This window comes from Sphingomonas sp. PvP056 (genome assembly GCF_040549155.1).
Taxonomy (GTDB): Bacteria; Pseudomonadota; Alphaproteobacteria; order Sphingomonadales; family Sphingomonadaceae; genus Sphingomonas.
This window is the reverse complement of record NZ_JBEPST010000007.1, coordinates 57,672-115,342: the sequence shown is the minus strand read 5'-3', so window position 1 is coordinate 115,342 and position 57,671 is coordinate 57,672. Positions and strand designations below refer to the sequence as shown.

The 57,671-nt window shown below is 62.3% G+C and carries 46 protein-coding genes (2 of these 46 cut by a window edge); 20 read left to right on the top strand and 26 right to left on the bottom strand.

Features of this window, described 5'->3' with window-relative positions:
* Positions 1-1,342 carry the 5' portion of a TonB-dependent receptor gene (locus ABIC17_RS16270; protein WP_354283551.1) on the bottom strand. It extends 1,601 nt beyond the left edge of the window, so 1,342 of the gene's 2,943 nt are visible here — the first part of the coding sequence; it begins with the start codon at positions 1,340-1,342; its stop codon lies off the left edge, out of view.
* Positions 1,343-1,565: 223 nt separating this feature from the next.
* Here ABIC17_RS16270 and ABIC17_RS16265 point away from each other — a divergent pair, with 223 nt between their 5' ends.
* The 3 genes from ABIC17_RS16265 to ABIC17_RS16255 are packed head-to-tail and all read left to right on the top strand — an operon-like array spanning position 1,566 to position 9,497.
* A complete protein-coding gene (locus ABIC17_RS16265; protein ID WP_354283549.1) occupies positions 1,566-5,018 on the top strand; it encodes a glycosyl hydrolase 2 galactose-binding domain-containing protein in 3,453 nt (1,150 codons plus the stop codon).
* Positions 5,015-5,995 (top strand): ROK family protein, encoded by a 981-nt coding sequence (locus ABIC17_RS16260; RefSeq protein WP_354283547.1) that lies wholly within the window; start codon positions 5,015-5,017, stop codon positions 5,993-5,995. Before ABIC17_RS16265 ends, ABIC17_RS16260 begins: the two co-directional genes overlap by 4 nt.
* Positions 5,996-6,020: 25 nt before the next feature.
* Positions 6,021-9,497: a glycosyl hydrolase 2 galactose-binding domain-containing protein gene (locus ABIC17_RS16255; RefSeq protein WP_354283545.1), complete on the top strand. Its 3,477-nt coding sequence runs from the start codon at positions 6,021-6,023 to the stop codon at positions 9,495-9,497.
* Positions 9,498-9,559: 62 nt separating this feature from the next.
* Here the strand turns inward: ABIC17_RS16255 and ABIC17_RS16250 are convergent, their stop codons facing one another.
* From ABIC17_RS16250 to ABIC17_RS16220, 7 genes are all read right to left on the bottom strand, one after another.
* Complete coding sequence (locus ABIC17_RS16250; protein ID WP_354283543.1) at positions 9,560-9,955, bottom strand: ACT domain-containing protein; 396 nt, start codon at positions 9,953-9,955, stop codon at positions 9,560-9,562.
* An 84-nt stretch (positions 9,956-10,039) separates the two neighbouring features.
* Positions 10,040-10,723 carry a DJ-1/PfpI family protein gene (locus tag ABIC17_RS16245; RefSeq protein ID WP_354283541.1) on the bottom strand — a complete coding sequence of 228 codons (684 nt, stop codon included), beginning with the start codon at positions 10,721-10,723 and terminating at the stop codon, positions 10,040-10,042.
* 64 nt (positions 10,724-10,787) lie between these two features.
* Positions 10,788-11,087 (bottom strand): hypothetical protein, encoded by a 300-nt coding sequence (locus tag ABIC17_RS16240; protein ID WP_354283539.1) that lies wholly within the window; start codon positions 11,085-11,087, stop codon positions 10,788-10,790.
* 46 nt (positions 11,088-11,133) lie between these two features.
* Positions 11,134-11,793 (bottom strand): SCO family protein, encoded by a 660-nt coding sequence (locus ABIC17_RS16235; RefSeq protein ID WP_354283538.1) that lies wholly within the window; start codon positions 11,791-11,793, stop codon positions 11,134-11,136.
* Positions 11,790-12,275 (bottom strand): copper chaperone PCu(A)C, encoded by a 486-nt coding sequence (locus ABIC17_RS16230; RefSeq protein ID WP_354283536.1) that lies wholly within the window; start codon positions 12,273-12,275, stop codon positions 11,790-11,792. The genes ABIC17_RS16235 and ABIC17_RS16230 overlap by 4 nt, the downstream gene beginning before the upstream one ends.
* 85 nt (positions 12,276-12,360) lie before the next feature.
* On the bottom strand, positions 12,361-13,092 hold the full coding sequence (locus ABIC17_RS16225) for a DJ-1/PfpI family protein (RefSeq protein WP_354283535.1): 732 nt from the start codon (positions 13,090-13,092) through the stop codon (positions 12,361-12,363).
* Between the two features lie 289 nt (positions 13,093-13,381).
* Positions 13,382-14,113, bottom strand: coding sequence for an SDR family oxidoreductase (locus ABIC17_RS16220; protein ID WP_354283533.1), 732 nt, complete (start codon positions 14,111-14,113; stop codon positions 13,382-13,384).
* A gap of 71 nt (positions 14,114-14,184) precedes the next feature.
* Between ABIC17_RS16220 and ABIC17_RS16215 the strand changes: the two genes are divergently transcribed.
* Positions 14,185-14,829 (top strand): TetR/AcrR family transcriptional regulator, encoded by a 645-nt coding sequence (locus ABIC17_RS16215; protein WP_354283531.1) that lies wholly within the window; start codon positions 14,185-14,187, stop codon positions 14,827-14,829.
* Positions 14,830-14,864: 35 nt separating this feature from the next.
* Here ABIC17_RS16215 and ABIC17_RS16210 read toward each other — a convergent pair whose 3' ends face one another.
* The gene (locus ABIC17_RS16210; protein WP_354283529.1) at positions 14,865-15,839 is read right to left on the bottom strand and encodes a GlxA family transcriptional regulator; all 975 of its coding nucleotides are present in this window, start codon (positions 15,837-15,839) and stop codon (positions 14,865-14,867) included.
* 122 nt (positions 15,840-15,961) lie between these two features.
* On the opposite strand from ABIC17_RS16210, the gene ABIC17_RS16205 reads away from it, so the two are divergent.
* A complete protein-coding gene (locus ABIC17_RS16205) occupies positions 15,962-16,303 on the top strand; it encodes a DUF3817 domain-containing protein (protein WP_354283527.1) in 342 nt (113 codons plus the stop codon).
* Positions 16,303-16,707 (top strand): CopD family protein, encoded by a 405-nt coding sequence (locus ABIC17_RS16200; protein ID WP_354283525.1) that lies wholly within the window; start codon positions 16,303-16,305, stop codon positions 16,705-16,707. The genes ABIC17_RS16205 and ABIC17_RS16200 overlap by 1 nt, the downstream gene beginning before the upstream one ends.
* Positions 16,708-17,034: 327 nt before the next feature.
* Here the strand turns inward: ABIC17_RS16200 and ABIC17_RS16195 are convergent, their stop codons facing one another.
* Together ABIC17_RS16195 and ABIC17_RS16190 are read right to left on the bottom strand one after the other, a co-directional pair.
* Positions 17,035-17,442, bottom strand: a complete 408-nt coding sequence (locus ABIC17_RS16195; RefSeq protein WP_354283523.1) for an acyl-CoA thioesterase — start codon at positions 17,440-17,442, stop codon at positions 17,035-17,037.
* Positions 17,443-18,016: 574 nt separating this feature from the next.
* On the bottom strand, positions 18,017-19,297 hold the full coding sequence (locus ABIC17_RS16190) for a sensor histidine kinase (RefSeq protein WP_354283521.1): 1,281 nt from the start codon (positions 19,295-19,297) through the stop codon (positions 18,017-18,019).
* Between the two features lie 122 nt (positions 19,298-19,419).
* Here ABIC17_RS16190 and ABIC17_RS16185 point away from each other — a divergent pair, with 122 nt between their 5' ends.
* The 4 genes from ABIC17_RS16185 (at position 19,420) to ABIC17_RS16170 (ending at position 26,560) form a co-directional block, all read left to right on the top strand.
* Positions 19,420-19,809, top strand: coding sequence for a response regulator (locus tag ABIC17_RS16185; RefSeq protein ID WP_354283520.1), 390 nt, complete (start codon positions 19,420-19,422; stop codon positions 19,807-19,809).
* A gap of 420 nt (positions 19,810-20,229) precedes the next feature.
* Positions 20,230-22,740 carry an ABC-three component system protein gene (locus tag ABIC17_RS16180; protein ID WP_354283518.1) on the top strand — a complete coding sequence of 837 codons (2,511 nt, stop codon included), beginning with the start codon at positions 20,230-20,232 and terminating at the stop codon, positions 22,738-22,740.
* The gene (locus tag ABIC17_RS16175; RefSeq protein WP_354283516.1) at positions 22,737-23,432 is read left to right on the top strand and encodes an ABC-three component system middle component 1; all 696 of its coding nucleotides are present in this window, start codon (positions 22,737-22,739) and stop codon (positions 23,430-23,432) included. Before ABIC17_RS16180 ends, ABIC17_RS16175 begins: the two co-directional genes overlap by 4 nt.
* Positions 23,429-26,560 (top strand): AAA family ATPase, encoded by a 3,132-nt coding sequence (locus ABIC17_RS16170; protein ID WP_354283514.1) that lies wholly within the window; start codon positions 23,429-23,431, stop codon positions 26,558-26,560. The genes ABIC17_RS16175 and ABIC17_RS16170 overlap by 4 nt, the downstream gene beginning before the upstream one ends.
* Before the next feature lie 406 nt (positions 26,561-26,966).
* Here the strand turns inward: ABIC17_RS16170 and ABIC17_RS16165 are convergent, their stop codons facing one another.
* From ABIC17_RS16165 to ABIC17_RS16155, 3 genes are all read right to left on the bottom strand, one after another.
* Positions 26,967-28,175, bottom strand: a complete 1,209-nt coding sequence (locus ABIC17_RS16165) for a hypothetical protein (protein WP_354283512.1) — start codon at positions 28,173-28,175, stop codon at positions 26,967-26,969.
* Positions 28,176-28,228: 53 nt separating this feature from the next.
* Positions 28,229-29,467, bottom strand: a complete 1,239-nt coding sequence (locus tag ABIC17_RS16160) for an LOG family protein (RefSeq protein WP_354283510.1) — start codon at positions 29,465-29,467, stop codon at positions 28,229-28,231.
* Between the two features lie 540 nt (positions 29,468-30,007).
* Complete coding sequence (locus tag ABIC17_RS16155) at positions 30,008-30,481, bottom strand: Rrf2 family transcriptional regulator (protein ID WP_354283508.1); 474 nt, start codon at positions 30,479-30,481, stop codon at positions 30,008-30,010.
* A 109-nt stretch (positions 30,482-30,590) separates the two neighbouring features.
* Between ABIC17_RS16155 and ABIC17_RS16150 the strand changes: the two genes are divergently transcribed.
* The 4 genes from ABIC17_RS16150 to ABIC17_RS16135 all read left to right on the top strand — a co-directional run bounded on the left by ABIC17_RS16150 (position 30,591) and on the right by ABIC17_RS16135 (position 36,191).
* Entirely contained in the window at positions 30,591-31,496 is a 906-nt protein-coding gene (locus ABIC17_RS16150; protein ID WP_354283506.1) for an NAD(P)/FAD-dependent oxidoreductase, read from the top strand.
* 255 nt (positions 31,497-31,751) lie between these two features.
* Positions 31,752-33,425: an AAA family ATPase gene (locus ABIC17_RS16145; protein ID WP_354283504.1), complete on the top strand. Its 1,674-nt coding sequence runs from the start codon at positions 31,752-31,754 to the stop codon at positions 33,423-33,425.
* A gap of 2 nt (positions 33,426-33,427) precedes the next feature.
* Positions 33,428-34,240 (top strand): hypothetical protein, encoded by an 813-nt coding sequence (locus tag ABIC17_RS16140; RefSeq protein ID WP_354283503.1) that lies wholly within the window; start codon positions 33,428-33,430, stop codon positions 34,238-34,240.
* Positions 34,241-34,787: 547 nt separating this feature from the next.
* Positions 34,788-36,191: an AlbA family DNA-binding domain-containing protein gene (locus ABIC17_RS16135; protein WP_354283501.1), complete on the top strand. Its 1,404-nt coding sequence runs from the start codon at positions 34,788-34,790 to the stop codon at positions 36,189-36,191.
* 99 nt (positions 36,192-36,290) lie between these two features.
* Here ABIC17_RS16135 and ABIC17_RS16130 read toward each other — a convergent pair whose 3' ends face one another.
* From ABIC17_RS16130 to ABIC17_RS16090, 9 genes are all read right to left on the bottom strand, one after another.
* Positions 36,291-37,211, bottom strand: coding sequence for a serine/threonine-protein kinase (locus ABIC17_RS16130; RefSeq protein WP_354283500.1), 921 nt, complete (start codon positions 37,209-37,211; stop codon positions 36,291-36,293).
* Positions 37,212-37,223: 12 nt separating this feature from the next.
* Positions 37,224-37,793, bottom strand: a complete 570-nt coding sequence (locus ABIC17_RS16125; protein WP_354283499.1) for a protein kinase domain-containing protein — start codon at positions 37,791-37,793, stop codon at positions 37,224-37,226.
* 233 nt (positions 37,794-38,026) lie between these two features.
* Positions 38,027-42,556 carry a hypothetical protein gene (locus ABIC17_RS16120; protein ID WP_354283497.1) on the bottom strand — a complete coding sequence of 1,510 codons (4,530 nt, stop codon included), beginning with the start codon at positions 42,554-42,556 and terminating at the stop codon, positions 38,027-38,029.
* Positions 42,557-43,065: 509 nt separating this feature from the next.
* Positions 43,066-45,552: a S8 family peptidase gene (locus ABIC17_RS16115; RefSeq protein ID WP_354283495.1), complete on the bottom strand. Its 2,487-nt coding sequence runs from the start codon at positions 45,550-45,552 to the stop codon at positions 43,066-43,068.
* Between the two features lie 2 nt (positions 45,553-45,554).
* A complete protein-coding gene (locus ABIC17_RS16110; protein ID WP_354283493.1) occupies positions 45,555-46,535 on the bottom strand; it encodes an AAA family ATPase in 981 nt (326 codons plus the stop codon).
* Between the two features lie 737 nt (positions 46,536-47,272).
* A complete protein-coding gene (locus ABIC17_RS16105) occupies positions 47,273-49,906 on the bottom strand; it encodes an AAA family ATPase (RefSeq protein ID WP_354283491.1) in 2,634 nt (877 codons plus the stop codon).
* The gene (locus ABIC17_RS16100) at positions 49,903-51,018 is read right to left on the bottom strand and encodes a metallophosphoesterase family protein (protein WP_354283489.1); all 1,116 of its coding nucleotides are present in this window, start codon (positions 51,016-51,018) and stop codon (positions 49,903-49,905) included. The genes ABIC17_RS16105 and ABIC17_RS16100 overlap by 4 nt, the downstream gene beginning before the upstream one ends.
* Before the next feature lie 121 nt (positions 51,019-51,139).
* On the bottom strand, positions 51,140-51,526 hold the full coding sequence (locus tag ABIC17_RS16095; RefSeq protein WP_354283487.1) for a type II toxin-antitoxin system VapC family toxin: 387 nt from the start codon (positions 51,524-51,526) through the stop codon (positions 51,140-51,142).
* Positions 51,523-51,768, bottom strand: a complete 246-nt coding sequence (locus ABIC17_RS16090; RefSeq protein WP_354283485.1) for an AbrB/MazE/SpoVT family DNA-binding domain-containing protein — start codon at positions 51,766-51,768, stop codon at positions 51,523-51,525. Before ABIC17_RS16090 ends, ABIC17_RS16095 begins: the two co-directional genes overlap by 4 nt.
* 406 nt (positions 51,769-52,174) lie before the next feature.
* Here ABIC17_RS16090 and ABIC17_RS16085 point away from each other — a divergent pair, with 406 nt between their 5' ends.
* The 6 genes from ABIC17_RS16085 to ABIC17_RS16060 all read left to right on the top strand — a co-directional run bounded on the left by ABIC17_RS16085 (position 52,175) and on the right by ABIC17_RS16060 (position 56,389).
* Entirely contained in the window at positions 52,175-52,696 is a 522-nt protein-coding gene (locus ABIC17_RS16085) for a recombinase family protein (RefSeq protein ID WP_354283483.1), read from the top strand.
* Between the two features lie 111 nt (positions 52,697-52,807).
* Entirely contained in the window at positions 52,808-53,284 is a 477-nt protein-coding gene (locus ABIC17_RS16080) for a cysteine hydrolase family protein (protein WP_354283481.1), read from the top strand.
* Between the two features lie 305 nt (positions 53,285-53,589).
* The gene (locus ABIC17_RS16075) at positions 53,590-54,216 is read left to right on the top strand and encodes a chromosome partitioning protein ParA (protein ID WP_354283479.1); all 627 of its coding nucleotides are present in this window, start codon (positions 53,590-53,592) and stop codon (positions 54,214-54,216) included.
* A gap of 467 nt (positions 54,217-54,683) precedes the next feature.
* Positions 54,684-55,343, top strand: a complete 660-nt coding sequence (locus ABIC17_RS16070) for an AAA family ATPase (RefSeq protein WP_354283477.1) — start codon at positions 54,684-54,686, stop codon at positions 55,341-55,343.
* Positions 55,344-55,357: 14 nt separating this feature from the next.
* Positions 55,358-55,684 (top strand): hypothetical protein, encoded by a 327-nt coding sequence (locus ABIC17_RS16065; RefSeq protein ID WP_354283475.1) that lies wholly within the window; start codon positions 55,358-55,360, stop codon positions 55,682-55,684.
* Between the two features lie 123 nt (positions 55,685-55,807).
* Positions 55,808-56,389: a hypothetical protein gene (locus ABIC17_RS16060; protein WP_354283473.1), complete on the top strand. Its 582-nt coding sequence runs from the start codon at positions 55,808-55,810 to the stop codon at positions 56,387-56,389.
* A gap of 105 nt (positions 56,390-56,494) precedes the next feature.
* Here the strand turns inward: ABIC17_RS16060 and ABIC17_RS16055 are convergent, their stop codons facing one another.
* The 3 genes from ABIC17_RS16055 to ABIC17_RS16045 form a co-directional block, all read right to left on the bottom strand.
* Complete coding sequence (locus ABIC17_RS16055; protein WP_354283471.1) at positions 56,495-56,746, bottom strand: hypothetical protein; 252 nt, start codon at positions 56,744-56,746, stop codon at positions 56,495-56,497.
* A gap of 620 nt (positions 56,747-57,366) precedes the next feature.
* On the bottom strand, positions 57,367-57,669 hold the full coding sequence (locus ABIC17_RS16050) for a hypothetical protein (protein ID WP_354283470.1): 303 nt from the start codon (positions 57,667-57,669) through the stop codon (positions 57,367-57,369).
* Positions 57,666-57,671: the 3' portion of a DUF2726 domain-containing protein gene (locus ABIC17_RS16045; RefSeq protein WP_354283856.1), read on the bottom strand. It continues 498 nt past the right edge of the window; 6 of the gene's 504 nt are visible here — the last part of the coding sequence; its start codon lies beyond the right edge, outside the window; its stop codon occupies positions 57,666-57,668. Before ABIC17_RS16045 ends, ABIC17_RS16050 begins: the two co-directional genes overlap by 4 nt.

Below are 57,671 nucleotides of genomic sequence, written 5' to 3'. Positions count from 1 at the left end.
TGCCTGGATTGAAGTAAACGCAATTAACTGGCGCCGCCGCAGCGCAATTGCTGGGCGCGCCTGTCGGCGTTAGAACGCCACGAGTGCCCCAAGCATCGACATCAGATTCGTCGTAATTCGAGCGTGAGTCCCCGTGCACGTACCGCACGGTCGCGCTGAACGGTCCGTCGTTCTTAAACCGGGCTTCCAAGTTCGTGTTGATCGACCGCGAGCGACTGTATTGATTGAGCGTGTGCATCTGGAACCGAGTGAGGTTCATGTCTGCGACCTCAACCACACCGTTAGAGTCGATCTGCGAGGTTGGCAGATAGCTATCGTTCGAGAAGTTGCCATGAAGCACGGCACTGTTGCCCGAGTTACGGTTGCGCAGTCGGGTGTAGGCCACGTCGCCGACGAGCTGAAGAGAGTCGGTAACGTCGTACTGTACCGAGGCGTTTCCGCCGATGCGCTCACGCTGCGTCACGCTGTTGTCGAATTCAAGCGCGACCGGATTGTAGAAATAGTCGCCGTCACCGAGCTTGGTGCTGTTCGTGATGTCACCATCCCGACGTACGTCGAAACCGGCTTGTACATCGGTAGTCTTGAGAATGCCGTTAGTGACCCGGGGATTCTTGTTCGACAAGATCTCGTGATCATACGAACCGGCGACGAGAATGCCGAAGCGATCACCGTGATAGGCGACCAGCGCCGAGCCGTTCTGGCTCCAGTCCTCGGTCATGCTGCCATACGTATCCTGCACCGACGCGGTCGCCGTAATCCCCTTATGCAGGTCGAACGGGCGGCGCGTCTTCAACGCGACGATGCCAGAGTTGCCACCGGTAAGGTCGGCAGCAGTTGGAGACTTCACCACATCGACGCCAGCAAAGAGGGTCGACGGGATGTCGGTTAAATTCGGCTGAGCGCCGGTGATGTTCGAGGCGCCGAGAAACTGCTCACCATTCAGAGTGGTCAGAACGTTTGCGAGGCCACGGATGTTGACTGAGGCCCCCTGCCCCGCAGAGCGAGTGATCTGCACGCCTGTTACACGCTGCAGGGAGTCTGCGATCGTGACGTCGGGAAGCTTGCCGATGTCCTCTGCCGCGATCGAATCGACAATCTGCGAGGACTCGCGCTTGACGTTGATGGCCTTCTGCTGAGCGCCACGGACACCGGTCACGACGATGTCTTCGCTAGTGGATGCGCCGTCCTGAACCGGAGGCGTTCCAGCGTCGGCTGCGGCCGCGGCAGGGCCGTCAGAGGTAGTCTGCTGTGCGGTTGCGGATTGTGAACCAAGTAGCGCGATGACCGAGCTCGCAGTGAACAGAACCGATCGGAGCGTTGTACGTTTATGCATTGCCTTCATCCCCTCATCCTGACCGGGAGGGAACTCGAACCTGCACAGCGCTCTCGCGCAGTGCCATGTTTCCTCCCCCACTCGGCTCTTTCCAAGCCCTCTTGGTCTTGCCTGAAAAGCAGCTTTCAAACGCTTTTGCAATAGTTATTCAATTTGATTGAATAAATCATGACGGCTGCTATTCCGGTCATCGACGATCGATCATGGCTGCCCCGGAACGAGGAGGCGGCAAATGGTTCTGACGCCCGAGGGAGGAAGCATGAAGTATTTGGCGGTAGCGCTTGCGGCAACTGCGCTGAGCGGATGGCAGGTGTCGGCTCAGCAGCCATCGGCGGCACTCGGCGGTCCGATCAATATCGATATCGCGCGCGGCGGCGACAGCGTCACGTTTCCGATGACGTCCCCGGACGCGACCGCTCGGGCCGGGGACTTCACGCTCAGCGGCTGGGTCTGGCCCAAGGACGCCTCGGCAGGCGACGCGCCGCTGGTGGCAGTAGCCGATCAGGGGACGGTGCGGTTCGCCTTGAACCTAGTGAAGGGACGTCCGACCGTCATAGCGGGCGCGACGAGGATCGCCGCCGGCGCGACGATGCCGGTCGGGCGCTGGACCCATTTCGCAGTAAGGAACGATGGCGATGGCATGGTCCTCTACGTCAACGGCAGGAGCGCGGGGCGGACGCGTCGCCTCGACGGATTGGCCGCAGGCGGCGCGATAACCGTCGCGCCGCGCCGGTCCGGCGATCAGGCGTTCGCAGGCCGCATGGCGGATCTTCGACTGGACCGGTCCGCAGTCCCCGTGGCGTCGATCGCGGCTGAGGCCGGTCGGGTTCCCGATGCGGATCTCGTCGGCTTCACGACGAACAGTCCGGCTTGGCCCATGCAGAAGAAGCAGCAGATCGGTCAGGAGATGCCGCAGTCCGCCGACACGCTGCCGAAGTCGGGTGCACCTTTCTCGGCTCCGATCGCGAAGCCGATACCGGATCTGCCGGTTCTGGCGAACAGCTCGGACGGCCGCTGGACGGTGAACGGTTGGCGGCTCGTAGCCGCTCCGGACGTCCGCGACCCGGGGGCGGTCTTGTCGCGAGCTGGATACGACGTCAGCGGCTGGCGCGTCGCCACGGTCCCGGGGACCGTCCTAACGACCCTGGTTGATCGCGGCGTCTATCCGGATCCCGCCTACGGTCTCAACAACATGGCCATTCCGGAGAAGCTCAGCCGTCAGGCCTACTGGTATCGCACGCAGTTCCGCGTGCCGGCGGGAGAGACCGCAACGAACACGTTCCTCACGTTCAAGGGGATCAACTACGCGGCGGAGATCTGGGTCAACGGACGGCTGGTCGGCGACGTGAAGGGTGCGTTCGTCCGCGGCCGGTTCGACATATCGAAGGTGGCCCCGGCCGGCACCGTCGCCGCGGTGGCCGTGAAGATTCTCCCCCCGCCCCACCCCGGCATCGCCCAGGAGGAGTCCCTTAAGGCCGGCGCCGGCGAGAACGGCGGCATGCTCGTCCTCGACGGTCCAACCTTCGTCGCAGCCGAGGGCTGGGACTGGATTCCCTCGATCCGGGATCGGAACATGGGGATATGGCAGCCCGTGCTGATCGAACAGGTCAGCGCGGCGAGGATCGGCGACCCGCAGATCGTCACGACGCTTCCGAAACCCGACAACAGCGTCGCTAACGTCGAGATCCGCGTGCCGGTCGAGAACATCACTGATCAGCCCGTCGAAACCGTCGTGCGCGCCAGCTTTGACGACGTCGCCGTCAGCCGATCCGTCCGACTCGCTCCGCGGCAGAGCACGGTCGTCTCGTTCATGCCCGCGGAGTTCCCGCAGCTCGCCGTCCGGAACCCGAAGCTCTGGTGGCCCAACGGCTACGGCAAGCCCAACCTTCACGACCTTCGCGTCGAGACATCGATCGCGGGAAGACGGTCGGACGAGCAAACGACGCGCTTCGGCATTCGACAGGTCACCTACGACATGTCGCTGATGGACGACGCCGGGGAGCTGCGTCGGGTCGGCATCGACCTCTCCCGAGCCAGATCGCTCGGTCAGCACGTCGTCGATGGGACCCACGAGGGGATCCGTAAGGTGAAGGGCGGCTGGGCCGCGTCCTTGGCGCCGGGTGCGATCACGTCGCCCGCCGTCACGCGGATCGACGGCGAGGAGGAGCTGGCGCCTCATCTCGTCATCCGCGTGAACGGCGTCCGCATCGCCGCTCGGGGCGGGAACATCGGCATGGATGACTTCATGAAGCGCATCGAGCGCGATCGGCTGGAGCCGTTCTTCCGGCTTCATCGCGACGGCAACATGAACATCATCCGCAACTGGGTCGGCCAGAACACCGAGGACGTCTTCTTCGATCTCGCGGACGAGTATGGGCTGATGGTCCTGAACGACTTCTGGGAGTCGACGCAGGACTACAACCAGCAGGTCGACGACGTGCCGCTGTTCATGGACAACGCGCAGGACGTCGTCGCTAGGTATCGGAACCATCCGTCCATCGTGGCGTGGATCGGCCGGAACGAAGGCGTTCCGCAGCCGTCGCTCAACGTCGCCCTGCAGTCGCTGATCGAGAAGGAGGACGGCACGCGCCTCTACATGGGCTCGTCCAACAACGTGAACCTCGCCGGCAGCGGACCCTACGACTGGCGCGAACCCGAGACCTACTTCACCGAACACGCGAAGGGCTTCGCGGTCGAGCTCGGCACGCCTTCTTTCCCGACACTCGAAAGCTGGAAGCGCGCGATCCCGAAGGAGGACCTCTGGCCGATCAGCGACGCGTGGGCCTACCACGACTGGCACCAGGACCGGGGTGGATCGGTCAAGACCTACATGGATGCGATGCGCGTCCGCTTCGGCGAACCGACGAGCCTCGAGGACTTCAGCGGCAAAGCGCAGCTTCTGCAGTACGACTCCTACCGTGCGATCTTCGAAGGATTCAATGCGGGGCTCTGGAAGACCAACAGTGCACGCATGCTGTGGATGACGCAGCCGGCCTGGCCTTCTAGCGCATGGAACATCTTCAGTTCGGACTACGACACGCAGGCCTCATACTACGCGGTCCAGAAGGCTTCCGAGCCGGTCCACGTGCAGATGAACTTGCCGGATCACAAAGTCGTGGTGGTCAACAACACGCGCGCGCCGCTGGGCGGACTGAAGGTTCGCGTGCGAATGACCGATCTCGAGGGCCGGACCGTCTTGGATCGCTCGGTTCGGCTTGATGCGGCGCGAGAAGGCGTCTCGGAGGCCATGACGATTGCGCCGGAGACGCTGAAGGCCAATCCCGTGACGCTGGTGAGCTTAGAAGCGACGGATGCGCAGGGCGTGAGCCTGTCCCGAAACTTCTACTGGGAGGGCCGTCAGCCGTCGGATCTCCAGAGCATGACGCGGATGCCGAAGGTCGGCCTCGCCGCGTCCGCGAGCGCGAAGGTCAATGGGAGCGAGACGGCGGCCACGATCACGCTTCGCAATGCCACCCAGACGCCGATCATCGAAGCGAAGGCCACCCTCTTCGACGCGGCCGGCAAGCAGGTCCTGCCAGCATACTTTACCGACAACTACGTCTCCCTCCTGCCGGGTGAGGAACGGGTTATCAACGTGAGATATCCGACGAACCGCGAGGCCGGTCTGGTCAGCGTCCGTCTGAGCGGATGGAACGTGGCGCCCTCGAGCGTGGCGGTGCGATGATGGAGACCTATGCCCAAGCGCTTCGACCGGGAGCAACTGAAGAGGCGGACGGCAAGGGCTGCATCGTCGGAATCGAACTTGGTGGCACAAAGATCATCTGCACGCTGGCTCGAAGCCATGACGACATCTTGGAGACCAGACGGCTCCCGACGCGCGATCCCGCCTCGACGCTCGCCAGCATCGAGGACGCGATCGATGGCTGGATGCGGACGCATGACGTCCAGGCGCTCGGCATAGGCAGCTTCGGGCCGATCGAGCTGAACCGGGCATCCGCCGACTTCGGCCACATCGGAAAGACGACCAAACCCGGATGGCACGGCGCCGACGTCGTCCAACGGCTGATGCGACGCTACGACGTTCCGACCATCGCCGACACAGACGTGAACGCGGCCGCGCTCGCCGAAGGTCGATGGGGGGCCGCCCAGGGGCTTTCGAGCTGGACCTACGTCACCGTCGGAACGGGCGTCGGCGCCGGCATCGTCGTCGGCGGGCGGACGGTTCAAGGGCTCGGCCATCCCGAGGCCGGACACATGCTCGTCAGGCGCGAGCCCGGCGACGACTGGGAGGGCGCATGTCCGTTTCACGGAGACTGCGTCGAGGGTCTGGTCTCGGGCCCGGCGATCGAGAGGCGCACCGGCATGTCGGGCGACGCCATCGCGGACGACCACCCGGTCTGGGGAGTGGTCGCAGACGCGTTGGCGACGATGATGCACAACATGCTCTTGACGGTGGTGCCCGAGCGCATCCTCCTGGGGGGCGGCGTTCCATCCAGGCGTCCGTTCCTCATCCCGATGATCCGCAGCCGGCTGGAGCCGCGGATGGGCGGCTACGCTGGCGCCGACGAGATCGCGGCACAGCTCGAAACGCTGCTCGTAGCCCCGGGTCTAGGGGACGCGGCCGGTCCGCTCGGCTCGCTAGCGCTGGCCTTGGACGCCCTGGAGACGTCGGTCGATCGAAACTCCGCCACTTACGTCTGATCGTCCAGGGTCGGTAGGAACCGACGTGGACAGCCTTGAGATCGAAAGGAATGCGATGATTTTCCACCAACGGCGCCTTCGGATCGCCTTGCTATGCGGCATCGCCGTCCTGGGGCTCGGCGCTTCGCCAGGCAGCGCTCAGGACCCGTCCGAGGTCGTTGATCGCGGAGAGTCGGCCGCCACGGGGCCGCACAGCGCCACCATCCTCGCCGACGGGATCGGCCTCGAGCGGGAGCTTCCCGCGAACGCCCGCGGGCTCGAGGCAGGCGCCCCATGGACTATGTCGACCTGGATCAGGCCGAGCGTGAAGCGGGCCGGACGCAGCGTCGTCGTGCAGGTGGGACGCGGGGACGCGGTCCGGGCCATTGTCATGGACGACGGCAATCTCGCCTTCTGGAACGGAAGAGGCGAACCGGCGCGGACGACGGCTGCGATGCCGGTGGACCGATGGACATTCGTCACGGCGTCGAGTGACGGTCGATCGGTCCGACTGTTCGCCGACGGCGTGATGGTGGGGACGTCGTCGGCGAGTCCGTCGCCGATCGCACCCGTGCTGGCCCTGGCCCCGGCCGCTGGCAAAGGTTCTCCGAACAACGCTCAGCACTTCGGCGGCGACGTCTTCGAACTCCGGCTGCAGGCGAAGGATGCGTCGCCGTCCAAGTCGCCGACGCGGCCGCCGGAGGTCATGCTCGCCCAGCTCGTCAAGCCCGGCGTGGGCTGGGAGTGGCAGGAGAAGCAGTGGCGGGGGTATTTCCAGCCGCAGGACTACTGGACCCTGCCGAAAAGCGCGACGCCTCCCACCAAGCCCGTCGCCCGACCGCTCGGCGCGCGGCCGTCCATGACGCGGCTCGCAGAAAACCGGTGGCAGATCGGCGATTGGGACCTGGCGTTCGCGGAAGGCGTCTCGGCGACCGGCGCGCAGCTGTCCGCCACGGGCTTCCCGCATGAGAAGTGGTTCAAGGCGACGGTCCCCGGCACCGTCCTCACCACGCTGGTCGATCGGGGCGTGTATCCCGACCCCGCCTACGGCCTGAACAACATGGCCATACCGGAAAGCCTGGCTCGTCAGGACTATTGGTATCGCACCGAGTTCGACATGCCGTCGGAGGCCGGAGGAAAGCGGTTCTTGGTTTTCAAGGGCATAAACTACGCAGCGGAGATCTGGGTCAACGGCACCCGCGTCGGCGACGTCCGTGGCGCGTTCGTCCGAGGGCAGTTCGACGTCTCGCCGCTGCTGCGCGCGGGTCGAAACGCGGTCGCCGTGAAGATCGTTCGACCGCCGCATCCGGGCATCCCGCACGAGGAATCCATCGCGGCGGGGCCGGGCATGAACGGCGGGAACCTGACCATCGATGGTCCTACCTTCGTCGCGGCAGAAGGATGGGACTGGATCCCTGGCGTTCGCGATCGCAACATGGGGATCTGGCAGCCCGTCGAACTGCAGACAAGCGAGGCGCTTCGCATCGGGGACACCCAGGTCGTTACCGATCTCCCGCTGCCCCGGACCGACAGCGCGGCGGTCACGGTGCGTGTGCCCGTGACGAACCTCGATGCGGCACCCGTCGCGTCCCGGGTCACCGCGAGCTTCGACGGCGTCGCCGTGTCCAAGGACGTGGTGCTGGCACCGGGAAGCACGACCGTCGAGTTCGCGCCCGCGGACTTCCCGCCGCTGAACGTGCGTAATCCCCGCCTGTGGTGGCCGAATGGATACGGACCGCAAAACCTCTACACGCTGAAGGTCTCGGCGTCGCAGGCCGGTCGTCCTTCCGACAGCAGGACGCTGCGGTTCGGAATACGCGAGCTCAGCTACGGGCTGTCGCTCTTCGACCGGGCGGGATCCCTCCGCCGCGTCTCCGTCTCCCCGACGGACTCCAAGGAGCGGCTGGTAGATCCGCGGCACGAGGCCATCAAGCAGACGCCGGAGGGTTGGGTGGAATCGCTCACCCCCGCAGGCGAGATTTCGCCGGCGGTGCGGCCACTTGAGAAGACGATGGCGCTGCCGCACCTGACCGTGTTCGTGAACGGTGTGAAGATCGCCGCGCGCGGCGGGAACTGGGGCATGGATGACTTCATGAAGCGCGTGCCACGCGAACGCATGGAGCCGTTCTTCAAGCTGCACAAATATGCCAACGTCAACATCATCCGGAACTGGGTCGGTCAGAATACCGAAGACGTGTTCTATGACCTCGCGGACGAATACGGCATGCTGATCACGAACGATTTCTTCATGTCGACGCAGAATTTTCAGGTTGAGCCCGAGGATCCGCAGCTCTTCCTGGCGAATGCTCGCGACGTTATCAGCCGCTATCGCAACCACCCGTCAGTGCTTTTGTGGTTCGGGCGCAATGAAGGCGTCCCGCCGCCCCTGATGAACGAGGGGATGGATTCTCTTGTCCATCAACTGGATGGTACCCGGCTCTACATGCCAAGTTCGAACGTCGTAGGCGTGCAGGGGTCCGGTCCATACAACTATCGCCCTCCCGTCGGCTACTTTACGAACCTGGCGTCGGGTTTCTCAGTCGAGACTGGCAGCCCGTCGCTTAACACCTTGGAAGCGTTGAAAGCGATGATGCCAAAGTCGGAACTCTGGCCAATTAGCGACACCCTTGCGTATCACGACTGGCACTTCGGCGGGAACGGCGACGTCAAGACGTTCATGGACACGATGGACGTGCAGCTGGGCAAGGCCACGAGCCTCGAGGACTTCGAACGCAAGGCCCAGCTCATGAATGTCGCTGACTACAAGGCCATCTTTGAAGGCATGTCGGCCCATCTTTGGACCAAAAACAGTGGGCGCATGCTGTGGATGACCCATCCAGCATGGCCGTCTAACCATTGGCAGATCTACAGCTACGACTACGACACACCTGGAGCCTATTTTGGAACGAAATCGGCACTGGAGCCGATGCACGCCCAGATGAACCTGCCCGACTATTCGCTGGCGGTGGTCAACACGACGCTGCAACCCCGATCCCGCCTTAGACTGACGACCAAGGTGGTCTCGGGCGACGGCAGGGTCCTCCTTTCGGACGAACGGATCGTGGACGCCCCCGCCAACACGACCACCACGCTCCCCGCCCTGAGGCTTCAGCCCGTCCTGGATCGCGAAAGACTGGTTTTCGTGTCCATGACCCTTGTCGATGATGCGGGGAAGGAGTTGAGCCGGAACTTCTACTGGCAGGGCGCCGACGACACGGCATATCGCAAGCTGAACGACCTGGTGCCGCAGAAGATCGACGTGAAGGCCGCGGTCGGTGCGAAGTCCTCGATAGGCGTCACGGTGACGAACCGCAGCGACCAGCCGGTTCTGGGCATCAAGATGACGGTGCTGGACGCGCGGGGCGAGCGCGTGCTGCCGGCGTATTACGGCGACAACTATCTCAACTTGCTCCCCGGCGAGACGCGCACGGTCGACATCCAGTGTGGCGACGCGCCGAACAAGGCGTCCGCCGTGTCCATCCGGGGATGGAACGTGGTCGGTGCCGTCGTCAGGCTGCGTTGATGCTGTTCAGTCCCCGCTCCCTTGCATGCGCGCCAACGATGCCGCCGCGGGGACAGACGCCATCAAGTTACGAATTGGTGACCGTTGGCGACCAGCAGTTCGACCGCCTTGCGACGATCCCCTTCCGCTATCAGCAAATGTTCTCCATCGAAGGTGCATAGGACGAAAACGCCTATCCCGTTCGAAGACAACGGCGCGATGAGTGCCAGGACGACGCCCGCCGCCTGAAACGCGAACGGGCCAACGGTTCGTAGGCAGACCCACTCGCGTTCAGCTTCGACTTCGTCGGGAACCACGTCGGCAGAGCATACGATCGTCAACTCGTCATCGGCGCGCACGATCGCATAGAACCCCTGCCCCGACGCCCAATCGGGAATGGTGCTGTCAGCCGCCAAGCGGGCAACCGCATATCGTCCGGGAACGAACCGAAGCTTCAACGACAAAAACGCTTCGCGCATAGGAACCGCCGATCGTGCCAATGATTGCCTTGCAATCCAGCATCGTTGAGCGACTTGGGTCAAGCCGCTTAGCTCACTTGATGTTCAGCCTCCGAACCGACCTTCCAACGCGGCCAGGGACGCTTCGGCAACTGGCGCCAGCACCTGGAAGGCAGCTTCTACGGCCTTTTCGCCGGCTCGGTCAGGATCGCCGGCGTCGAACGGGGGAGCGGGATCGTATTCCATGAGGAGCTGCGTGGTCTTCGCGACATGATCTCCGAAGATCGTGTTCAGGAGAACCAGACCGAAATCGATGCCCGCCGTCACTCCCCCGCCCGTGATGCGGTTCCGGTCGATGACGACGCGTTCCGCAATCGGCTCGGCACCGAAGAGCGGTAGCATCTGATGCCCCGCCCAGTGGGTGGTCGCACGGTAGCCCTTGAGCAGTCCTGCGGCGCCGAGGATCATGGAACCGGTGCAAACCGCCGTGACCCACTTCGCACGTGCGCCATGATGCCTGAGGAAAACGAGTGTCTCTTCATCTTTAAAGACGTCGATCTGACCTGGGCCGCCAGGGACGAAGATGATGTCGAACGACTCCGGCGCTTGGTCGAACGACATGGTTGCTTCGACGTTTATCCCAATATCGGACTCGACCAGCCCTTTCGTCTTCCAGACGAGATGCGTCTGCATGGGGCCATGAAGGACGGTAAGCGGACCGACCAGATCAAGAAGGGTGAAGCCCGGGAACGCCAGCATCCCGACCTTTAAAGGCGATTTGCCCGTCATCTCTGGAGTCATGGCCAGAAGAGGCCAGCGGCTCGTTCTCACGTTCTCCACGTTGCAGTCCCTCTTATATCAGCCGGAAGCCGTCGATGCTGGTACTTGGAAGAATGCCAGGCTTGGCCTTGCCCGACAGAGCGTCGCCTTCACGTACCAAGTCGAACTTAACCGTCAGCCTCATGGGTCTGGTGATCTGCTGGGACCATCGGATGGTATCCCCGTCGACAACCGGATCGATGAACGGAACGGTCTCGCTGCCTTGCGTAGCCGTGCCGGAAAGTTGTCCGTCGCGATCGATTATCTCAAGCGTGACTTCCTGCTTCCCCATCGGTGTGGGGATGACGATCTGCCACCGGCCGTTAAAACTCATGGGTTGCCTCGGTCCTGTCTGATCATGTTTGAAGGTGGGCCCTCGACTAGGTGGCCGACCGCTCGATCGCGGTGCGGGGATCGGGTTTGCGGCTCTTGGGCGGCCTACCGGCGATGAGGTCCCGGAGCAGCGGCATCACATGGTCATCGGGTTCATTGTATCCGATGGGACCGACGTACCGACCTTGACCGTTCATCATGTAGACCATCGTCGAATGGTCCATCACGTAATCGCCGTTCGCTAACGGAACGCGCTTATAGTAGACGTTATAGTTTTTAGTGATCTCGGCTATCTGGGCCTTTGTCCCGGACAAGCCTCGGATCCTCGAATCGAACGACGTCAGATATGTCTTCAACTGCTTCGGCGTATCCCTTTCCGGATCAACCGTAACGTAGAAGATGTTTATCTTGTCGCCGTCCGGTCCAAGCTCCTTGAGCCATCTGGTCATATGGGAAAGCGTCGTCGGGCAAACCTCGGGGCAGAACGTGAAACCAAAGAACACGAGGCTGGGCTTGCCGAGCAACTGCTTCTCGGTGACCCTGACGCCATTCTGGTCGACGAGCGTGAAGGAACCGCCCAACTTCGTCTTCGCGGGAGTTGCTGCAGCTCGTGGAGCGGCGGTCTGTTTCTGGCCCCTGTCGTCGCATGCGGCGAGTGAAAGCGCGGCCGCCCCCAGCAACATAGCGGCTGCGAACGGTCCGGTCACTTGAAGTCCCCATCGTCGTAACCTGATGAGCCGTCCTTCACGTCGAACAGAACACGGACCTCGCCCGCACGCTGGAAGCGAAGGGTGACGGGGATGGTCTGGCCTGCAGCAAGAGCCTTCTTCGGGCCGATTAGCATTACATGGTAGCCGCCCGGTCCGAGCCGAACGGTCTTACCCGGCGCGATCGGGATACCATCTGAAAGGGGGCGCATGCGCATGATGCCGCCTGCGAACGACATCTCATGCACTTCGACCCTCGCGACGGAAGGCGAAATGCCGCCAATGAGGCGATCTGGCGTGCCCCCGGTGTTCGTGATGGTCACGTAGCCGATGCCGGCGGCCGCCCCTCGCGGGATCGGCCTGGACCAGGCTCCCGTAAGGCGAAGCGCGCCATGGCGCGTATCGCGACTAAGAACCGGGGCCGCCAGAAGCCCGATGCTGAGGCCGATGATCGAAATATGACGAAGTGTAGTTTGATGCACAAAAGGTTCTCCAGGACCTGCGGATACGCAGACTGCCAGCGGGGGCGGCGGCCGATAGCGCCGACATGCAGTGTTCCGATGCTAGCTAGGCCTGGGCTGTCCTGCCGGACGCGTCGAGAACCGCACGGCGCCTCTTGGCGCTGACGACGGCCGCCGGAGTCGCAGAGCCCATCACGCCCCCGTCGCCCGAAATCATCTCTATGATCTCCTTTCGGGCTACTCGAGGATGGCCAGAATCGAAGGGAGGTTTCGGATCGTACTCGAGCGCCAACTGGACGAACTCGGCCACGTTCCGACCTCTGAGCTCGGCGAGGAGCGTCAGTCCGAAGTCGATGCCCGCGGTGACGCCGCCACCGGTGACACGATTACGGTCGATGCACACCCTTTCGTGGCTCGCCTCGATGCCCAACGCCTCGAGCGGCTCGTAGAACGCCCAGTGACAGGCGGCCCTATAACCATCCAGCAAGCCGGCGGCCGCCAGTACGACCGATCCCGTACATACCGAAGTGACGTAACCGGAAGACCTCCCGGCGCGATCGAGAAAAGACAAGGCATCCAAGTCGTCAATCAGATCGATCGTGCCGGCCCCACCTGGTACAAAGATGATATCCAACGCCGAGGGAGCGTTGTCGAACGTGACCGTCGGGTTCAACGGCACCCCCGAGTCGCTGACCACCGGTTGCAGATTCTTCCAAATGAAGTGGATCCGACTGTGGAAGGCCAGTACGTTTACCGGGCCGGCAACGTCGAGCAGCGTGAAGCCGGGATACAGAAGTACCCCGACCTCGAGAGGCTTCTGCTTTTCCATACCGTCCATGATCCAAATACCCACTATGCTGCTAATACAATAAAACTCTGTCCGGTGGCCTAGCGATCGTCGGCCACTCCCGTGAGTGGCAGTAACGACAACGAGCGATTGATTGCTGCCACGGCTCATCCGGCCGTCCCAAGCGGAGGCAAGCTGTCAAAGATCGGATCGAAAAGTGGCGACCGGACGATCGTCGGGAAAGCCACGCCGCATATCTCGGCTTCAATTCCGCAGTGACGCGGGGGTATCCCAGAGCTGCCGTTCGCAACCCGACGACCGTCGTCCGCGCGACGGTCTCCTACCAGGGCGTCTCGCCACTCGCTTCCACGAACCGCCCCGAAACCGCATCGTCTCCCAGGAGCGCGTAGCGTACGGGAAGTCGCGCGCCCTCCTCCGGCGTCATGAAGCCGTTATGTCCCGTTAGGTCCGTCTTCACGTAGCCGGGGCTTACCGAGTTGATGACGTGCGGCGTATCGCGCAGTTCCTGGGCCAACTGCACAGTGAGCATATTCAACGCCGCCTTCGACGCGTTGTAACCGAGCAGGCGCGCCGAGTAGTAGGGCGAGGTCGGGTCGCCGTTCACTGCCAGCGATCCCAGTGAGCTCGACAGGTTCACGATGCGAGCCGCCACGGATCGGAGCAGGAGCGGCAACATTGCCTGCGTCACCGCCAGTGTCCCGACGAAGTTGGTTTCCATGATCCGCCGTGCGGCGTCGGGAGCCGCCGTCGTCGGCGGACCGTCCTCCGCGTCCACGATGCCGGCATTGTTGACCAGGATGTCGAGACGACCATGTTCGGCGCGGATTTTGTCGGCAGCTGCGGTGATGGTGGCGACGTCGTTCAGGTCAAGGGCGAGCGATTGGACATGCAGGCCAGCAGATGCCAGCTTGCCGACGGCAGCGGCGGTGCGCCCCTCGTCCCGGCCCCCGATGACTACCGACGCTCCGGCCTCGGCGAGTTGACGGGCGATCTCGAAGCCGATGCCCTTGTTGCTGCCGGTTACGAGCGCAATTCGATTGCCTTCAGACATTCTCTTGATCCTGGCGGTTAGTTTCGGGAACGCCTAAGATATGAATGATCGTTCGGTTTTGGGATTCGCTTATGGCTTCGGCGCGACCGGCTCACCTCAATGCGCGGAAAACGCCGCGTCAGGCCCGTGCCGCCGTGACGCTGGACGCCATGTTCGAGGCGACCATTCAGGTTTTGGTGAGCGATGGACCGCATCGCCTGACAACGACCCGCGTCGCGAAGCGCGCCGGCGTGTCGATAGGGACCATGTACCAGTATTTCCCTCACAAGCAGGCGCTGTTCTATGCGCTGAACGAGCGCTACCTGGACGAACTCGTTCAGAAGATCGATGCAGCGTGCCAGTCCGAGCACGGCGCTACGCTGGCTCGCATGATTGAGGCGCTGGTGACCACCTATTGGGCCGCGAAGACGCGCCGGCCCGAAGTCACCCGCGCCCTGTACAGATCCGTCGTGGAACTCGACAACGAAGCGTTGATCGCGGACTTCGCTGCCCGCGTCGACAAGACCACCGTAGCGATGCTGGCGAGCGCGTCCGATGCGTCCTTCGACGACCTGCCGACGATCAATCTGACGCTACTGGCCACAATCTTCGGAACGGTCCGCAACGTCTTCGAACGCGATCTACCGGAGCGGACTCAACGTGACGTCGAACGGCAGCTGATCGCGATGTGTAACGCCTATCTCGAAGCCGTGCGGTCGAAGCCGGAACCGCTATGATGCCAACGGCACCGACCGCGCCCGCTCCGCGGATCTCAGCACGGGCCCGCCACGTCGGCGAAGCGTTGCCGATAGGTCATCGGATTGACCCCTACGATTCGTTTGAAGCGTGCCCGGAACGTCACTGGAGCCTCGAAGCCCACGATGGAGGCGATGCGTTCGATCGACGCATCGCTCGTCTCGAGTAGCTCCTGGGCACGTCGGACACGGGCCGAAAGCAGCCAGTTCATCGGCGTAGCGCCGGTCTGCTCGCGAAAACGTCGGGCGAACGTACGTGGGCTGAGGCTGGCACGCGATGCGAGGCCATCGACGTCGACAGGCTCGCCGAGGTTGGCCACCATCCACTCTAGAAGGGGAGCGAGGCTGGTAGCCGATTGGACGGACACGGGCCGAATGAACTGCGCCTGTCCCCCGTCGCGGTGAAGCGGCGCGACGGCGAGCCGCGCCGCATCGGCCGCCACTTGCTGTCCGAAATCGCGTCCCACCAGGTGCAGGCACATATCGAGTCCAGCGGAAGCACCGGCCGAGGTGATCACGCGTCCCTCGTCCACGAACAGCACGTTGGGCTCGACGGCGATCTCGGGAAAGCGGTTCGCCAGATCAGTGGCAGCACGCCAATGCGTGGTCGCGCGCTTGCCGTCGAGAAGCCCGGTGGCGGCGAGGACGAAGGCTCCGGTGCATATAGATGCAACGCGGGCGCCGCCTTCCCAAGCGGAACGGATGGCATCTATGATCGTCTTGGAGACCGGGCGGTCCGGGTCCACGACGCCGGCGACGATCACTGTGTCAGCCCCGATCAGACCGTCGATGCCATGCGGGGCGTTGAGGACGAACGATCCCGCATCGATCGCAGTCGTCTCTCCGCATACGCGCACCCGGTAGGGCGAACTGCCGTCCGCGAGCCTGACGTGCGTGAACGCCTCGCATGCGATGCCCAGGTCGTACGGAAGCACGCCGTTCAGGGCGAGTATCGCGATTTCGTGCATGGCATTCTCCAGCGACGTCGCCACTAACTCTTTATGGCAGTATCCAACCGGTCATTGGCAAATCAGCCACTCACAGTCAAACCGGCAGAGCGGGTAGACGGTAGCGGTCAGGAACCACCTGACGATGATATCGCGAGTTGGCATAGATGATCGTCGCGCACACCGAACACCGATCGAACGTCGGCAAACTACGGCTTGCATCCCAGATAGAGGCGAGCACGCTCATCACCCTTCTGCTGGTCGCGGTACCTGCCAAACATTTTTTCGGTCTTCCGATCGCGACGCGGATCATGGGACCCGTTCATGGCGCAGCGTTCGTCGCCTACATCTGGTGCGTCATCGCGATGGTGAGCGGTGACGGGAACTGGACGCGTAGGGATGCGGCCCGCCTGATCGTCACCGCCTTCATCCCGTTCGGAGGCTTCGCGAACTCAGGCTACCTGCGCCGCAAGGAAGCCTCATTTGCCTTCGATCCGGAGCGACGCTGATGGACTACCTGTGGTTGAAGGCTGCCCATGTCGCCGCTGTACTGACGTTCACGAGCGGCCTCCTCGTCCAGGCCTTCGGCGTGGCGGTGGCGGCCCGTGGTGGAACGGAAGCGCTAGACCTGATATCGCGGTGGGATCGGCGCGTCACGGCACCGGCCATGGTGACAGCGTGGCTGACCGGCGCCGTAGTGGCCTCGCAAGGCGCATGGTTCTCCTTCCACTGGCTGTGGGTAAAGCTTGGCATAGCCGTCTTCCTGAGTGGCCTTCATGGAATGCAATCGGGTCGGCTGCGGCGGCTGCGTTGGGGCGACCGATCGAATGAAACTAGCCCGTTCCTCATTCCAGCGCTCATCGCCTTTTCTGTCACGGCGATCGCAATTCTAGCCGTCGCGAAACCCAGGTAGGAGATGCCGGGAGAAGTAGTCCTCCAATTGATCGACCATCGTATGGAGCTGCATTGTGCAGGGATCCAACCGGATACAGAGGGCACTCTCTTCGATCCCTCCGGCCATCTTCCGGGAGTACGACGGTCAGCCATCGACCCAGTGTTCGTGCGCACCCTGCGGCTGCACCGTCGGTAGGGTAATTCGCGCGTCTGAGACATCTATCCAGGTGGTTCGGTTGCGTGCCGATCCCGCAGCATCCGGCTGGCCGACGGCAATTCGAAGATCGTTGCCCGCGTCCGCGGTGGAACCACACCGGGAGCCGCGGACTGGGTGATCCTTATAGATTCACAGGAAGGGTGCCGCGACCTCGTCCGGAACGCGGGAGAGGCGACCGGCTGCGCGATCGATCATCGCCAACGTGGTCCTTGCTTCCACCTTCACACGTCCATCTCCGCCGGTGAACCGGACCAGACGGTCGAACCGCGCACCTCGCGGGCGATCGCCGACCCACGTCTCAGCGATGACGTTCTCGCCAAGCGCGACATTCCCTCGATAGTCGATCTCGTGACGCGTCACGACCCACGCATAGGAGAAACTTCGTCCATCATAGCTCATCGTCGAGGCATTGGGCTGCTCGTCGCAGGCAAGTCCGGCCGCCCCATAATCACCTGCCTTGAGTGTTATCGTCGCCGCATTTGCGGAGGCAGCAAGCATCAGGATTAGAGCCATGGCTGCGGAGGCGGGCATTCGCATCGGTCACTCTCCTTATGGCCGCATGATCGAGGCCAATACACGCGGCGCTCGACCGCACGATGATAAGCCGTCGCCATCGCTAGGCGAATGACAAACGTATCATGCAGCGGGTGCAGCGGTGTTTCTCGTTGGAGACGTCTCCCTGGGCGGAAGCGCCCAGCCCCGCCGTGACGACCCACTTTCGGCCATTCAGACGGCTTTGCCCCTGTCCTAACTTCTGCCACTCATTCATCTTAGCGGCCGACGCACTCGGTAAGCCAGATTGCCGCGGAGGCGCTCAGATCGGAGTAGATAGGTGGATGTTAAATTCTCAGCGCGCTAGGCTGAAAAGTGTGACAGAGAGCTAGTGAGCGAATGCAACATTCGCCACCCTCGCCGATCGGCCAAACGAGGTTGGGCGTGATTTCTCAGCTATGTTCGTCCGGCTCTACAACGTAGAGGCGCACTTTGCAGCTTGAAGCAACCGCCCCGCAGGCCTGCTTGATGAAATGCCGAAGGCCAGTCGTCCCGCTCGCGCGGCAGTCATAACGCTTGCTGTAACTGTTGAGCCTTGGCACCAGTCAACCGGCGGCTTCTATACGGTTGGGAAATTGACTCGGAACAGGCTGGTACAATCGTCGCGATCGAGCCTGATCGTGCCGCCGAGTTGCTTCGCCAGTGACCGGAGCAGGCTTAGCCCCGCGCCGCGTTGAGCCTTCTCGAAGGTCGCCGCCGAGATGCCCACGCCGTCGTCCGTCACGGTTAGCTCACCATACCCATCGGCGTTGGTGAAGCCCAACTTGACGCTTCCTTCCCTGCCGTCGGGAAAGGCGTGCTTGAGCGCATTTGACACAAGTTCGGTGGCGATCAGACCCAGCGGAATTGCCTGATTGAGATTTAACGTGGTTTCGTCGACGAGCACGTCAATGGAAATCCGTTCATCGACGTCATAGGCGTCGCGCAAGTCTCCGCACAGGCTGATTAGATAGTCGCCGAAATCCAGCCGCTCCGTATCGCCCCTGCTGTACAGTGCTTCGTGCACTAAACTCATAGAGCGCACCCGGGCAAGCGTGTCATTAAACGCGCGCGCGATCACAGGATCGCGAAATTGCCGCGCTTTGACCGAGAGGAGACTTGTTACCACCTGCAGATTGTTCTTCACCCGGTGGTGCACTTCCCGGAATAGAACCTCCCGATGCGCAAGCTGCTCGCGCAAGGCTGCAGTCTGCTCGGCGACCCGATCCTCAAGCCACTCGTTGGATTCCGCGAGTTCTGCTTTGGCCGCCTTCAGCTGAGCGCTCTCGACGATGTCCCATTCGCCCTCTCGTCTGGAGATGGCGAACTCGTGATTGCGCACGACGTCGAGAACGCCTGATGCGTCTGTCTTGCCAAGGCAGTAACTGCACAAGGCTACAATGTGGTGCCCGCGAAAGGCAGGGCTCACGCTCGCCTCGTAATCGGCGAACGATCGCCAATCGTCAGGCCGCAACCAGAACAGGTTGCCTGTCAAACGTAGGCCGGCATAGCCGTGGTCGCGCGCGTTGCCCGCGTGACCAAGCCAGCTGTCGAGCAGCTGGTCTGAGTTCATCGCACCGGAGCGATGGTACCAGTCCTCGTGATGGTAGATCTCGATGTCGCCCTGAGCCACATGACGATCAAAGTTAGGGACAGCCTTGCGGAGCCCACTGGTCGCAGCCTCTACGCCAAAAGGTTCTGCCGTCACCCACAAGCACTTTTCTCGGTTCTCGATGCCTGCCTTAAAGAAAGGAACCAGCGTGTCTGCCAAGTCTTCAGCGGTGTCGTAGAAATGGCAGAAGTGGGTGCCCCACTCGACAGGACCGACCCCAGGAATGCCACTGTTCGTCTGAGGCCGCATGGTCTCGTCTCCAAAGCGCCAGCGTCTGTCCGGATCAAACTGGCACAACCAGCAAATTACGGGCTGCCGGCAACTTTTTCAACAGCTTGTCGTAGGTATACACGCATGGAAAGGAGACCGCTTTGAACGACTGTAGCGCTAACACGGTTTCCGCCAAACGCATCCTGATCGTCGAGGACGAGGGGCTTGTCGCTGAAATCGCCGCGATTACGCTTGAGGACGCCGGCCATATAGTGCTGGATATCTGCGCGGATTGGCGGACCGCTGTCGAGCAGGTCGAGACTCTCACGCCGGATGTGACGCTCATCGACATCAACCTTGGTGCCGGTGGCAGCGGCTTCGATGTCGCTCGACACATCGCAGGCCACCCCGGCTTAAAGTTCATGTTTGTAACGGGGCAGAGCGATGCCGCGACCAGAGCGAAGGCGATGGAATTCAAGCCCGCTGATTACATCGTAAAGCCTTATCGGCCCGGCGAGCTCGTAGGAGCGATTGCGAGACTGGCTGATTGAGGCTCAGACAAAACGCAGAAATGCCCCGGATCAACTTGTGGGCGGGCAGACAAACGGAGGCTTAGACCCAATAGCCGCCATTCCCGCCTCCTTCGCCTTCCCAACTTCCGACATTCATTCATCAGTGCGCGACCAGCCTGCAGCGCCGCTGAAACGGCGAAAACTGGAACATTGCTGGCATTCCCGAGCCGGTGATGAATGGGCGGGTTTCAGGAGAACACCGGACGTTCTCGGAGGGCAATGTTCAGCCCTTCGCGGCGCGGCGCGATGTTGCCAGACACGACGAGTAAGCTCATAAGCGCAACTCGGATTGCGAACGCCGCGGGCCGATCGGGGGTGGCTTGAACAGGACGCGTGGCAATCGGCCGAGCGGCGGGTTGCCGATGGTCGAGTTAACCTTCGAAGGAGCTGGGCGGTCAGATGGTTGATCCGCTTCTCCCGCTCGACGTGATCGCTGGCGCAGCGGTTCGCGATCGCCCGAATGTGTTTGTTCTCGGCTGCTATGATCGGCGGATCACATTTTACGCGCAGCAGGTTCGTGCTCTCTCTCTCATACATGCCCTATCCGAACAGGGCTATCTCAGAAGCAACCCGCGTATTGCGGTCGTCGGCGCGGGTGCAGCTGGAATGACTGCCGCTGCCGCCGCGGCTCTGCTGTCGGGCAGCCAGGTGGTCCTGTTCGACAGCGCCGCGGTGTTGCTGTCGCTTCAGTCCACGACGGAGCGACGCAATCTCGATCCTCACATCTACGACTGGCCCGCATTCGACACCACCGACCCGGTGGCCGATCTGCCAATACTGGATTGGGAAGCGGGTACGTGCCGGGCGGTGCGCGATGATGTCGTCCTCGAATTCGAGGATATTGCGGTACGCGTCGGCGGGCGGCTCGAACGCCGGATGCGGCATCATGTCGATGCCATGCGGCAGGTTGGTGCGGGCTATGAACTGATTTTCACCGATCTTGACGCTGTAGCAGCTGTGCCAGCCGTCGAAACCAGTGATCGTTTTGACATGGTGCTGCTGGCAATCGGCTTCGGCCTTGAGCCGTATGAAGCGGTCGAGAATATACAGGATAGGAGCTACTGGTCCGATGCTGGCGTCCCGGTCGCCGAATTCCAGGGCCGTCCCAATCCGCGGTTCTTCATCAGCGGCAATGGCGATGGGGGGCTGATCGATTTCGTTGCGGCCGGGGCGATGAACTTCAACCACGCGGCGATGATTCGTTTGATCGCCGATCACCCCGGCGTGGAGGGCCTTTCAGGCGTCATCGGCGATATCGATGGGCGTGCGCGGCAGGCCGATGCGCAAGGCGACCGGTTCGACTTTATCGCTGCTTATGATGCGGAATTGCTACCACAATTGACGGCGATTGGTCTGGTCGCGGCGGTCCGGCAGCAGCTACGTCCCGGCGTTCGGCTGACGTTGCAGACACAGCATGCCGAGATGTTCGAAATTACGACCTCGGCTCTCAACCGCGTGGCCGCCTATCTAACGATCAAAGCCTGCGCGGCAGACCCACTGCGCGCCTTTCGCCACATACAATGTGCGGTGGTCCAGCGGGTACCCCAACCGGTCCCCTGTCCCGAACCAGCGCCGTTGTGGTTGGACTGCGAAGGGGTGCAGGTGGGAGCCGACGCAGTCATCGTCCGCCGCGGGCCGCTACGCGCCAATGTCCGGCAAGCCTTCGCGGAACATCTTGCGACGTTCGAGGCGACGCACAAGGAATGGTTGGCTCGCCATGGGGATGCGACGCTCATTCCAAAACTCTCGCGCTCGGCACGCACCGCCTATACCGAAGCGGCGCGAGCAGCCGACGTTCCCCTTTCCCGGCGGATGCAACGTCACGCCGCGCCTCATCTGCCAATCGCGGTGCAAATAAGGCGTGACGGCAATCGCGTGCGCTGGTCAGGTGCGGTGGCACCGCAGGCCCTGGTGCGGGCATGGAGCGAGAACCAGATCTTCGAGATCATCCTGCCCGATGCGCCAGCCGACCTTGGCCCGGCTGCCGGCGCGATCCTGCGCGTCGCCTGCCATGCACAGAATGCGCGGCTTCATGCGATGCCAGCCCTTTGGCGTGACCTGGTCTCACGACTCAGTGTAGACTCTCCGCACGCTGAGGGAATGACGATGCCGACGATCGTAGCGGGCAATCCGGGCGGTGCGGCACAAGATCCCGAACCGGATGAGGCGCCGCGGTTGGCCCGGCGCATTCACGCCGCGCTTGATAGCTGGGTTCTCGGTCAGTTGAACGATCATCTCGGCCGGTTTCTCGCGAGCGGGGAAGATCCCGGTCGTCGGGTAAACATCCCGATTGCGCCGGACCTGCGTCAGGCAATGGCGGTATCCTGGGCTGAATGGCGGGTGGCGTTCGAAGATGATCCCACTCTCCTAAGCCATTTCCTGCGTCTCATGGTATGTGCGGTTGACGATGCTGATGATCTCGATGTCGCGCAGATCCTGGTTGGTCCCACAAAACTCCCGGCAATAGTGCGGGGAACGGCCGTTTCGCTGGCGATCGCCACCGCGTGGCAGACAACAGGTCCAAAGGGGGGCAGACCCGGAAATCTGTTCCGTCGCCGGGGTGCCGCAATAGTTTGGGCGGGACACGGCTGTGCCGCTGACCTCATCGACGGCAGCCCAATGTCGCTGTGCGCCGCGAGCTATATGTGGCGCACCCAGTTTGTCATCCTCACCGTTCCGGGGACGGTTGAGGTCGCGCGCAGTGCGGAACGAGCCTTCGCTCAGGTTGAAACGCAGCAGCCGTCGCTAAGCGAGACCGATGGTTCGGGGCCGGTGATGATGTGGATCAGCCAGGAATTCAAGGACGCTGTCGCAGCGGGTACCGAGCCAGTCGCCACATTGCTGGCCGCGATTGAGGCGCGCCACTTCGCGGCGCTCGAGGGTGCAATTCTGAAAGAGGTGGTGGCATGACTGACCGGCCTGTCATCTCGCCAGCCATGAGGGATTTCGCTGATCGGCTCCGCGCCGCAGCACAGGCGCTGGATCTGTCGGTCGAAGAGCGGCCCGAGCTTGCAGGCAGAAACTTTAATGGCGGCTCGACGGCGTCGACATCCCTCAGCCCAAGTGACCTGCCCAATGAAAGTCATGGAATCAAGATTGCACGGTTCAATATCGTGCTCGGGATCCTGCCGGACATGGCGGCAATCGAGGCGGTGCGAGAGACCCTCAGGCGCTATCGCAATCAATGTGTCGTTGCCCGCTCCTATCTCAATCCCAATGAGACGCTCGACCTCCAGCTGATGTTGCTGGGGCCGCGGTCGAGCGAGCGTCAGGATAGCTGGAGGGCGTTGGCGCTGATGGTGGAGCGCGACGATCGCGTAGCACGCAAGCTGGCTTGGCTTCGGCCGGAAGATCCGCAGCGAGACGACGACAGCTTTGCCGAGTTCCTCAAACGCACATTTCTGGCACGCCCCTGGATCCGAAGAGAAGGCGAGTTCGAGGATGTCGCGCTCGACCAGCTTAGTGCGGGCAACGCGACCGCTCCGGGCCTGCCACGCACTACGGCCGAGGAGTGGGAACGGATCGCGCTCGACGATAGTAAAACCCCTGACCAGATCGTCACCGCCCTGGTCAAGGCCTGGGAACGGAGAGGCCAGCCATGAGCATCTATCTCTCCCGCATCGGAATTCAGGATTTCCGTACGTTCGGATCGTTCGACGTTGCAGTGCCGGCGGCGCCCGGCCTTGTGCTACTAACCGGCACGAACGGCTTGGGCAAAAGCAGTTTCTTCGACGCAATCGAATGGGGCCTCACGGGCACGATCCGGAGATTCACGCCCTATCTGAAAAAGGGTCGCAAGAAGCTCGTTGAGCGAGATTATCTGACGCGACGCGGGGCGGAGCCTGGGTCGCACAAGGTGGAGCTGACCTTTTCGGACGGCGACCCGATCGTGCGCGGTGCCGACAAGGCAACGCCGATGTCGTCGATCATCGCGAAGCTCGCGCGGCCGGAACGCCCCACGATCGACGATCTGAGCACGTATCTCGCGCTGACCCATTTCCTCGGCCAGGCAGCGCAGCAGCGTTTTACCAGCCGCGAACCCGAGGATCAGTGGCAGGCGCTTAAGGGTCCAAGCGGGATTGAACGGCTCGAACAGATTCGCGCGGGCCTGCGTGGCCGACCGACGGTCACTGCATTCACCCGTCGCCTCGAAAGGGAAGAAGGCGTGGTCGCGATGCTGGAGCGGCAGACCGCAGACTGGCAAGGCTGGAGCGCCCGGCTAGACCGGTTGCGACAAGCTGTTCGAGCGACCGGTATTCTGACAGTGGCCGAGGTTGAAGAGCGCGTTGATGCACTCGAGGCCGCGCTGTTGGCCGCACTTGGCGGTGCAGCCATCGTAATTTCTGGAGAGACCGTGAGCAAACGGCTCGCGAGCCTGGGAGATCGCCTGAGCGACGCGCTGCGCGACATGACCGCCCGCCTCGACGGTCTTGGGTCGCTCAAGGATATGCCTGCGACGTTCGCAGCGGCCAGCGCGGAAGCACGCCTCGATCATCCCGTGCTCGTCCGGCTGCGTCAGACGGTCAGCGACGCCAGGGCCGAGCTGGTTCGTCTTACTCCGGGGATCGATCCCGCCGAGAAAGCCGTGGCTGATCAGACCGCCGCGATTGCGACGATCGAACAGAATATCACTTTGCTTGATGCTGCGCGGGCGGATCTCATCCGGCGGAAAGACCTCGAAGCGCAGATAACGACCGCGAAGGATGATCGCACGGAGACCGCGACGGCCATTGCTGCCCGGCGCGCGTCGGTTGCGGAAGCGGATAGATCGATAGGTCGGCATGGCGATGCCGTGGCCGAGGTCGCACGATTGCGCGCGCTTGCGCAGAGCGCCCGTGCCGTCGTGGATTCGCTATCGACTTTGCTTGATCTGGAAGCGGAATCCGGCCGATTGGCGTCATCGCTCGCGGCTGCACGTGAGGCGGCATCTGCCGCCGCGACCACGATAGCTCCGCTAAGGGAGGACGTAACGGCACGTAAGGCGCAAATTGCAATAGCGGTTCAGGCTCGGGCGGAGGCGGAACGTCATGCCACTGCGATCAGTGCAGCCCTCGCCCAGCTGGCGAGCCATATTCACGACGATGAAACCGATTGCCCGGTCTGCCACTCAACGTTTGAACCTGGAGTGCTCAAATCGCTCGTAGAAGCAGCGGCTTCGGCAAGCGACGACCGCCTCGCGTCTGCCGACGAGGAACTCGAGGCGCTACGCGCCGATGAGTCCGCCCTTACTGCGCGTGTTGCCTCGTTCGAGGCGACGATCGGCGCTCCATCTCAAATCGAACGCGAAGCGAGCGCAGCCGCCGATGCCGTAACCAACGCGCGGGCGGCGCTTGCCCGGACTCTCGAAGTGGATCCGGCTAACGACCTTTCCGCCGCCGCGAGAACGCGCGAACGCAGCGCCGCAGCGGCTCTGGCTGACGCCGAAGCTGCGTTAGAGCCCTTGGTTGCCACGGCCGCCGCCGCGACCGAGCAGAGAGCAATGCTTTCCGCGGACCTTGAAGATCTTATTGCGCGGGAAACGCAGGTGTCAGCCCGGCTCGATAATTTCATGGCTGAAGACCAGGCCTGCGTCGATCGATTGACCGCGCGCGGCCTTACGGATTCCACGTTCGAAGGTGTTGAAGGTCGATTGTCGGAACAGCGTGGGCAGCTGGAAGCGGCACGCGCCCGACTGGCGGGGCTGGTGGAGGCCGCCGCCGCATTGACTGTGACCGTCGAGGGCGCGCGAACGGGGCTGACGACCGTCGAGCGCGAACTGTCCGTGGCCGAATCTGCGCGTGCGGCGGCGGAAGCGACGACGCAAGAGATGTCGTCGCGTTGGATCCGTGCGGGGATTGACGGATCGCCCAGTCAAGCGACGCTCGATCGGACAAAGGTCGTAGTAGCCGACGCGCTGAACGCGTTGCGCTCGCTTGCCGAACAGCAGCAAGCGTTGGCGAGGGACAATGAAGATGCTCTGCTACAGGGCGAGGTCAACCAGGTTCTTGCGGCGATGCGACAGGCTGGGGGCGACGCCAGTATTGCAGATCCCACAGCCCATCTAGCCGGCCTGGAAGCCAAGGCGAAGGCTGCTCGAGCAGCCGTCAAACTTACAACTGCGGCGCGGACCGCGGTTCGCCATTATACCGAGGAACTCAAAATTCGGTCCGATGACTTTTCTAATCGAGTGCTCGACCCGCTCAACGTGGTCATCGACGATTTCAATGAAGCCATGTTGAGCACCCCGGGCGAGACTATTCAATTCAAGGCGGACACGCGGGTCGATGCGACGAGTTTTGGTATGTCGCTGCGATATCGCGAGCAGCTCGAGCACGCGATTGAGACACCGAAGGATCTGCCGCCGCAGGTCGTGTTGAGCGAAGGGCAGCTTGCCGCGAATGGATTTAGCATCCTTTGCGCGGCAAGCACGGCTTATCCCTGGTCGAACTGGAGAGCGTTGCTCCTCGACGACCCACTCCAGCATAACGACATCATCCACACGGCGGCGTTCGTCGACGTGATGCGCAATATGGTGGAGTTAGACGGCTATCAGCTGGTTATGTCGAGCCATGACCGTGGCGAGAGCGACTTTATCGCGCGCAAATTTGACGCAGCGGGCTTGCCCTGCACGACTATTCTGCTCACGGCGCCTTCGGAGAAAGGCGTGGTCTGGGAACCTCCCCTCTACAATCGGGGTGCAAACCGTTTCCTCCGGCAAAGTAGCGATCAGCGCCAGTCTGACAGCGCTTAATAGCCAATCGAGCCTTGATCGGCGTCAAGGGCAGAACTGGCATCGCCTCACTGAGCGGACGAGACGGAAGGCTTCGTCAGGTTTCCCAGGATCGGTCGTTCCAGACCCGGTCTGCGAACGACTTAAGCTGGTCGACAGCGGTCGAAGTGTCGTGGGCGAGAGGTCGCCGCGGCTAGAACAGTCGCGTTCATCGACTGGGCAAATCTGTTCGACCGTCTCGCGGCGCGGGTGACGCTGGCCTGATTTACGAGCCGATCGTCGATGACTAGGCTGTGCTATTGCGCAAGGAGCAAGGGATTGATCACAACATTTACGACGGCGTGCGAGCTCGCCAACGAGTTGCCGGCCCCAACCGACCGACGGCATGAGGCTCAAGCCGCGCGACGTCCGCGATTACCCGCTGCGATCAGTAAAGAAGCTTGAGTTCGCTGCGAAACAATTTGCCGACGCTCATCACCACTTCGTCCTTGTCGCTTTCGAATGCGGTCGCCCCGAGCACGCCGGGATCCTCCTTCCGCTTGATGATATGCTCTTGCAGCAGACTGGCCGCGTCGTCGGAGACAAGCTCGGGATTGACCCCCTGCTGGAGTTCGATACGCCGGACGATCCTGTCGTTGAGAATCAGGGGCGCAGGAAGCTCAATGATCGATCGCCGCCCGACCAACGGACCGCGATCGCTGGTCAGATCCTCGGCGCGCGGTCGCTCGGCCATCTCTTCACGAGCTTCGCGAAATCGTTCGGCGCGTTCTTCCAACGGCGCGAACACATAGCGCTCGCCTTCGATGCCACGCGGCCGTCCTTCTGGAAACGCGGCAAGGTTGGCGGCTTGCGGGAACCCGGATGCGCGCAGCATCTGCGCCAGCGCACCGCGGGTCATTGGATCGAAGGCCATCGGGGCGTTGTCTTCACCAACCGCCAACAATGGCGGCTCTTCCGGATCGATGATCTTGAGGTGAGATCGATGCTCGGTGCTGCTCGAGATGAATGTGCCGCACGCCAGCCGCTGGCCCGCGATATGTGCCGGGAAGGTCACCGTGCGCTTCTGCGCCCGTCCGCCCCGCAAGCCCTTGTTGATCGGCAGGCCGAGCTGCTCATCGCGATAGGCGGTCGAAGTCTGCGTTCCTTTGCATTCGACCACGTGGAACTTGCCGTTGCGACTGACACAGATGAAGTCGGGCGCCTTGCCCGGACCGCGCTTCGCGGCCTTGCCGGTATAGGTCCCGCCATAGGTCGCCAGATACCGCTCGATGAAATAGCGGCCGTCACAGATGCCGATGAGGTTCATCCGCCGGCTCAGCCAGTGCATCGGCAAGCCCATACCGACATCGTCGCTGAGGATCGTCTTCTGGTGCGCATCGAGTTCGGCGAATTCAGGCGTCAGCGTGAGCGACTCATCGCTTTGCCAGGCGAAGATGTACCGGGCGTAGGCCCAGAACTCCGCAAGCGACGCACCCGACGCCAGTACGGGCGTCGTCAGGCGGCCGATCATTAACAGCACTTCCGCCACGTCGATCTCGTAGCGCCTCGGCATCCGCGGAAATCGCGGGGGAAGGACATTGCGCGGCCAGGTCGAGGCAACCGTGCTGACGGTGAATTTCTTCGGCAGGATCGCCATCGCCTATCGCCTCGAACGAGCTGGAAAAGCGCTCAGCGGATTTGGATCGGCGCTCACAGATTGTGTAGCTTGATGTCGGCCTTGGTCGGAGCTGCCTTGGCCGCCGCGGCGACGATAAACGCCACCGCTTCCGCCGGGTCGGTGGTGACGAGGATCGCGTCGAGGAAGCTCTTCTCGGCGGCGAGCTGCTTGACCAGCGGGAGCAGCGGCTTGCGCTTGTCCATCGGTGTGTCGCCGGGTTTGGACAGCGTGTCGCAAGGGCGATCCCAATAGCCATTGGTGTTGTAGAAGATCATCGGCGTGCGCGCCGTGCCGGGGATCGGATAGTAGTTTTGCGAGGCGTCCTGGAAGATTTCCTGGACTGTGCCGCCATTGCCCTCGAAATAGAGAATGCCGCTGTTCGCCCAGGTGACGAGCCCATCCTCGCGTAGGCTGTTGTAGAACATCTTGGCATGGTGGCTGGCGAACATGTTGGGCGGCTCGTGACCGTAGAACCAGGTCGGAATGCCGAGGCTCTGCTGCTGCCCTGCCGGATCGGCCCCGCAGAGGATAAGCTTGCGGGCGGCGAGCGCGGTAGCGCGCCATTCGGCCGAGCCGAATTTGTGGTTCTTGAGGATGGCCTTGACGCCTGCGACCTTGGCCGCGTCGGCGCCCGCGAGCAGCGCGCCGAGATTGGCGGCTTCCATCAGCCCTGGACCGCCGCCCGAGATGATCAGGAAATCGGCTTCGGCGAGGGTCTTGGCGATTTCGACGCACTGCCAATAAACATCGGGCTTGCCCTTGGCGGCATCGGCGGGGTCGAGCTCGCGCGCGAAGTCGTGACCGCCCATGATCGCGACGACCTTGCGGCCTTCGAGCAACGCGACCACTTCGCGCTCCTGGACCGTGTCGTGAAGCCGCGCGGACAGCATCTCGACCAGGCCCAGCGCCTTGGGCTCGCCTGGCCCCTTCATGAACCAGCGATAGCCGTCATGGTCGGGCGTGGTTTCCCAAAACGAACCATCGGCGCCGAGCCCGGCATAGAGATCATCGACCGTGTAGAGTCCCCTTCCGAACGCCGGCAGCGTCGGGGGCAGGACACCCGTTTCGGCGATCGCCGGAGCCCCTTGCCGGTACGCCAAAACGATAAGAGCCTCGTTCATCTTGCAGCCGAGGAAGAAACTGCCGGCGAGCGACACCGTGGCGAATGCCGCGTCGCGATGGGTCAAGTCGAGCCCCAGGATCGCGGCGGGCTCGGGTGCACCGTCGTCGAGCCAATGATACAGATCCTGGATGCTGTCGATGACCTTCATAATCCCCCCCCAAAGACCGCGCGGTGCGATCCACAACTATGGTCAATGAACACCACGCCACCGCCCGAATCACTATTGGTGCCGCGCAAGTCACCCGAGCCTAGAGCAAAGCGTCGGTGCGTCGAGATGCTCGCGCGCAACCGGTCCGAAATGGCGGCAATTGATCGGTGTCCAAGATTTTTGCCCGACACCGTGTCTCCCTGCCCCGCAAACCATCGCTTTCGCCGCCCCACGGAAGCGGCGCATCATCCAACAACGGACCATTTCTAGCCGATGGCGACAGCAGCCCCTTTGCCCCCCTCGGCGGCAAGGAGCCGTTGGCGCGTCAACGCACATCGCTGTGTTTGCAGGCGATGCTTGTGAATTTGCCCCTGCCCTGCCCCTTGCGTGATTGCGGGTGACAGCGGTGCGAAGGGGCGGAAACGGTACGGGGCTGGCCAAAGCGCGGCGGAAGACGGAGAAACGGCTGGCACATGACTGCAGTGACCCACAATCAGTCATTCAGTTGTCCCTATTTGCATCCCAACACCGGACGTTGGTTCAGGCAGAGCCTTGCGGATGGGAACCTCCCCGATCCGCAGCCCTCTCGGAGGGTAATCCTGCCATCCGACGCTCGAAATCCGTCGCAATTTCAGCTAGCGTTACCTCGCTTAAACGCCGCAGCAGCACAGCCTCCGCCTGCCGCAGCGCGTCCTCCAGCGATCCGTTGACCGCTTGTTCTACAAGGCAATCAGGCACGAGATTGGCAGGGCCGAGCGCAAAAATCCGATTTTCTCCAAGCGCCCGGTGAACATCCAGCATTGTAATGCTCTCAAGCCCGCGCGTTAGCGACCACCCCCCTCCGTGACCTTTGACTGAGCTGACATACCCGGCCTCACGCAAGCCAGCCATCGTCCTGCGGACCACCACCGGGTTGGTATTCAGCATAGCCGCAGCTGCGTCTGACGTCAGCGGTCCCGCGGCTCGTGCCATGTGAATCAGCAGGTGCAACATTCTCGATAAGCGCGCGTCCAAGGATACTGACCTCCATATCGTCGTCGACAGCCTATCACGCCACTTTCGCTGTTGCAAAAGAACAGACTTTCGTTCATGTAACATGGATTGTATCGTGAAAGGTAGCGGCGTGTTCGATGTGATCGTAATCGGTGGCAGCTTCTCGGGCCTGTCGGCCGCCCTGCAGTTGGCACGTGCAAGGCAGAACGTGCTGGTGATCGATGCCGGGCTGCCTCGAAATCGGTTTGCGGATGAAGCACATGGCTTTTTGGGTCAGGATGGGCGCGCGCCTGCGGCAATCATGCGCGACGCCCGCTATCAGCTTTGTCGCTACTCCACCGCCGAAATTCTGTCTGGTCAAGTCGTTAGTGCCCAAGCCGTCGCTGGAGGCTTCAGCCTCCATCTTGCAGCGGGTGCTGAGCGGCTTGCGCGGCAGCTTGTTCTGGCTACCGGGGTGGCGGACGAACTACCGGCTGTTACAGGCATCCGAGAACGCTGGGGTTCAACCGTGCTCCACTGCCCTTATTGCCATGGCTATGAGGTTCGCGACGAGCCTCTAGGGGTACTCGCAGCGCATCCTATGTCACCGCATCAGGCGCTGCTCATTCCTGACTGGGGGCCGACAACGTACTTCACGCAAGGCGAATACGATCCTGAGGCCGCCGACATGCTCGCTTTCGAGGCACGGGGCGTGACGGTTGAGCGGACACCGGTCGTTGAGCTGCTAGGGGACGCACCGGCGTTGGAAGGTGTTCGTCTGGCTGACGGACGGATCGTCAAGGTAGCGGCTTTGTTCACTGCCCCCCGGACAAAGCCGGCAACGCCGTTAGCTGAGCTTCTAGGCTGTGAGCACGAGGACGGTCCGAACGGACCCTACGTCAAGGTCGACCCATGGGGTGCGACCTCGGTGCCCGGCGTATGGGCCGCCGGTGACTCTGCTACTCCCATGCACAATGCTACCCTTGCGTCAGCCGCCGGAGTGCTCGCCGGTATTGGTGCCCATCAAGCTGGAGTGCGATCGGCAACGGGTGGATGATATTGGGCGTTGAGACCCAGATTCGGACGCTCAGCCAAGCTTTAGCGCTGCCCAAAACCGGAAACTCGTTCATGTAGTGCTTTTCGGCTGTCGCTTCCGTAATGTAGCCTTGCCCAGACACCGAGGCACGGGGTCGAAAAGACGGTAGACGCTGGCATCCTCGAACCGCAGGTCTGAACGTCGTCGCAACGAATACGGCCGGTGATTTCGAGGCGTTACCGGGATGATGTGCGACCGCCATCGGGAGAATTTAGGATGAGCGAGTTTCGGGTCGTCTTTGCGAGGTCAAGCTCGGCTCTCTCGTCGGAGGGTGACGCCCTCCTTGCGATCGTCCCGCATACGACGACGTGGAACGATTTCGGGCTTAAGTTTTTCGCCGATCTCGTTCTGGTGTCGGGTGGGAAGACACGGAAGACCTTCATCGGTCTCATGTTCGAGGATGAGACCGACAGCTCCGACTTTCTGCGGAAGCGGCTGAAGCAGCTGGGGCCAGTCGTTGACTTGGAGGAGATCGGCCAGTCTTTCTGCACGTTGTTTCGGGAGGCGGAGGACTACCGGTCACTGGTTGAAGAAATCGGCTTTGTCGCGGCTCTCCCGGTGCTACGCGCCATGCACGACGTCGTGCTGGCCCGCCTCGAAGACGGGGAGTCGGAGGCGCTCCGCCTGTCTAACACGACGACGTTCCACCTCGGCATGCTGCGCAACGCGGAGCAGTATGCCGCGCTCCGTCGCGGCGGGCGCTACCTTACACCCGTTAGCCGGCAGGCACCTGTTGACGCGGCTAGGCCATTCTGCATCGCCGCCCGCCTCAGTGCGGCGCCCAAGTCGCCATACGTGCTGCGGTTCGACTTCGAGGACGATCCGCTGTTCCGCGATCGAGCATGCGTGGTGATCGGGCGAAACGGAGTCGGCAAGACCCAGCTGCTACGCGCCATAATCGACGGTATGACGGACGCGGAACATCGCCCGCCCTTCGGCTCGACCCGAAAAGTCAAACTGCTGCCGCGTCCGCACGTGGGTCGGGTGCTGCTATTCTCTTCCGTCACCAGCGACCTGTACCCGCGGGCGATCCCGCCCTGGCACGGCATCGACTACGCCTACTTCACCCTCGTGGCGGACGACCAGCCGCTCGGACGCGGCTTCAACTCGGCCCTCGTGGATGCTCTGCGCGACGATGGCAGTCTCTTCGGAGATGAGGAGGATGGAACGGACCGCCAGAAGCTCCTCTCGGAAGGGCTTAAGCAGATGGGTTTTTGGAGCACGCTCTACATCCCACTGATGAGCAGGGTCTCTGCCGAGTTCCCGAGTGTGACGTACATCGAAGACACGCCATACCTGCCAGTCGCGAAGTTCCGCTCCGAGAAGCGCACGACTCTCCTGGCGCACGCCGTAGATCTGGACAGGCCCGCCGTCGTGCTCGATCGCCGCAGGACACCCCGCACCCTCAGCAGCGGCGAACTGGTGATGGCCAACTTCCTGGTCCAAGCGATCTCGTCGATCGAAAATGGCAGCCTTCTGCTCTTCGACGAGCCCGAAACCCACCTCCACCCCAACTACGTCTCCGAGTTCATGGACGTCCTGCAGGACCTGCTGGAGCGGACGAGATCCATTGCCGTGATCGCGACGCACTCTGCGTACGTCGTGAGGGAGGTGCTCCGTCGCAGAGTAAATATTCTGCGCCGGGACGAGGACGTGGTACAGGTTGACCATCCGCGGGCGCAGACCTTCGGGCTGAACGTCGATGACATATCCCGCTTCGTCTTCGAGGACGGCAGCATCTCGCATCGTTACGAAAAGGTCCTGTCCGCGTGGGCCGATGGAGTCGGCAGCGACCTCAGCCTCGACGAACTCTACGAGCAATATGGGCAGGAGCTTAACCCGGAGACGCTCGCCTTTCTTGCGCGGCGCATCGACCCGGCGAAGGGCTAAGGATGCTCAGCCTCGCATCACCGGTCACGCCGGAGGAGGAAGACCGGCTCCTGGCGGTCATCTGCCAACGCGGGTTGTTCATGCCTTACCATGCAGCGTGGGCGCTCAGATATCACGACTATCGGCTAACGAGGGGCGATCCGTTCGCGGTGGCGGCGGCCGACTTCCCTGAGAACGTGAAGCTGGCGCAGTACGACCTGTACGACAGCAGGTCGCGCAACGGGCTGTTCCGTGGAATTAGGCACTGGCAGCATGTCCCCTGCTGCCCGATGTGCGGCGCGCCCACGCCGACCGGATCGATCGACCACTATCTTCCGAGAGATGAGTTTCCGGAGTTCTCGGTGCTGCCTTGCAACTGCGTACCGGCTTGCCTGGTCTGCAACACGCAGGCGAAGCGGGCGGTTTACCGCGGTGATGACGCCCCCGAGCGCTTCATCCACCCTTATTTCGACAATCTGGCCGAGCGGGCCATCTGGCAGGTAGAAGTGCTCGCCCCGTTCGGCGCGCCGCGCTTCCGCCCGACGCCGTCGCCGAACCTCGAAGCGGACGAGTGGATCATGACCGAGTTCCACCTGGACAACATCCTGGGCGAGGTGTTCCAAGGTACGGCGGCGAGCATGTGGTCGAAGTTGCCGCGAGCTATCGCGCTACGCGGTGTGACGCCCGCCTCCCCGTTGGAGCAGGTGCGGGAAGCGCTAGCTGCCGAAGAGGTGCATGCGGCGCTCACGCTAGGCCTGAACGGATGGCGGGCTGCCCTGTTGCGAGGAGTTTTGATGCAGCAGGACGCGATCGATTGGGTGGGGTCGCAGGCCTGACCCAATCCCGGTCGTTCAGATCGCCATTTCCGGTCCCCAACTTCCGCCATTCATTCATATTCTGGATCGGATTCGAAGGCCCAGGGCGAACCCGATGATGCCCGGCGAGATTTGGGACTTTGCCGCCGTCCCAAAGTACAGTGTCGAACGGCAGGTCTCGCTGATAGCCGACGTCCAGTGATTCCCGGGCTGACCATCGGTGTGCGACCGTAGATGGGCCGTTAGCCGTCTGGCAGCTTGCCGGGATGCGAGGGGGGGGGGAACCGACATTTAGCGTTGGCCGGTAGGGTCCGCCATTTGCTGTCGCCGACTGGGTCGGCGATTGGCGCGCCAGCGCGGATACTTCTGATAACTACTGATCGCAATTCGTGCTACGCTAGTGCCGTATTAAGCCGCGCTGCGCCGCTTAATACCGCCGCTCGGCCTAGCCGACGCTTCGCCCTACAGGTTAGGGCTTGAGCAAACTCCGGTCACCCCGCCAACGTTGCCGAGCACGTCGATATTTCCCATACTCGCGTTGACGGCCAAGGCGCGTTAGGTTTGCGCCATGGCTGTTGATCCTGATCAGATAAGAGCTCTTGTCGAGCAACCTGTCGAGGCCCTGCAGGTCGAACTAAAGACGTGGCTCGATCCGCGTACCGAAGACGGAATCGCGAAACTAGTCAAGGCGATGTTCGCAATTCGAAATCGCAATGGCGGCTTCCTTCTGATTGGATTCGACAATGCGACGAGGGCGCCCGATCCCTACGCTTTCGATCAGTCCGTCGAGACGCTGTTCCATATCGATACCTTGCAAGGTCTGGTTTCGCGGTACGTCAACCCGTCATTTGAGATCGGGATCGCGTTCACTGATCGCGATGGCCAGGTTTACCCGGTAATCTCCATTCCCGAAGGCGTGCAGGTGCCGGCGGTCGTGAGGCGGGATTTGATCGGCCAAGGTGGCAAGAAACTGCTCGCTGAAGGAGATCTCTATTTCCGTACCTTCAACTCAAACGGCACAGCCAGTAGCGCGCGCATTCTGCCGCCCGACTACGCCGACCTGCTCGATGTTTGCTTCGAAAATCGCGAGGCTGATATTGGGCGATTTTTGCGGCGCCATCTGGGGGGTGTCGGGTCGGCCGCGACTCTGTCGTCAGCGCTTGGGATAGAGAGCGAGGAGAGAAAGCTCCGCAAGCGTGCGTTCGCCATATTGGAGTCCGGTTCCGCCGCTGCCGGTACGGCAATCGCTGAGCGCGCGACGCCAGATCAGCGCAAGCGCATCGACAATGCGCTGACGATGCATGTCGGACTGGCTTTCGATCCGCCACGGCCCGACGCCCTGCCGACGCAGGAGTTTCTGAACAAGGTTTCGTCGAGCAATCCCAACTACACCGGGTGGCCGGTTTGGCTCGACAGTCGGGGGTTCGCGGAAAAGCTGGATCGCCCGTATGTGGCCAGCGGCATGTGGGAAGCGCTGATCGTCGATCTCGACGGTGGTTGGTCAGAGCATGTCGAATTTCTCCGCTTAGACCCGCGCGGTGAGTTCTACTTGCACCGTGTGATGCAGGATGACCTTACCGAGAAAGTCGCGCCGGGTACCGCCCTTGACATAATTTTGATGATCTATCGCGTCGCGGAAGTGCTGGCGGTGGGCACGATCCTCGGCCGCAGCCTGGGTTGGGAGGAGCAGGGTGAAGCAGGTTTTGCGTTCTCCTGGACCGGCCTCAAGGATCGGGCATTGCGACCGTGGGTGAACGCGTTTCGATCAGTCGGGCCAAACGGCGGCACGTCGCGCACCTCAGCGGTGGAAGCCTACGTCACTGTTCCGCTTGAAACACCCAGCGCGGCGCTGGCGCCCTATGTGAGCGCCGCTGTCGCGCCGCTGTTTTCGACCTTTGCGGGTTATGAGCCTTCAACCGAGTTGGTCGAGACGAGCGTCCGCAAGCTAATCGAACGCAAGATGGATAGCTAACCCGCGATCAGCGTCCCGCACCGGACAGGTGACCGGTCGTCGGCGGATGCTGCCTGAAAAGATCATTGTTCATCGGAGGACGCTATCGCCGGGCCACTTCTATGCGAAGAAGCTGTCAGGCAGCGGGAGTTGATTGGGAGGCTGAAGCTGACGATTAGCCGCCTTGGCAAATAGCCGCAACCAGCGCTCTTCGAACAAGTCTTCGTCCTCACCATCAATCGTCCAAGGTCCGCACGCAACTTGATGGTGGCCAACGACATTCGAGAGTCCAACAGCGAACTCTTGGCTTAGTGGGTTAAGAGCAATCGGCTGTTCGTGCATCGGTTTGGCGGAGAAAACCTCCATGAACGACAACTCACGCCAGCGGTAGTCGCTATCGCCAGGCATGGTCGCGAACACTAACGTGGTGCTGAAGTTGTATTCGCTGGGCCCATACAAACCTGGGCCACCGAGGTCGCATTTCAGCGTCAGATAGGCGTTTGCCACTACGTCCCAGCCGTGATCGTAGGGATTGCCCCCACCTGCATATAACTGGGCACGGCCGTAGGCAGTTCGGCTACCTTCGCCCAACGTTAGGTGAGCCGGCCCAAGCCGAACGCTTCGCGGTTCGCGCCGGACGTTTTCAGCACTCGCAGCAATCACCTCGAACAGCCGCCCTATAATGCCGTCTAACTCGGCTAGCCCTTCACGTTCCAGCTCTTGGCGCTGAACCGCGGCTGTTTCCTTCGCCTTTCGTTCAGCTTCGGCAGCAGCTTCCTGCTGAGATACGGCATTTCCCGCAGCCGCAAGCGCGGCGCGACCGGTCGAAGCCACGCCAGCAGCAAGCGTCTCAATTACGGTCTTGCAGCGCTCCAAAGATGGACGAGCGGCCGGCGACTTTCTCAACATCGTTGCAATCAAGCCGGCGAGGCGGGGGTCAACGCCCGATAAAGCCGGAGCTGGCTGATGCAAATGTGACTCGCGGACGGTATCCAAGTCACCAACGAACGGAGCCTGACCGCCCAACATGGCGTAATACATGCAACCAAGCGCTTAAACGTCGGTGGCATTTGTTGGCCGTTCGCCTCGCCACTGCTCGGGGGCTGCATAAGCTGGCGTGAGGGACGACCTCAAACTCTCAAGAGACGTGGCATCTTCTACGAACTTGGCGATGCCGAAGTCAGCTATCTTCCATCGGTCTTCGTGCCAAAGAACGTTACCGGGCTTCAGATCGCGATGAACAATGTTTTTGACTTCCAGCAGGCCCTTAATGACATTAAGCGCAGCGGACTTGGCAGCGTCATATGCAAGTGGACCGGTGGTGTTCAAAAAGTCCTGAATGCTATGGTCGCACACTGGCATCACTAGAAAATAGCGATCACTCTCGGCATCCCGGCCGTAATCAAAGATGGGGACAACGTGAGCATGATCCCGTTCCGCGAGTACGGACCCGATGGCCATTTCGCGATGTGAAGCCGCCCCAGCTGAAATTTTGAGCCTTTTTACCGCGACCGCCCTCCCATCGCCCTCACCCCGAAACACTTCGCCGAATCCACCTGGTGGTCCAAGCTGGTCAGTTTCACTGAAAGTCCATTGACCCTTTTCTAGTCGGATCGTCGGCACGAAAACCCCCAAAATTGCGCTGAAATGGTTGGCGAAAGTGATGCAGAACGCTTAGCGAACATCCAGTATGCTTATCATACTCGAATGAACAGCCAATCTCTCGAACATGGGCTGGTAATGAAACAAGATCGCAAATGAATCGGCGTTGGCACGCGAAGGGCGGCGCGAACGAGACCTGATCGACGACGCAGCCGGGGGCACCGCCAAGACCGACAGCTCGGCCTGATATAGGGCTAGTCCTTGGCTTCGCGCGCGACCTTGCGATCCATGTCGTCGCGCTGGCGTTCGAGCGTGCGCTTCGCTTCGATCCCGAATTCGGGCGGCAGGCGCTCTAGCAACGGACGGATGTCGAGCGTATCGCCTGTCTTGATCAGGAGATGCGGGTCGACCAGCTCGACCAACGCGCTGAGGCAAGCCCATTGCGCGGGCTTGGCGAGCTTCGGGATGACGGCCATCAACTCGACGGCGGCGGCCCCGGCGGCGCGGCGGTGGAACGCGGCGAGCGCGGCCTCCTCGACCTCGCGGACCGGGTCGGCAGCGAGGTCCCCCAGCCACTGCAATTGCCATCGGTGCGGCAGCCAGCCCGCGATCTCAGCCGCCATCTGCCGGGTCGCCTCATCTCTCGCCCGGCTCATCCCCGCGAGTGCCGGGGCAAGCCGTGCGCGCGAGACGTTCCAGCGCAAGGTCCGGGCGATTGCGAGGCGCCGCGGCAAGGGCGCGCCGACATAAGCGGTGACCAGTTCGGTCAGGCCTTCGCGCGCGTTTGTCTCGATCAGCAGCCGGGCGGCTTCCTGCTGACCGGATTTTGCGAAAAGCCGGCGCGCCGCTTGGAATATCCCCGGTGTCCCCTTTTGGGCTACCAGCCGGACCGCGCCAGCGACCGCGTCGAGATCGCGCGCGCCGGTCCCGAACGCAAGCTGGACCAGCTCCTCTGAGGCGACCGCGTCGCCGTGGCGGGCGAGCGCATCGAGCACTTCGGCGTCGAGCCGGCCCATATGGAAACGCCGGTCGCGATGGCGGTTGAGAAACGAGATCGCCGCGGCGCGGCTGTCGGCATGATCAAGCAGCGTCATCGCAACCTGCAAGCTGCGCCATCGATCCCTGCCGCGACCCTCGAGCCAGCGCACCGCGAGCGCGCGCCCGCCCGCGTCGCCATTTATCGCATGATGCAGTGCCGCGATTTCGCCGGCCTCGTCCTCCCCGTCGAAAAGCGGCGCGAGCTTGGCGTGCAACGCGGGCTCATAATGGCCGTGATGGAAATGCAGCATCATGAGCCGGCGCGCGAGCGCGTCACCTCCCGCCGCCACTGCAATCAGCGGCGCGGTCAAGTCGAGCGCCGTCAGCGGCGGCAGGAAATGCGAGAGGTCGACGGCCTCGATGTGGGCCTGCGGGTCAGAGGTCGCGACGCGCGTGCGGATCGCCGTGACGAGCGTTTCGTCCTCCCCGGCATGGCCCTGCCGGATGTCGACGGCATGTGTGTAGACTGGACTACTCGCGCCGATCAGGCGGGCGATGCCGTTGTCGCCGCGATGCGCCGCCAGCGCCTGCATAAGATGATAGGGCCGATCCTCGTCGGTGTCGGTCGCGTTCGACAGCTGGTCGAGCGCCGCGCCTACCGCCGGCGACGTCGTCCACAAGGCGTGACCGAGCCCGTAGTCGCGCGTCGTCTGACCCGAACTATCGATCTGGGCGACGGTCAGCCGGTCGAACCCCTCGCCAGCCATAACCGCCAGCAGCCGCGCGACCATCTCCCCGTCCCGGTCCACCACCCGTGAGCTGTTCGGCGGCCGGCCGGCGGCGAGCTCGGCCAAAGCTGCCTCGAGGGCCGTGCCGCGCCGTGCGGCGATCCGATCGAGCGCCGCGGCGGTGCGCAGCGACGAGAGCGTCGACAACAGGCGCCAACTGCCGCGCAGCGGATCGTCGTCGTCGGTTGCGGGCGCCTCGAGCCGCGCGGCGAGCGCGTCGAGCAACAGGTCGGCAGTTTCTTCGTCGATCAGCTCGGGGTGGCGTCGGTAGATCGAGGCCAGTCCGTTAATGCTCATAGCCGGGTCGCCGCGGCCGGCGCGCTCGCGAAGCGCCGCGCCAAGCCGCTCGCGCGTGCGATAGTGCAGCCCGGGCACCCACCAGCCGTCCGCGCCGAGCTCGTCGAACGCGCTCTCGTCGCCACGGTCGGCGTGGAGCAAGGCGAGCGCGCGCTCGGGATCAAGCCGGGCAATCGCATCGAAGGTCGCTGCCCCGAACAGCAGGTCGGCGCCCTCAGGCGCGGGCAGGACGAGGCGCGGCAGGTCGACCGGGTCGGCGAAGGTCCGCACCGCCTGCGGCAGGATACGCGCTGTCGTTCGGATGACAGCGAACAGATGCGCGCGCCGCGCCTGCCAGATCGGGAAGGCCGCGGTACGGTCGAGCTCGCGCAGCACCCACAGCAATTGCTCGGCCTCGAGCGTTTCGGTGGTCGAAGCGATCTTCCGGTCGAGCCAGGCCGGATCGGCCGCCACCGCGCGCGCGAACGCCGCGGTCGAGCGCTCCTTGTCGTGGATGCGGTCCATGCGGATATCGGGATCCGCCTCGTCGAGCGCCGCAGCACGGGCGACGTTCAGCGCGTTAAGCGGATCGAGCAACACGGGCGCGGCCACCTTGCCGAGCACCCGCAAGGCGATCTCGGCGATCGCAGGATCGTTGCTCTGAAACATCTCGACGGCGGCGGTGCGCACATCGTCCCAGGCGACGTCGGCCGCCTTGCGCAAGCCCAGCGCGACCCAGGCTGGCCACAGCGCCTCGCGATCGCCGCCCATACCGCTTTCGGCGAGCGCGCGGAGCAAAGGCACCGCGCGCACGCCGAGCGTCGGCAGGGTTCGGCTGAAGAAGCTTTGGTCGTGCGCCTCAAATTCGGGGTCACGCATGTAGCCGAGCAGCAATTCGGCGACGCGTGCCGCCGGCCAGCGCGCGGGTTCGAGCAACAGCCACAAAAGGTCCATCAGCACATAGCCGAACCGCGCGCCGATCTTCACCCCGGCAACCGTCACCAGATCTTGGACCTGGCGCAGCAGGTCGAGCAGCTGGGCCGGGTCGAGGTGGCGGTCGCGCGCGATATCGGCGAGGTGGCGCGCCATCGTCCAATTGAGCAGCCGGTCGTGGGTCATCGCTAGTCGGCGCTCGCCGTCGAGTTCGACTAGCCCGCGCAGCACCAGCCGCTCGACCGCGTCGAAATCGAGCGTGCGCACGAACGCCGAAGGCGGCCAGGGATAAATCGGCGGCGCAGCAAGCATGTCGCCGACCAAGAGCTGGAGCTGGTCGAGGTCGAACGTCTGGGCCAGGGACGCCGGCCGTTCGCTGGCGACATGGCTCCAGAAGCTCTGCATCAATTGATATTCGGTCTCCTCATTGAGCACGAGGCCATGCGGGAGCTGGCAATAGAGGCTCGCCAGTACGGGTTTGTGCAGGAGAGAGAAGACATCGTCGGGAACGTGCGAGTGATCAATACGATGCTTTTCGAGATGGGCGATCAGCTCGGGCGTGGTGAACTCGGGCACGTCAATCATGTGCGGCGCGGCGAACGATGTGCGCAGCCATTCGGCGGTGGCAGGCTGCGCGGAAATGACGAGGTCGATGCCGAGCCGGTCCCAGCTGTCCTCGATCACCCGGCCGGCGAGCGCGGGATCGTTGAGATCGTCGAGGAAGACGGTGAGCCAGATGCGGCGTTCGTCGCCAAGCGCCGGCCGTAGCCGGTCGGCGATCGAGCGCAACGGTGCCGCCGCAGTATAAACCGGGTTCCACACAAGCGACGCGATCGTCTCCCGCAGGCGATCGACGTCGGCGGTCGCGCGCAGTAGCACGACGGGGCGGCCCGCCTCGGCCATCCGCAGCGCGGTCGCGCATAGCCGCCAACTCTTACCCAGACCGGACTCGCCACGCAGTACCGTCACCGACCGGGTCGGCGCGGGAAGCGGTCGGCGCACGTCGCGCGCGGGGTCGTAGCGGAACTGCGGGAACGCGCCTATAAGCTCGTTGCGCAACTTCGCCGCCAGTCGCCCGGCATGGACCAGCCGGCGCGGGTCGAGCTGGGCTGCCCGCAGGAACTCGGACGTACGCAGCGTGGCACCGCGGCCGCCGAGCCGCACCAGCTCGCCGACCAGCTGCGCACGCTTGGCGGCGACGTCCTCGACATTCTCGACCATGATCCGCAAGGGCCGCGCAATCGCCTCGTCGAGATCGCCTTCGCTACGCCGCACGATCGTCAGCGCACAGAGCAACGCCGCCAGCCGCGGGTCTTCCGGGCCCGATATATCGAGCGCCTCGCGCACCGACTCGAGCACCGCCTCCCCGCTCACCTTGCGACCGCCCCGCCCTAGCCGGAACAGCTCGTTATCGATCGGCTCATCGGCCGCCCGCGCCCGATACCATTGCAGGAAGCGGCGGAAATCCCCGCAGCCGGCGTCATTGTCGGTCAGGAACTGGTAGGCGTCGTTCGTGCCCGGCCGCACCGACTTTGAGAGATCGGGCAGCACGTCGGCGATGATCGCGCCAAGCGTCCAGTGGCGGTGCGCCGCGCGACGCTTGACCTGCACGACGGTCCGGTGCGGCCCCAGCACCGTGTAGTCGCCACCCTCGAATGGTTCGACCTGCAGCTCGATCGTCGCCGCGTCCGCACCGGCGGCGAGCGTGGTTACAACTGCGTCGAGGCCATCGGCAAGGCTCGCCAGCAACTGGTATAAAATACCGGAAAGATTGATTTGGCCGCCGGTAGGTGATGCAGATTTAGCCAATATAATCGTTCCAAAATCGCCATTGCGCTTCCTGCAATTTATGGTGGTTGGTCACTAATCGGAAGCTCGGCTAGGGATTTAACGGGATGGCTGTGGTTTACTGCCATTGCGCGGTCGAACTTGCCAGCGTGACCTAAACAATCGGCGGCATTCGGGATCGACTGTCAGCACCCCGAACGTCCAATAATAGGGCACTTTGCTGACATCCCGCTTCGGAAAGACCGTTTGGCAGTTTTGTCCAAAGCAGACGTTCCTGTCGGTCGATGTGAATGACCGGGTCTGGTCGACACCTGCCGAAAGCAAGACCCAATTTCGGTCACTCAAGTTGCCCTCACCATCTCCCGAGAATCGGCCATTAGTTCATGTGAATGAATGGCCAGTTGCGGTGTCGGCGCTTAGCCTGAGCAATGGCGTAAAGGCGCGCGCCCTACATTGCGATCATTGATCACCGCCGACGGGAGCTTAACTGCACGCGGATTTTGCTCGCGCCTACCGACCCATGCCGCCGATCAGATACCGATAGTGATCGGCGCTGCAATCTCGGTATAAAGCTCGACGCCTGGCGCGGCTCGGATGCTGGCAATTAGGCTGTAGCGCACCTCTTCGCCGAGATGGCCCTTTGCTACATTCTCACGCCACCAGCCGCCGACCGGGTAGATGATGATCGCATCGCGGTCTGCCAGCTCATTGGCCGTCCCCTCCCAGATGTCGGCGTGGAGCGACCCCCGGTTGCGAAGCTGTGGGCCGATCGTCCACCCGGCATCGCCTGCGACGCGCTTGGGAGGCCGCCCCCCAGCCTGCGCGTTGCGGCGCCGCAAGAACACGTCGAGCGTGTCGTCGGCATGCTTCAACTCGAAGCGCAGACCATGGCTCGCATAGGTATGCCGCTGTGATACGCCGCGCTCTCCAGGATTGGGTTCGACGAAATAACTCAACGTGATGCGCAGCTGGACCATGGCAGTGTCAAGCTCAAGCAGCTTGGCCTTGGGCCAAGGCAGCTGATGGACAGCAAGCTCATCCGTGGCACCGCCCGACCCGCTCTTCTTAAACGGGACAAGCTTCTCCTCGGCGACGATCGTCACATCATTGTCGAGGCTGCCGAGCGCACGAACAATTGACGGAACGCCAAAGCCATAGCGTCTGACCAGAGCCGTCTTGCCGATATCACCTTGATTGGCGCGCATCGCTGGCGTCCATTCCGCCGAATGCACAATTAACCCGCGCACCGTCTCGGGCCACAGCGTTTTGTTAGCTGCGAGGATTTGCGCGCCCATGCGGGCCGCAAGCGCTGTTGCCGCACTTGTGTCACCGGTCGTCGAAAATGCCCGCTCGTTGAAGCGATGGAACGTCGTCAGGAGCGACAGATCGTCGATATCGTCCGGCTGACCATTGCTCGGATTGACCGCCAGATTGCCACCCTCGAACACGACATCGGGCTTGAGCGGCCAATCCCGGTTCCAGGTAACCGAAGTCCGGCTGCGCGGATGAATATCGCCTGCCGGGCTGAGCGCTGCCCAGCCGTTGAACGCGGCGTCCGTGATCAACGTTCGCTCGGTAAAGGCGCCAACGGTTAGCGCGTTCCACGCCTGCGCCGGACTCTCGATCGGGGTAGTATCGTTGGTCGCTGGATAATCGGCTGTGACGATCGGCTCGCGGATATTTCCAGCGGATACCGCGATAAATCGCGCCACTTCGTCTCGCCCAAAGGCCAGCGCGTCGAGTTCGGCGGACCAAGATGACGGCCGGCCGCGCCAGTGATCCCCCGGACTGGTAATCGCTAGACAAATGGCGCGCGGCCGGTGCGGTGCGGCGATCTCAACTCTCGAAATCGCGTCTGCCGTGATGGCACCATAAAGATCGGGACCGTTGGCGCCGTGATCTGGCAGAATCTTCACCGATTCCAGCCGGTGGCCAACTTCAACAGGGCCATTGCCATCTAGGACGTCGGAAAGGTCTCCGAAAAGCGCGGTGCCCGACATGCGCGTGCCATGTCCGCCATGCGGCAAAAGGCTCGTGTCGCCGACCTGCGGACCACCATGAAAAGCATGCATGTCATCGACCGCAAGGAACGGTGCAAGAAGCGGATGACCGATGGTCGACCCCGAATCCAAGATGCAGACCGCAGGCGCATCGGCTTCGCAGGGCACCAACCGGTCGGCCAAATCCTGCGCCCACGCGCGCTGCTCGGCGCCATCCATGCCCATGAAGAGAGCCGGCGTATCCCGTGCCAATCGCAGTTCACCGACACAGTCGGTATTGGCAATCAGGCTGCCCAGTTGTTCGGCGTTTGCCTTTACGACAACCACCTCACGCTCGGCGAAAGACAGACTATGCTCTCGCTTCGTAAAATCTAGGACTTGCGCAGCCTTGTCGAAGACAGCCCGCGTCCCGACGCGAAGCCAGACCTCCCACCAGACCGCTTCGCCCGGCTGTGGAAACAAGTCCGGCTGATCTGTGTAGAATGAGCGGGCGACAGCGAGACGCGCCGTCTCAATCGAGGCAACAAGCTTTTCGTTCTTCGGCTTGCTAATGATTTCGATCGTGCCGTCGTTACTCATCCGCTCGCGGACATTATCTCTGTCCCGGTACTCGGCGACTTTCTTGAGATAATAGTCCTTCTGCCGCTCAGGGACAAACACCGTTGCCTTAACTAGTCCGTCGGTGGGAGCCTGCACGTTGACCAACTCGATCGGCAGCTTGCCACGCCGATATTCGAGCTTGTCGACGATGTCGGCCTGCGCCTCTGGCAAGCTGAACTCGATATAGAAGCCCTTCGTCCCGCCCTCAAGCGCGGCTTGGCGGTTGGCGAGGATCGCCTCGCCCTGCTGGACAGCCGAAGTCAGTGCGACCGTCAGCGCCTCGGCGTGGTTCGCGCGATTACGTTGCGGCGGGCCATCGCCGTTATCGCCCCCGGCTTGGTGCGCGGTGTAGCCCCGCCGATCGCCGTTGTTCTGCAGGTAAATGTGCGGATGAAGCCGCTGATCCTCGCCTGCCATTTTTACCGGCGCGCTGCCGCTCTTCGTTCCACAATCGCCGCGACGATGTCATCCGTTCCGACACCGTCGCGACCGGAAAGAAGCGCATGCTTTGCCGCTTCATCGGCGATCCGCGACAGATCGGCCTGGCTCAGCCCCTCTGCGTCCTGCGTCGCACGAACCCAATTGACACCTACCGTGTCGAACGTCGCAAGCCGTGCCATCAGGATAGCGTGAGCCACCTCCGCGTTGGGGAGCGCATATTCAATCACATCGTCGAACCGGCGAAACAGCGCTGGGTCGAGCAACTCAGGATGGTTCGTCGCCGCGACGATCAGGCCCTCGCTCTCATCCTCCTCCAGGAACTGAAGGAATGAATTAAGAACGCGACGGATTTCGCCTACATCGTTGCGCTCACTCCGCCGCGCTCCGATCGCATCAAATTCGTCGAAAAAATAGACGCCGCGGGTCGCAGCCATCGCCGAAAATACCGTTCGCAGCTTGCTCGCCGTCTCGCCCATGAATTTGGTGAGGAGTCCGTCGAGCAGCACGGAGAACAGTGGTAGCTTAAGCTCACCCGCCAACGCGGCCGCCGTCATGGTTTTGCCGGCGCCCGGCGGGCCGATCAGGAGGAGCTTACGACGCGGCTGCAAGCCATGCTCGCGCAGCCGATAGGCCTGCCGCTGCTCAAGTATCACGCGTGCTAGGCGATCACGCAATTCTGGTGGCAGCACCATGCTGGAAAGGCGCGTGTCGACGTATCGCGCCGCGACGAGATTGGCGAGCTCACCGCGTGGCTGGACCAGCGGCACGGTCTTTCGAGTGGCGCTGACCTTGGGCTTCGCACGAGCGGTATCGACCATCTCGCGAAGTTGCTGCGCGAGCTTGCCGTGACCTTGACGCGCCTCATTCGCAGCCGCCTGCATCGCAACCGTCAGAAACTGCTCGTCGTCACCGTCGATATGAGTCTGGAGAAGCGCCACAAGGTGCGTAGCCTTGGTCATCGGCCTTGATCTGCAATTTGAACCTGTATCATGCCATTCACCCGCGCTGTCTGTCTCGGCAACGCTCAAAAATCGCGTCTATTCGACTGCCCCAAATCGCGAAATGAGTCTACCGGTGTTAGTTTCGCGTGACAACGTATTGGTGTGTGTCGATGGGCGATAACCACGGTTTTAGGCACACTGTTATCGGGATGGAAGAAAAAGAGGGTTGGTTCGACACCTGCGTCCGATGAGCGGCGATGCCGACTAAGCCGCACTTACGTTCCTGACGGTGATTCAGGACAGGATTTCGCCGGTGCCGACGGACGTCGAGGTTGTGCCGGTGCATCCGGAGGGAGGCTTCATCCTCGATACTCGCAGCCCGTGGCATCAGAGTGGCCCGTTCATGAACAAGTTCACCGGCGGCTATCTCGCTCGGTCGATGAATGCGACATGGGCGCCGGCGGCTCTTGCGGCTGCGATCCCGGCGGGGGGATCTTTGAAGACTAGACATCGCGCGATCGGTGCGCCGGGCAACTGTGCCGCTTCCAGGGACTCTCGCGGACGAGCGTAAACAATGGGCGGCCTATTAGTGAGCCTCGCCCAAAGCGGACAGGCTGATCGCCATCAGCGGCGGGCGTTCGAGTCCCTTGCTCTCACTGCTGAACGAACGGCAGCTTACCCCGATGGGTCGTCCGAAAGCGGACAGGCCGCAATCCACCAGTTTTGCCGAAAAACGGACGTTCCGCTCTGCGACGCTACTCGACTCCCGTCAGCGTTATGCGGTTGCCGAGATGCCTAAAGGCCCGATCGCGACAGGTCAGCAGAATGACCTGCATTCGCGTCGCAGCATCGGTCAGGATCTCGGTCATCAGATCAAGGCGGGCGTCGTCCGAATAGACGAGCGGATCGTCCAGGATCAGCGACACCGGCACACCCTGCTCCAGCAGCATGTCGGCGAAAGCTAACCGGGTAAGCACCGCAAGCTGTTCCTGAGTACCCCGAGAAAGGTCACCGCAATTCTCACCGAGCCCGCTACGCACGATCGACGTCAGGCCCAGATCATCACCAAAGCTCGGATCGCAGCCGGGCAGGAGCCGTTCGATATGCCGGCGGGCGCGCCGCGCAACCGGCCCGACGAACGTCCGTGAGGTCTCTGCTCGCGCACCTTCCAAGGTGTCGCGAAGCAGCTTCAGCGTTTCCGCCTCCTGCGTTACGCGCGCCAGGTTGGCGGCCGCAGCATCCGCTTCTTCTCGCGCAGCAGCAGCGCGGTCTGCCAGTCCCTTGCCGCCTTCCGCCTCGATCCGCGCCTCGAGCCCGGCGATCACCTTCTCCAGATCGATGCGCTGCGTCCGGGCGACCTCGACACGTTTGTCCAACACCCCGATCTGGCGCTCGATCGCCGCCACATCATGCGCCGTAGCAGCACGTTCGGCATCCTGCAGGCTGACCAGCGCTGCCGCTTCGCGCTGACGCGCCTCCAGCAGAGCCTCATCCAGGCGATCTACCTCAGGCTTAGCTTGCAGAGCAGCGAGCTGCGCTACGGCGTTGGCAGCATCACGCTCGGCGCCAGCCGCCTGGACCATCAGCGGCGCATTGCGCGCTTCCAGTTCGCGCAATTGCGCAGACGCCGCCTCATCGACACCGTCCGCCCTTGCGAGCGCTGAGTCCGCCTCCGCCGCGATCACCGTCAATACGTCAACGTCTGGATCTTCCCCACTCCCCTCCCCTTCCGCGCTTTCCGGCAATCCTGCCATGAAGGTCTTCAGGGGCGAAGCACCGGCCGCGATACCAAGCAACGGCACGGCCGGAGTGATCCCGACGATCCGTGCTTCGAGCGTCCGCACGTTGGCAACAGCATCACGTGCGACCTCGTTACGAGCCCGGGCGTCGGCGACACTCGTCATCCCGTGGTCAGCCAGGGCGGCGCCCAGATCATCGCGGGCGTTGGCGAGCGCCGCTTCGGCGCTTTGCAGCCCAGCTGGCGGTCGGATGATCAACTCAGCCTCTCCAAGCTGGATGCGCGTCTCACGCGATAGCGTCTGGTCACCGCGCTCGACCGGCATTCCGTCGATCCGAACGCCGCTGACATCGCCTGCGAACTCGATCCGGGTCGCGCCCGCCTCAACTGCCGCGCGCGCCTTGTCGACGCCACGTTCGCGTTCCTCCAGCGTCTTGATAACGCTGGAGGGGATCACGGTCGCACCAAGTTCGCGCGCTGCCTTCAGTTCGGCTTCGAGGGGAAGCAGTTCGGCGTGCCGCTGGCGTACCCGGGCGATCTCGACGTGACGTGCTCGTGCGGCAACCAACTTAGTGGCATCCTCGAGCGCCGCGTGCGCCTTGCGCCGGTTGTCGCGGGCGGTCGCCAGCCTATCACGCGCCGTACCCGCCCGCTCACGCGTGCTGGTCAATTCCTCTTCCAGGCCGGATCGTTTCTCACGGGCCTTGCTTAGCGCTGCGGCCGTGTCACTGACGGCCTTCCGAGCATCGGCGAGCCGCGCGGTGAGATCCTCCAGTCCCTTGACCTGATCAGCAAGGCGGCCTTGCTCGGCCAGTCGGGTATCGCGCAACTGCGCCGCGGACCGCGCCACGTCGATCTGACCAACCAGAACCTTTCGCCGATCTGCGTCCGTCGTATCGGCAAGATCACGGTCCAACACCTTCAGCCTGGCCCGAGCTGCCTCGAGATCGGAGAAGCCCTGTTCAAGGGCGGCGAGTCGGGTGGCGGCCTCGGTCGCAGCGCTCGCGGCAGCGTCATGCTCCGTACGTGCTGTCGTCTGGCGACCGCTAGGCCGGCCGGTGGTGGTCCAATAGTCTGCGAACTGGCTGTCGATCCGGGGCCGGACACGCTGGTAGGCGGCACCCCCCATGATCGTGCCGACCTCAGCCTCCAGCGTGGCGCGCACGCTGTCGCGGACTATGTCACCCGGAGCCGTGACTTCGAGCGCCTGGGCCTGCCCTACCCAAAGCAGCCCCAGCGCGCCGTGTGCGGCCGCGTCGCCGGCCTGACTTGTGTCACGCCGTGCGCCGAGCAATGCCTGCAACTGGGCTTCGGCATCTTCGCCCTGTGCACGGCCGTTCGGGCCCCGCACCTCGACTGACGCACCTTTCAGGAAGCGCTTGTTGACCTGCCACTCATCGCCTCTCGCCTCGAAGCCGATCTCGATCTGCGGGGCGACCGCCTCACCATGGGGCGCATAGCTCCGCGCCAACCGGTTGGCTGTATTGTGCCGGATGAAGAAGGCCGCGCGCATGGCTTCGAGCAGCGTCGACTTGCCGGTCTCGTTAGGCTCGATGATGACGTTCAGGCCGTCGGTTAGCCCGTCGAGGACGAACGGATCGCGAAACTTGCGGAAGTTAGACAGCGCGATGCGCCGGATTTTGAGGCTCATGCTGCGTCCTGTCCGCGCTGATACTCGACGAACAAGCGTTCAAGGGCCCGCTTCGCGGTGAAGGCGTCAGCACCCCCCGCCTCGATCATGCTCATCAGCTTTGCCGCGGCTGTTCCGATCATACCCTCCACCTGAAGATCTGCCAAATCCTGCTCGCTCGGCCGACCGACAAGGTCGTCTGCTGTAACTGCCAAATGGCGCAGACGATGGCGTAGGTCATTGTCTAGCCTGCCGAGGATCGCGATCCGGTCAGACAGGCTGACGATCCCGGCAAGCGACAGCTGCAGGAGCGTTGCCGATGGTTCGATCGGCCCAAGCATCCGGTCGCACTCAGCAGCAAAGCCATCCGCGTCCGGTATCGTCCATTCCCGCATCAGCCACTGGAACCTGCCCGTCCGGATCGGCGACACGACGGGCTCCACGCCTGGCTCAAGCGCCACGAGCAGGGCATATCCAGGTTCGTCTCGCTGGAAGCGGTCTGTTTCCGGGGTTCCCGAGTACCAGGTGCGCGCATCGACCCGCAGCGCTCCGTGCCAGTCGCCGAGTGCAAGATAGTCCAGGTTGGAGCGCTGGGCACGATCGGGAGCGATCTGGTTTTGCGCTTCGCCACGCGACGAAAAGTCACGGATCGAACCATGGGCCAGGCCGATGCGGAGCGTCGCACCCGGCGTCTCCATCGTGTCGAACAAGGCCGTCGGGTCATCCAGATTGTGCCGGTGGGTCAGCGGCGCTGGCAGGAGCCAGTGTCCAGGTTCTAGTTCGCATGGCACGGGCTCGGTGACGATGCGGATGTTCGTCGCCCCCTTGGCGCGGACGCGGTCCCAAAGGCCGCTGTTGCGGGCGAAGTCATGATTACCGGGGAGCAGCCACCATGTGCAGGCGTATCGCTGCATCCGGGACACTGCCTGAACAATCACGCGGTCTTCGGGCCCTTCAGTATCGAAGACGTCGCCTGCCACCAGGACATGGGCAGCGTCATGCTCGGCCGCGGCTTTGCCGATCGCATCGATCGCGTCGAAGCGCGCCTCGCTGAGCGCCGCACGGACATCGTTGTCGAAGCGACCATAGGGCTTGCCGAGTTGCCAGTCAGCCGTGTGGATCAGGCGTAGCATGAGAGCTTTCTAGTGATGGGAGGACAGCTGGGGGAACGGACCCGTCTCCCCTGCCCTACCCCGTACCTGCCGATGCAGTTAGCTAGTGATGCGTAAGGAGCAGACGCGTGGTCGTACGACGCTACCGGATCGTCACAACCTTGACCTCGACGGCGTCGGCGATCTTCTTCCAGTTCTGGTCGCTGGTCCATGCCGGCAACCCGTCCCGCTGCGCCAGTGCTAAACAAAAGCGATCACCAAGGCTAAGCCCCGCTTCGGCCGTCATGGCGCGCAGCCGCCCGGCGATTTGCGCCAGAACCTTGTCCACCGGCACCACGGTCAGTGGCAACGGGTCGAGCATGGCATCGACTTCCCGCTCGGGCATTCCGGCGTGAATGAAATGGGTGACCACCTCTGCGTAATTCACGCTGCTTACCCGCGCTTCGGCGATGACAGCTGCAACCTTCGCGGATCCCTTCTCACCCTTGATCATGGCGATGAGCGCGGACGCGTCCAGCACTACGGTCATTCGCCGCTGTCCTCGCGACGCCGGTTGAGAAAAGCGTCAACCGAAGCATCGGGATTTTCACCGGTATATCGCTTGGCCAGCTCTTGCGCTCTCGCCACTGCCTGGTTCGCGGTTCGCAGAACGACCCCGTCTTCAGTTTCATCGAGATAGATCACACCGCCGTCAGTTAGACCCAACCTTTTCCGGACGTCGGCCGGCAGGCTCATGCGCCCGTTCGGCGTTATATTGATCTGTAACGTCATGACGGCACCCACCTCAGCTCACAGCATCATCTTCGCTGATTAGCCGCTTACAAGCGGGGCAGCAATCCTGGTCAATCCGTGTCATCTCGCGCCTTTTGTGGCAAAAGAGTGCGTTAATGTCCTGCTGCTCCCAATTCGCCCAGATAGGTGCGAATCGGGTTCCTTTAGGGTATACCTTTTGGGGACTAGCCTGACACTGGTGCTTTATATGCTACCACCTGCCGTAAAAAGGACTGGACTTTTGGATACCACGTATCAAAGACTGGACCATGTTCATCCGTGCCTACCTCCGCGCATCCACATCCGAGCAGGACGCATCGCGCGCGCGTGGAGCACTCAACGCGTTCGCCGTCGAGCGTGGGCTTCGGATCGCGGCGCGCTACGTCGAAAATGAGAGCGGGCCAAGTTGCACCGGCCGGAGCTTTTCCGTCTGCTTGGCGACTGCGAGCCTGGTGACGTGCTGTTGGTGGAGCAGGTCGACCGCCTCTCCCGTCTCACCGCCCCCGACTGGCTTCGCCTACGTGGCATGATAGACGCCAAGCACGTTCGCATCGTAGCACTCGACTTGCCGACATCTTGGACCCTGACCGCACCGGCGGACGAGTTCACCGAGCGTATGTTCGCTGCGGTCAACGCTATGATGCTCGATGTCCTCGCGGCCGTAGCGCGCAAGGATTATGAGGATCGTCGCCGCCGCCAGGCAGATGGCACCGCCAAGGCCAAGGCTGCGGGCCTCTATAAGGGCCGTCCACCGAATAAGACCCGCAATGCCGCGATTTCGTCGCTGTTGGATAACGGTCGCAGTTGGCGCGAGATTATGCATGCGACCGGCTGCAGCCGCACCCTACTCGCAAAGATTGCTCGCGATCGCCGACTGCCGAAAGCCGATCACTCACCCGAGACTGGCCTCAAAAATGGGGTCCGATGAGAGGATCGTCAAAATCCTTCACCAAGCTCCGCAACCACCCCGATCGGGGTCCAGAAATGGGAGTGTGACCGTCGCAGTGATGTGGCATCGTTCCTTCTGGTACGCTGCCATATGAAACAGGCTCTTCTCGTCGTCGATGTTCGGTCGTGCTTCGACCCGCCTCGGTGGCAGATAGACGGCATCAAGCAACTTGCGCAAACGATGCACTCGATCGCCACGGTCGAGCGACACGTTGAGGACGTGACGCCATTCTGGCGACAGCTCGGATGGATACCGTCATTGGATGACGACCCGCTTGTGGCAACCGACAAGGTGTTTGTGAAACACGGCTTTGCGCCGCCCGGCGAACTTATTGACCATCTGAAAAACGCAGGGGTGCAGCGCGTGCTGGTCTGCGGCATCCAAGCCGACACCTGCTGTCTTGCGGACGGCTTTTTGCTATTTGATGCTGGCCTACATCCAACCACGCTCAAGTGGCTGACGGTCAGGTCCTCCCCAGATCGAACCGCCGAACTCGGCGCACGCCTCTGGCTCCACCATTTCGGCCAGAAAAGCGTAATGGATCATGCCAACGATCTGAGACGCTGAGGCTTCCCGTTAGGATCCTCTGATCGGACCCTAAAACATAAGGCGCCCCCTGCCCCAACCTTAGCTTCGGCTGAAAGGCAAACCTGCCCGTCGCGTCACATTGATAGTGCGGATGCTACTCAAGGCAGGCGAAAAGGCACTGGCTCCATCCGCTGTAATGTCTTTCACATCTCGTTTTAATATCCATCAACAGTGCTTACCGTTTCGCCCCGGATAGCGCCAGAGGACTGCGGTACGTAAGTGGGTTTAAGATCCTTTTACATTGCATCCGTGATTATCACGATAGGAAATACAAGGGGCGGCGTGTGGAAACCACCTTGGCTGTTCAGATAGTGATTGCGCGTGCAATGGCAGGCCGAGATGTCTGGCTGGTCGACGGAGATCGTCAAGGTACTGCGGCCGCTGCGATCGCTGCCCGTGCCCGAGTCGGTCGTCTTCCCGGCATAGCATGCGCGCAATATCCTGACGGTCCTGAACTGCATGCCCAAATTCAGCAGCAGCGGGACAAGTGGCAGGACATCATCATCGATGCCGGTGGTCGCGACTCTACTGCCCTTCGGGCCGCGCTCGTTCTCTCCGACGTTCTGCTCATGCCGTTTGCTCCCCGGTCGTATGACGTCTGGGCTCTTGGGGATATGGCAGCCCTTATTGATGAAGCCCAAAGCGTCCGAGACGGGCTTCGCTGTTTCGCGGTGATGAACCAAGCTGATCCAGGAGAAAAGTCGACCGACAACGCTGAAGCGGCAGCAGCGGTGACGGACTTTCCTCAATTTAAGTACCTCCCGCATCCGATCCGTCGTCGCAAGGCCTTCAGCAACGCAGATGGCGCGGGACTGGCCGTGTCGGAAATGCCAGCCAAGGATACCAAGGCTGCATCCGAACTCAACACGCTGATTGCATCGCTTTTTAATATCCAGCCGCGATCCTTATAGAGCCAACCACTTGGGAATCACTCCGCGCCCCAGACCTGTCGCCAACAATCGCTGCGCAGGACGCTTTCATCAGCGGCGCTCCGGGATGCTGCTCCGACTTCTGCGCCTGCGCTGCAAGAAGAGGCGCGGGAGTACGAGAAGGGGATCAAGATAGGTAACAAGCGTCAGATCACTTTGACGATGATCTGGGACGCTGAGGCTTCCGTTAGGATCTCCGATCGGACTCTAAAGCATAAGACACCCCCTGCCCCAACCTTAGCTTCGGCTGAAAGGCAAACCTGCCCGTCGCCTCACTTTAATAGTACGGATGCTACCCAAGGCAGGTGAAAAGGCACTTGGCTCCATCCGCCGTAATGGGTTTCACATGTCGTTTTAATATCCATCAACCGTGCTTTACCGTTTCACCTTTGACAGCGCCATAGCGCTGCGGTACGTAAGTGGAATTAATATCCTTATGGGGTGCGTCCGTGATTATCACGATAGGAAATACAAAGGGCGGCGTAGGGAAAACCACCTTGGCCGTTCAGATAGCGATTGCGCGTGCAATGGCAGGCCGAGATGTCTGGCTGGTCGACGGAGATCGTCAAGGTACTGCGGCCGCTGCGATCGCTGCCCGTGCCCAAGCCGATCGTCTTCCCGGCATAGCATGCGCCCAATATCCTGACGGTCCGGGACTGCGTGCCCAAATTCAGCAGCAGCGGGACAAGTGGCAGGACATCATCATCGATGCCGGTGGTCGAGACTCTACTGCCCTGCGGGCCGCGCTCGTTCTCTCCGACGTTCTGCTCGTGCCGTTTGCTCCTCGGTCGTATGACGTCTGGGCTCTTGAGGATATGGCAGCCCTTATTGATGAAGCTCAAAGCGTCCGAGACGGGCTTCGCTGTTTCGCGGTGATGAACCAAGCTGATCCAGGAGAAAAGTCGACCGACAACACTGAAGCGGCAGCAGCGGTAAAGGACTTTCCTCAATTTGAGTACCTCCCGCATCCGATCCGTCGTCGCAAAGCGTTCAGCAACGCAGGTGGCGCGGGACTGGCCGTGTCGGAAATGCCAGTCAAGGATACCAAGGCTGCGTCCGAACTCGACACGCTGATTGCATCCCTTTTTAATATCCAGCCGCGATCCTGATAGGAGCCAACCACATGGCAATCACTCCGCGCCCCAGACCTGTCGCCAACGCGGCCAAAATCGCTGCGCAGGACGCTTTCATCAGCGGCGCTCCGGATGCTGCTCCGACTTCTGCGCCTGCGTCTGCGCCTGCGCCTGCGCCTGCGCCTGCGCCGCAGGAAGAGGCGCGGGAGTACGAGAAGGGGATCAAGAAAGGTAACAAGCGTCAGATTACTTTGACGATCGCGCCCGACCTCCTGGAGCGCGTTGACCAAGTCGCGAAGCGAACAGGGCAGGCTAGGGCAGCGGTCATAAACATGGCCATTTTTCAGGCCATCGAAGGTGACCTATTCCGATCGTAGCCTACCCATTATCACGTCACATTAATATTCATCCGCAATCCATCTCACGTTGAAAGAAGTGTTAAAGTGATCGAATATGGAGGCTGTTAATGAGCGAGCCGTTGCTGTTTGCCGACTGAGGGTGTGGATTATCTGGCAGTGAGTGCCGACAGGATCATTTGGTTCAGGGACGCAGAGGCCGGACCGGAAGAGCCGGGTGATGAATGCTCGGCGGAATGGGGCATGATCGCTCTGGGATGGCAGACCGGAGTCACTGTCGCGGAGGGAGACATCGGGGCAGAGGACCTCAGCCTCATTGTAGAGGGCATCATTGACAAGCCGGTCGCGGGTTATTCATTCGTTTGTGCAACTCCATCTGTCGAGGCCGGAGCGCCGAGAGACCGCCAAGCCAACGGTGTGACGTTTCAAGCTACCACGCCGCTTGTCGACTCCGGCTTGTCGGGCCTGTTCAAGGTCCGGTACGTGGTCGGTGCTGCTGGATTGACGTACTCGCCCGGCATCCGCGGCTACCACACCTTCGTGGCGGCGCCGAACGGCTATGTCGTTGTCATCGTCGCCTATGAAGATGATGTGCGCGTTGCGGCTGTTCTGCGTCCGGCTGATAAGCCACCCCATCTGTCGATGATGGGATTCCTGGACCTGGCGATCGAAGCGCTTGGCATCGAGGCGCTCAACCATGACGTCGATCTTCGAACACGCTACTAATCATCACCTTCCTTGACCGTTTTAATATTAAAAGGATCGTAAATTACACCTAATTGAACAGTAGATCGCCCGTCTTTGCGCGTCCTTCAAAGGCGAAGGTGGTCTTCAAAGGTGCAGGCCGATTACAGCCAGCCCGATCGCCGTCGTTCCCGCGATCGTTTTCCCGACCCCTAGAACCCGCGCGGCGGTTCCGTATCGGGTGGTCATCCATGTTCGATCGATAGCCGTTCTCAAGCTCAGAGCGCCGTCCACCATGAGGAGCGATCCGATGATAAACATGAGGATCGTCACGGCCTTCGCGAAGGTCCGGGGATTCATTTCTGAGAGCACAAATGACAAGACTAGCAGCATCGTCATTGTGCCGTAGATCGCGCCCGCTACGTCGATGACATTGCGCAGCTGGTAGTGCGTCGGTCGCCTTACCATTCGAACGAGTGTCAGCAGACGCCGGCACCTCTGGCATGACTGAATGGTCCATGGCGGCGGGAGATGCGCGACGATGTCAGCGCAGCATGGGCATCGGACTTCGGGGTTTGGTATCAGTGTCGGTTTGGGGCGTGCGCGCCCGTTGTAGACCGCCGCAGCCCTATTAGTCGTCGCCATAATCGCTTTCCTGGTCGCCCCATAGGACGTCTTCGCCGCCAGCTTCGTGGGCAAGGGTAGGGGGGGCACCCCTGAAGCAAGCGGTGTCGCAGTGGACCATCGGCCAGTCGCGGCAAAGCATCTGCTTCGCTCCGTCCATGATCGGCCAATTTCCCCGTCGTTGGCATGGATTGTTATGCCGGTCAGCCGCATCGAACCAACCACCCCCTGACCCTGTCCCGCTACCTCCACCGCCGATCCAGCTTGCGCTCCCCAGCGGGACTGCTTTTTCGTTGCTGCCGAGCTCCCGCCGGCTTTTACGATCGTTCCACCACGTCGAAGCGCCCGCCTGGCCTTGTCGTGCGCGATAGCGCTCGCGCATGTAGCCCCGGTCATCAATGCCCATTTGCAGCACTCCTCGTCTCCTGCTCGCGACGGGCGGCCGCACGCTGGCGAAGAACACCAAGCTGCTGTGCAAAATCCACGATGACGTAGGAAAACTCATCCGCGACTTCCCGCTCTGCGTCGCACGTCGGCGCGATAGACGCGGCTGCGAGGACGAGATGCGCAGCGGCGATCGGGTGAGCCAGCATCAAGTGGAAGGACTGCGTTCGTAGCTCGTTGGCCAGATCGTCGTCGGGCAAGTCCGCGAGCCTCGGCGCCTCGTCGAGAGGCACCTGTAGTCCATTGGCGTTCATGT

Bases quoted from the DNA above. Each gene is read 5' to 3' on its own strand.
- ABIC17_RS16130 (WP_354283500.1), bottom strand. From the start codon at position 37,211: ATGTATTACGCCATGTTGGGCGGTCAGGCTCCGTTCGTTGGTGACTTG.
- ABIC17_RS16250 (WP_354283543.1), bottom strand. From the start codon at position 9,955: ATGCGCGAAGCGTTTTTGTCGTTGAAGCTTCGGTTCGTTCCCGGACGA.
- ABIC17_RS16065 (WP_354283475.1), top strand. From the start codon at position 55,358: ATGGCAATCACTCCGCGCCCCAGACCTGTCGCCAACGCGGCCAAAATC.
- ABIC17_RS16050 (WP_354283470.1), bottom strand. From the start codon at position 57,669: ATGAACGCCAATGGACTACAGGTGCCTCTCGACGAGGCGCCGAGGCTC.
- ABIC17_RS16205 (WP_354283527.1), top strand. From the start codon at position 15,962: ATGATCGTCGCGCACACCGAACACCGATCGAACGTCGGCAAACTACGG.
- ABIC17_RS16055 (WP_354283471.1), bottom strand. From the start codon at position 56,746: ATGACGATGCTGCTAGTCTTGTCATTTGTGCTCTCAGAAATGAATCCC.
- ABIC17_RS16140 (WP_354283503.1), top strand. From the start codon at position 33,428: ATGCTCAGCCTCGCATCACCGGTCACGCCGGAGGAGGAAGACCGGCTC.
- ABIC17_RS16215 (WP_354283531.1), top strand. From the start codon at position 14,185: ATGGCTTCGGCGCGACCGGCTCACCTCAATGCGCGGAAAACGCCGCGT.
- ABIC17_RS16105 (WP_354283491.1), bottom strand. From the start codon at position 49,906: ATGAGCCTCAAAATCCGGCGCATCGCGCTGTCTAACTTCCGCAAGTTT.
- ABIC17_RS16175 (WP_354283516.1), top strand. From the start codon at position 22,737: ATGACTGACCGGCCTGTCATCTCGCCAGCCATGAGGGATTTCGCTGAT.
- ABIC17_RS16195 (WP_354283523.1), bottom strand. From the start codon at position 17,442: ATGCGAATGCCCGCCTCCGCAGCCATGGCTCTAATCCTGATGCTTGCT.
- ABIC17_RS16080 (WP_354283481.1), top strand. From the start codon at position 52,808: ATGAAACAGGCTCTTCTCGTCGTCGATGTTCGGTCGTGCTTCGACCCG.
- ABIC17_RS16200 (WP_354283525.1), top strand. From the start codon at position 16,303: ATGGACTACCTGTGGTTGAAGGCTGCCCATGTCGCCGCTGTACTGACG.
- ABIC17_RS16190 (WP_354283521.1), bottom strand. From the start codon at position 19,297: ATGCGGCCTCAGACGAACAGTGGCATTCCTGGGGTCGGTCCTGTCGAG.
- ABIC17_RS16260 (WP_354283547.1), top strand. From the start codon at position 5,015: ATGATGGAGACCTATGCCCAAGCGCTTCGACCGGGAGCAACTGAAGAG.
- ABIC17_RS16170 (WP_354283514.1), top strand. From the start codon at position 23,429: ATGAGCATCTATCTCTCCCGCATCGGAATTCAGGATTTCCGTACGTTC.
- ABIC17_RS16265 (WP_354283549.1), top strand. From the start codon at position 1,566: ATGGTTCTGACGCCCGAGGGAGGAAGCATGAAGTATTTGGCGGTAGCG.
- ABIC17_RS16145 (WP_354283504.1), top strand. From the start codon at position 31,752: ATGAGCGAGTTTCGGGTCGTCTTTGCGAGGTCAAGCTCGGCTCTCTCG.
- ABIC17_RS16220 (WP_354283533.1), bottom strand. From the start codon at position 14,113: ATGTCTGAAGGCAATCGAATTGCGCTCGTAACCGGCAGCAACAAGGGC.
- ABIC17_RS16225 (WP_354283535.1), bottom strand. From the start codon at position 13,092: ATGGACGGTATGGAAAAGCAGAAGCCTCTCGAGGTCGGGGTACTTCTG.
- ABIC17_RS16245 (WP_354283541.1), bottom strand. From the start codon at position 10,723: ATGACGGGCAAATCGCCTTTAAAGGTCGGGATGCTGGCGTTCCCGGGC.
- ABIC17_RS16240 (WP_354283539.1), bottom strand. From the start codon at position 11,087: ATGAGTTTTAACGGCCGGTGGCAGATCGTCATCCCCACACCGATGGGG.
- ABIC17_RS16110 (WP_354283493.1), bottom strand. From the start codon at position 46,535: ATGACCAAGGCTACGCACCTTGTGGCGCTTCTCCAGACTCATATCGAC.
- ABIC17_RS16095 (WP_354283487.1), bottom strand. From the start codon at position 51,526: ATGACCGTAGTGCTGGACGCGTCCGCGCTCATCGCCATGATCAAGGGT.
- ABIC17_RS16100 (WP_354283489.1), bottom strand. From the start codon at position 51,018: ATGCTACGCCTGATCCACACGGCTGACTGGCAACTCGGCAAGCCCTAT.
- ABIC17_RS16135 (WP_354283501.1), top strand. From the start codon at position 34,788: ATGGCTGTTGATCCTGATCAGATAAGAGCTCTTGTCGAGCAACCTGTC.
- ABIC17_RS16115 (WP_354283495.1), bottom strand. From the start codon at position 45,552: ATGGCAGGCGAGGATCAGCGGCTTCATCCGCACATTTACCTGCAGAAC.
- ABIC17_RS16165 (WP_354283512.1), bottom strand. From the start codon at position 28,175: ATGGCGATCCTGCCGAAGAAATTCACCGTCAGCACGGTTGCCTCGACC.
- ABIC17_RS16180 (WP_354283518.1), top strand. From the start codon at position 20,230: ATGGTTGATCCGCTTCTCCCGCTCGACGTGATCGCTGGCGCAGCGGTT.
- ABIC17_RS16160 (WP_354283510.1), bottom strand. From the start codon at position 29,467: ATGAAGGTCATCGACAGCATCCAGGATCTGTATCATTGGCTCGACGAC.
- ABIC17_RS16090 (WP_354283485.1), bottom strand. From the start codon at position 51,768: ATGACGTTACAGATCAATATAACGCCGAACGGGCGCATGAGCCTGCCG.